The sequence below is a fragment of the Actinacidiphila guanduensis genome (assembly GCF_900103985.1).
Classification (GTDB): domain Bacteria; phylum Actinomycetota; class Actinomycetes; order Streptomycetales; family Streptomycetaceae; genus Actinacidiphila; species Actinacidiphila guanduensis.
Window position 1 is genome coordinate 628,372 of record NZ_FNIE01000002.1, and the last position, 57,671, is coordinate 686,042.

Below are 57,671 nucleotides of genomic sequence, written 5' to 3' on the forward strand. Positions count from 1 at the left end.
TCGGATGCGAAAAGAACAGTGCTGAGGAGTTCCATTCCGAAAGGTTCCTCGAATCCCGAGATGAGCTTCTGGAACCTTCGAGCAATCGCCTCGAACTCGGCCGATTCCGAAATGAACATCTCGGCCTCTTCGACTGCTTCTTTGTCGAGTTCAAGAAGTGCTTGCGCCCCGCTTGTGCCGTCGCCGAAGCCAGTGACAAAATGCCCTTCCATCACCGAAATTGCCCGGTCGAGCCGCTGGGAGTAGGGCCCGTAGGTGCCTTTGTCGAACTTTAGGCCGAGCGGTAGGCCCAGCTTTTGAAGAAAATAGGCAACCTTGTGGGCTTCGAGGAGTGACACGCGTGGCTCGATCGCAAGCCCATTCGCGATTCCCGATTGCACGTAGCGTCCCAGTGCGGCGAGGAAGGAAGCTCTTTCGCGATTCAGTGGGGGCCTGGGGGTCGCATTGGGCATCGACTTTGGAGCAGGTGATCCTGATGGTTCCCAGATCCGGACCTCTACTCCCGGAATGGTTCCAAGTGCTTGCTCGATCAGGGGGCCGACATCATTCCAATCCAGCCCGCCATTTCCGCACCCCAACGGAGGGACGGCGATTGACTTGATTCCACGTTTTACGATCTCGTCCCGCAAGACGATCAAGCCAGAGGTGATATCTTCAAGTTTTGATGGCGAGCGCCAATGCTGCTTCGTCGGGAAGTTGATGATGTACCGTGGGCCGCTTACTTGACTGAGTTCGTGCACATGCATGCGACCGACCTGAACTTCGCCAAGGTCGCACGCGGCCTTGTAGTCATCGAAGTTGCTCGGATAAGCTCGCTTGAACTGCAGAGCGATACCCTTGCCCATTACGCCCACGGTATTAACCGTGTTAACAAGGGCATCGACATCTGCCATGAGCAGGTTGCCGGTGCCTCGCGTGATCATTGGAGCCCCTCCTTGCGGTCGATGTCGAGCCCGGTCTGATGTGGCTGGTTACCGAGCAGTTCAGTAGTACCACTCGCGTCTGACAGTGACGGAGAGTTCAACCCCTGCTCCCCTGAGTAGGTGAGTTACTGGTTGAACGTGTTCATGATCGTAGACCGCTACCGTGTGGATGGCGGAGATCGGCAAGTGCTCATGGACCAGGAACTCGGCGGCGCGACGGCGCATGCGGTCGCCGTCATCCCTCGTGTTGGCCCAGATTGTGGCTTTGATGACGTCCCAGTCAACGACCGCATCCATCGACGCGAGGTCCGTGTAGTGCCTGGTGATCGCAGCGGCGCAGTTGCCGTCGCTGTACACGTAGGGCTGGCCGGTGCTGACCGCGTCGTCGACGCTGGTCACGAGGTAGACCAGGGGGCTCTGGCCGTCACTGTAGGTCGGCACGCCTCCCTTGCTGATCACGTAGAGCATCGGCGAGCGGGGGGCGAAGTAGAACGGCACGTAGTCCGCCGGGCAGCCGTAGGGCGGTAGCTTGATGTGCCTGGTTCGTCGCTCGGCCTTGATCGATCGGTCGCCGCACTCCATGGGCACGCCGCCCCTGCTCTGCATCACGGTATCTGCCACTAGGCGCTTCTCTGCGAGGATGTGCGGCAAATTGTCCAGATGTGTGAAATGAAACAGGCTTCGATCGCCGACTGCTGTCACGACAAGCGAGTACACCATGGATGGACCGGCTAGGGGGATGGATAGGCATATCCTCATGGAATAGGCAAACTTGATCATCTATCAGGATGTGGCGCCCCCCTCATTGCAGCCTCCGCAGCCAGTCCGGCGCACTGTGCCTCGCCGCTGTCGGCCCGGGGCGTGGAGGCGCTGACCATCGTGAAGACATTCGGGCACATCACCATCGCTGTGACGCTTGACGTGTACGCCCGTGTAGTGAACGCGACGTTGCAGGCCGCCGCGCAGCGGATGGACGACGCGCTTGGGCTGGACGATGAGACCGAGGAAGAAGGGGGCGAGACCGCCTCATAGGGGAGCCCGCCGGGCGGGTTGATGTCACCCGCTGATGTCAAAGGCCGCTCTGGAAGAATCAGAGCGGCCTTTGACCTGCGTCGGGACGACAGGATTTGAACCTGCGACCCCCTGACCCCCAGTCAGGTGCGCTACCAAGCTGCGCCACGTCCCGTTTCGGATCGACTGCGGAGGGTTCCGCGGCGGTCCGACGTGGTCACTCTACCGTACGGGCGGGGCGGCTCGCGCCGCGGTATTCGGGGGTGGCGGGGCCGGGCGGTTTATGTGGGGCGGTCAGGGGGCCGGCTGGTGGGGGTCGCGCTTCTCGTCGTCCAGTTCGCGCAGGCGTTCCAGGGCCGGGATCGCCGCCGCAAGGGCCGCCGCCTGGGCGGGGGAGAGGTCCCCGATCAGGCTCGCGAACGCCTCGATGCTGGCCTGGCGGCGTACCGCGAGGTAGTCGGCACCCTTGTCCGTGATCGCCACCCGCACCACGCGCTTGTCGGCCGTGTCGCTGCGGCGCTCGACCAGGCCGGCGCGCTCCAGGTTGGTGACGAGCGTGGTGACCGACGGCTGGGTGACGCCCTCCACCGCGGCGAGGTCGGTGATACGGCGCGGGCCCGTACGGCTGAGGGTGGCGAGCGTCGCCAGCGAGGTCAGGCTCATGTCGCGCTGGGTGTGCCGCAGCAGCGAGGAGAGCAGGCCGTACACGGCCGCGGCCGACCGCAGCCCCGCGTCCCCGGCGTCCTCGGCGCCACCCTGGGACCCTTCTTCCGCAAGAACGGCACCCTGCGTACGGCCTGTGGCCCCCGCGTCCTGCGATGCGGCGCCCTCCGTACGAGGAGCGGAACCTTCTTCCCCGAGTTCGGTGCCCTCCGTACGGCCTGCGGCCCCTCCGCCGTGTGAGGGGGCGCCCTCCGTACGGCCTGCGGCCCCTGCGTCCGGCGACGCGGCACCCTCCGTACCAGGCGCGGAGCCCTCGTTCCCGAATCCCTCACCCTCCGTACGGTCCACGGCTCCTCCGTCCCCGCGCACGGGACCCTCCGTACGAGGGGGCGAACCCTCCGTACGCGCCATGGCACCCGCACCCTCCGTGCCCGGTGCCGAATCCTCCGGTGCGCCCGCCGCCCCGCGCTTCCCCGTGTCCCCGGTCGTCCCCGCGGGCGTTGCCGATCGGCTCATGTTCCGAAGCTTAACCACACCCGCTCACCGTCCCACCACCTACATTGACTGTCTATATAGTCTATCTATAGTGTTGTCATCGGGGCAGACAGGACCAGTGCAAGGGAGCCCTCATGAGCCGTTCAGTCACCAGCGCCGCGGAGCCCGAGGCAGCCGTCGCGAGCCCGTTCCGGCAGCCGAAGGCCGTCTGGGCCGTGGCGTTCGCGTGCGTGATCTCCTTCATGGGGATCGGCCTGGTGGACCCGATCCTGCCGTCGCTCGCGGACCGGCTGCGGGCGAGCCCGAGCCAGGTCGAGCTGCTGTTCACCAGCTACCTCGTGGTCACCGCCGTCGCGATGCTCGTCACCGGCTGGGTCTCCAGCCGCATCGGCGCGAAGCGCACCCTGATCAGCGGCCTGGTCCTCATCGTCGTGTTCTCCGCCACCGCGGGAGCGAGCGGCAGCATCGGGCAGATCGTCGGCTTCCGGGCCGGCTGGGGCCTGGGCAACGCGCTGTTCATCGCCACCTCGCTCGCCGTCATCGTCGGCTCGGCCAGCGGCGGCTTCGCGGGCGCGATCGTGCTCTACGAGACCGCGCTCGGTGTCGGCATCGCCTGCGGCCCGCTGCTGGGCGGCCTGTTGGGCAACATCAGCTGGCGCGGCCCCTTCTTCGGCGTCGCGGCCTTGATGCTCATCGCGCTCGTGGCCACCGCCGTCCTCGTGCCTGCCACCCCGCGCCCGGAGCGCCCCTCCTCGATCAGCGAGCCGATCAAGGCGCTGCGGCACCGCAGCCTGGCCACCACCAGCGTCACCGGACTCCTCTACAACTGGGGCTTCTTCACGATCCTCGGCTACGCACCCTTCCTGATGCACCTCTCCCCGCTGCGGCTGGGCGCGGTGTTCTGCGGCTGGGGCGTACTCGTCGCGATCTTCGCGGTGTTCGGCGCGCCCTGGCTCAAGTCCCGCTTCGGCACGGCCCGCACGCTCTACGGGAACATGGTGCTGATGGCGCTGGACACCCTCGTCATCGGCCTCTTCCCCGACCACCGCGCGGTGGTGATCGCCGCCACGATCGTGTCCGGCATCTTCATCGGCACCAACAACACCCTGGTGACCACCGCGGTGATGAGCATCGCGCCGGTCCCGCGCCCGGTCGCCTCGGCCACGTACGGCTTCGTACGGTTCATCGGCGGCGGCCTCGCGCCGTACGTGGCGGGCAAGTTGGTCGAGCACTACAACACGCACGTGCCGTTCGTGCTGGGCGCGGTCGTGGTCGCCGCCGCGGCGGTCGTCCTGAGCACGGTCCACCGCGCGCTGACGGAGGCGGACGCCGAGGAGGCCCACCCCGGGGCCTCGAAGGAGCGGGCCGACGCCGAACAGGCCCCGCGCGAGGCGCCCGCAGTGCCCGAGGAGGCGGTGCTCGCCGAGGAGGCGCTGCTGGAGGACCGCCGGCTGCTCGGCGGCACCGTGGACGACCGCACCGGCCGGGCCTGAGCGGGGCCCGGCCAGGGGCGCCCAACCCTCCTGCCGCTACTTGCAGTTGGGGTCCGGCAGCACCACGGGTGCGGCCTCGCGGGTGGTGACGAAGGCGCGGAAACCGGGCGCTCCGGCAACGCACTTGGTGGCGATGTTGGCGAAGTGGTCGGGGAAGTTGGTGACGTTGGCCGGGGAGTCGTCGCCCCGCTGGTTGGCGACGGGGGAGTCCGCGGTGCCGCGCTTCTCGCTCGCGCAACCGGACAGGAGGGGCAGCGCGACGGCTGCGAGCACAGCGGCGGTCAGCAGGCGCGGCATACGCTTCACGGCAACCTCACATCGGGAGTTCGCGTCCTTTTCGATTCCCCGGGGAGGACACGCGTAGTGGCTTGAACGGTTCCCTCGCCGCGGGGGTTCAGGCCGCCGCCCGACTGCGGGCCGGCGAGCGGTTGCCCGCGCAGTTCCTCCCCCGGAGCAGCCCGTCAGGTCGTGGATCCAGCGTTCGCGCGCAGCCCTACCCCACCGCGGAAGCTGCATGATCCTGGCGCCCGAAGCCATACGCGGGCGCCCCCACGACCAAAAGACGTACCCTGGGTTGCGTGATCCTGCCGGAGACCCCGTATGAGACCGCGCCCTTCGTGCGGCGGGAGCACCTGCTCGGGGAGCTGCGGGAGTTGATCGCGCGGCATGCGCGGACGGACCAAAAGACCGTGATCGACGGGCTGCTGCTGGCCGCCGAGGACAGAACGGGGGAGCCGAGTCCCGCCAGGACCGGCACTGTGGTCGCGCTGATCGCGCAGGGTGCCAAGCGGGTCGCGCTCGGCGAGCGCACGTACGACTACGGCCCCGGCCAGTACCTCGTCGCCTCCATCGACCTGCCGATCACCGGGCACTACATCGAGGCGAGCCCGCAGCGCCCCGCGCTCGGCCTCGGGCTGGTGATCCGCCCGGCCGCGCTGGCCCCGATGTTGCTGGAGGGCCCGGCCGCCGACCGCCCCTCGCGCCCGGCCGCGCCCGCCGCGGCCCTCGGCGTCGCCGACGCGGACGACGACCTGCTCGACGCCGCCGCCCGCATGCTGCGCCTGCTGGACGCCGGCCCCGCCGACCGGGCCGTCCTCGCCCCGATGATCGAGCGCGAGATCCTGTGGCGGCTGCTCAACGGCCCGATGGGCGCCACGATGCGGCAGATCGCGCTCGCCGACAGCAGCCTGACCCGGATCGGCCGGGCCGTGCAGTGGATCACCGACCACTACGCGGAGCCGTTCCGGATCGAGGACCTGGCCCGCACCTGCGCGATGAGCGCCTCCGCCTTCCACCGCGCCTTCCACGCGGTCACCGCCTACAGCCCGATCCAGTTCCAGAAGCAGATCCGCCTCCACCAGTCCCGCCTGCTGCTCCTGGCCGGCGCCGACGACGTGGCCACGGTCGGCTTCCGCGTCGGCTACGACAGCGCGTCCCAGTTCAGCCGCGAGTACCGCCGCCACTTCGGCCTCCCCCCGGGCCGGGACGCGGAGCGGCTGCGCGCCGCGGCGGCCTCGTGACGCCTCAGGACGCCACCGCGTACGTCGGCACGGGAAAGCGGGGCGCGAGGCGGTCGACCCGAGGCAGTCCGGAGAGGCGACCCCGCTGGGGGACCGGAACCCGCCTCCCGAGGGTGATCGGAACCCGCCCGGGGAAGCGGAGCCGCCCTCCCCGGGATGGGAACCCAACCTCCCCAGGAGCGGATCAGCTGTCGGCGAGGGTCCAGTTCTGGGCGGCCGTGCCGTTGCAGTCGAAGATCTGGAGCTGGGTGCGGTCGGTGGTGGAGCTGTTGGGATCGTCCAGGCACTTGCCCGACTCGGGGTTGACCAAAGAGCCGTTCGCGCCGGTCACCCAGCGCTGGGCGCCGGTGCCGTTGCACTGCCACAGCTGCACCTTCGTGAAGTCGGCGGTGCCGCTGCCGCTGACGTCCAGGCACCCACCCAGGGCCCGCAGCGTCCCGCCGTCGCCGGGCGTGTACGTCCAGCGCTGCGCAACGGTGCCGTTGCACCCGTAGATCTGCACGGGCGTGCCGTTCGCGGTGTTCTGCCCGTCCACGTCGAGGCACTTGCCGGCGATCCCGGAGTGCGCCACGGCCGTGCGCAGTTGCCCGGCTCCGGCCAGCGCGGACTCCACGAGGGTGGCGGCCCCGCGCATCCCGGCCTCGTTCGGGTGGTACGGCGTACGGCCCGCCGCCGGCCGGTACGTCTCGACCCATGGCGTGGCCGCGCACGCGTCGTGCCCGTGGCTGGCGGCGGCCAGGTCCACCAGGGTCGCCCCCGCCGTACTCGCCGCGGTCGCGGTCGCGGTGGCGAGCCGGCTGGCGATGCTGCGCTCGTAGGCGGCCTGGTCATCGGTGAGGGGCACGTTCGCGCAGACCCCCGTATCGGGCAGGATCGTGAAGTAATTGACCAGGTAGACGTGCGCCTGCGGAGCCGCGCTGTGCACGGCGTCGACGACGTTCTCCAGCCGCCCGGCCAGCTGGCCGAAGGTCTGGTCGATCGCGTTCCGGTCCACGGACCCGCAGTTGGAGCCGCCCCCGGTCAGGCACGAGTACGTGTCGATGCTCCCCAGGTAGTTCACGTCGTTGCCGCCGATCGTCACGGTCACCACCTTGGCCGCGCTGGTGACCGCCTGGATCTGCGGCGGCTGCCCGGACTGCGGGTCCGTCAGCACGTTCGCCGTCGTCGCCCCGCTGCACGACGCGTCCGTCAGGTTCGCCCCGATGTCGCGCGCCACGATGCTCGCGTAGTTGTTGTCCGACCGCGAGCAAGCGGCCGCACCCGCCCCGGACTGCGTGGGCGGAATCCCGGGCCCGGCGGCGAACGAACTCCCCAGCGCCACATAGTCGAGCCCCGACCCCCCACCCGCGGCCCCGGCACTCCCCCCGCCCACCACCACAGCGGACACCCCGAGGGCCACCACGACCCCCGCCCCCACCATCCCCCGCAGCACCCGCCCCTTCCCCTTGACCTTCCCCCACCCCGACCGTCGTCCCCCACCCGTACGCAAACCGGCCACCGCCCACCTCCACGAGTACGGATGCGCCCCCGGCGTCCACGGGACCACACCCGAGCCTGGCAACGTTGTCGTGTCCGCAACATAACCCCACCCCCCCACCCAGCCAACCCCCACAACACCCCCCACTCCCCCCACAACCGATCCCTTCAACGAGCAGCGACGCCGAGCCGCGGACAGCCCCACGGGCGCGGAGCCGCGGGACGGCAGGAGACGCCGAGGCGGAGGGATGGCGAGGGGAGGGGCGGGGAGGCCGCGGAAGCCGGGCGAGGCCGGAGACGGTCCGTCACGGGGCCGCGGCGGAGACGTGGCGAGGTGGGGGCGTAGAGGCGGGAGCCCAAGCGGCCTGCCGGGAGCCGGGCGCCCTGCGGGCGAGGTCACAGCGGAGTGCGGTGGCCGCGGAACCGGGACGGCGAGGCCGAGGCGGTCCGTCACCGGGACGCGGCGGAGACGCGGCGGGATGGTCAGCCCAGGAGCCCAGGAGCCCAGGAGCCCAGGAGCCCAGGAGCCCAGGAGTCGTGAAGCCGTGAAGCTTGTGGCCGTGGAGCCGTGGAGCCGTGGAGCCGTGGAGCCCTGTGGCCGTGGGCGCCGTACGTGCTGCTGGCCCAAGGGAGTTTCGGTGAGGGACCCGGTGTTCCAAGCTGAAAGGGTGCTCGGCCGCTTCGGGGTAACCCTGGGGTGCCCACGGGGAGGGGGCGGGACCTGGGGGGCGAAATGCTTCCGTGTATTTGTGGGCCGCCAGGCCCGTAAATATACGATTTCGCCCCCCAGGTCCCGTCACCGACCTACCGCACCGAGCCGCACCACAAGACACGGCACCACAAGACACCGCACGGCACAGCACAACACCGCACCAGACAGCCAAGGCACCGAACCGCACAGCACCGCACCCCCAAAACACCGCACCGCACCGGCCAAAGGAAAGAAGGGCACCGTGACAAGAGAGCAAGCGCTCTGGACGCGAGCCCGCCTCGGCCGCAGCGGCCCCCCTCTCGACCTCCTCACCGCCCGCTTCGACCGCCACGTCTACGCCCCCCACGCCCACGCCGACTTCACCATCGGCGTGTGCACCGGCGGCGAGGAGGTCATCGACTACAGAGGCGGCCGTATCCGTACAGGCCCGGGCTCGATCGTGGTGCTGGCGCCGGGGGAGGTGCACACGGGCGGCCCGGCGGCGTCGGAGGGGTACGCGTACCGAGCGGTGTACGCGGCGAGCAACCTCCTGACCGACGGAGTCACCGGCACCCCCCACTTCAAGGAACCGCTCCTCGACGACCCCGAGCTCGCGGCAGCGCTCCGCACCACCCACAGAGAACTGAGCACGTGCCCCGACCCACTGGAAGCCGAGTCCCGCATCCCCTGGCTCCTCGCGGCACTGGCCCGCCGCCACTCGACAGCCCGCCCCCTCGACACGGCGGTACCGGGCGCCGCGACCATCGCCCGCAGCGTCCGCGACCGGCTGGCCGACGACCTCACGGCCCCACCCTCCTTGGCCGAACTCGCCGCCGAACTCGGCATGTCCCGCTACCAGTTGCTGCGCGCCTTCCGTACGGCGACGGGCATCCCGCCGTACGCGTGGCTGGCCCAGTACCGGGTCGAAAGAGCCCGCGGCCTGCTGGAAGCGGGGCTGCGCCCGGCCGAGGTGGCGCCATTGGTGGGGTTCGCCGACCAGGCCCACCTGACCCGGTGGTTCCGCAGGGTGCTGGGGGTGACCCCGGCGGCGTACCGCAACAGCGTTCAAGACGCGCACAGGTGAGCGGGGCGAGAGTGGGCCCATGACTGCACGCGGCTGGTTCCTGTTCTCGCTGATGGGGGTGGTCTGGGGCATCCCCTACCTGATGATCAAGGTGGCGGTGGACGTCGTGTCCCCGTCCACCGTGGTGTTCACGCGCTGCGCGCTCGGAGCGCTGCTCCTGCTGCCGTTCGCTCTGCGCCAGGGCGGCCTGACGCGGACCGTCCGCACGCATTGGCGCCCCATGCTCGCCTTCGCCTGCATCGAGATCATCGGCCCCTGGTTCACCCTGACCGACGCGGAGCGCCGGCTGTCCAGCTCGACCTCCGGCCTGCTGATCGCGGGCGTGCCGATCGTCGGGCTCGCGCTGTCGCGATTCCTGGGCACGCGCGAGCAGTTGGGCACCCGCCGCCTGGGCGGACTGCTGCTGGGCCTGGCGGGGGTGGTCGTCCTCACCGTGCCGCACCTGACCGGGGGCGACGCCCGCTCGCTGGCCGAGGTGCTGGTGACGGTCGTCGGGTACGCCACGGCGCCGATGATCGCGGCCCGCCATCTGAAGGACGTGCCGACCCTGCAACTCACCGCGCCCTGCCTGGCGTTGGCCGCGCTGGTGTACGCGCCCGCCGCCGCGGCCACGTTCCCTTCCGCGGTGCCGGCGCCCCATGTGCTGGCCGCCCTCGCGGGGTTGGGCGTGGTCTGCACGGCCGTGGCCTTCGTCGCGTTCCTCGAGCTGATCAAGGAGGCCGGTCCCGCCCGCGCCACCGTGATCACCTACGTCAACCCGGCGATCGCGGTCGCCGCGGGCGCCCTGTTCCTCGGCGAGCCGCTGAGCCCGACCATCGTCTCGGCCTTCGTCCTGATCCTGGCCGGCTCGGTGTTGGCGACGGCCGCGGCACCAGGACGTACTGCGGAGGCTCCGGAACAGCGGAGCGAGGAGCCCCGACTGCCGCCCGCCCCGGCCGGGTTGGCGGAGGAGAGCGTCGAATCCCCCTGAGGCGCGCGGCGAGTCACCGGCTCGCGCGTCGAACGCCGCCCCGGCCCTCGCGCCGGCCGAGCCGCCCCGACCGGCGAGCCGAGGCCGCCCTCACTCGCGCGCCGAAGTCCCCTTGAGCGCACGGCTCGCAGCCCCGCACCGTGTCCGATCCGTTGTGAAATGCCGGTCAGTACAAGGGAGTTGCGCGCACACCGTGTGCAGCCACTGTTCGCGTACGGGTCGCCGCAATGACATGTACGCAACGCGCGGCATCCGTGCTGCTGCCCCATCAATGGCGGCATGACTCTTCCCAAGAAGGCCCGCTGGACGGCCGCGGCGGCGGCGATCGCCGCGGCCGTGGCGGCGATGGGCCTGGCCGTGGCGGACGCCGGCGGCCAGAGCGCGCACGCGGCCGCCCCGTCGCAGAGCTACACCGCCGCCTGTCCTGCCGCGGACACCATCACCCCGGCGCTGGGCGCCAACCTGGTCGAGAACCCCGGCGCCGAGGACTTCACCGCGGTGACCGCGCTGGGCGCCCCGGACGGCGACCCGCAGGACGTCCCCGACTGCTGGACGGCCACCTCCCCGATGAACGCGCCGGGCGCCGTCCTGGAGTCGTACGCCTCCTCGACGCCGGGCCAGAGCGGCAGCCGCGCCTTCTACGGCGGCTACGACTACGACTCCCCGCAGATCTCCGTCGTGGGCGTCACCACCACGGCCACCCAGACCGTGGACGTCAGCGCGCTGGACGCCGGCGGCAAGTCGTTCAGCCTGACCGGCGCGATCGGCGGCTACACCACCCAGGGCGACTACGCGACCGTCACCGCCGCCTTCGAGGGCGCCGACGGCACCACGCTGGGCTCGGCCGTCCTCGGCCCGGTCGACTCCGCCCACCGCGGCGGCGTCACCAGCCTCGTCCCGCGGGCCGCCGTGGGCACGGTCCCGGCCGGCACGCAGAAAGTGCTGGTCACCATCGCCTCCACCGGCGTCAGCGCCGGGTACGGCATCGACGGCCGCGCCGACAGCATCGACCTGCGGATCACCCGGGCCGGCAGCGGCCAGCACTACGCCGCCGCCTGCCCGGCCGCCGACCAGGTCGCCCCGGCGCTGGAGAAGAACCTGATCGCCAACCCGGGCGCCGAGGACTACACCGCGGCCACCGACCTGGGCGCCGCCGCGGGCGACGACCAGACGATCGCCGACTGCTGGACCAGCGACTCCCCGCTCGCCGCGCCCGACGGGACCCAGGAGTCGCGCGCCTCCACGTACCCCGGCACGGTCGGCAGCCGCGTCTTCTACGGCGGCACCAACCCGAGCACGGTCGCGGTCGCGGGCACGGTCACCACCGGCACCCAGCTGATCGACGTGAGCACGCTGGGCGCGGACGGGAAGCCGTTCAAGCTGACCGGCGACGTCGGCGGCTACTCCACGCAGAGTGACTACGCCGAGGTCGTCGCCACCTTCCAGGGCGCGGACGGCGCCACCCTCGGCACCGCGGGTATCGGCCCGGCCACCGCCGCCCAGCGCGACAACACCTCCGAGCTGCTGCCGGACGGCGCCTACGGCACGGTGCCGGCGGGCACCAAGAAGGTGCTGGTCACTGTCATCACCGTGGCCGTCAGCGGCGGCGCCAACAGCGACGGGACCGCCGACGATCTCGACCTGACCATCGGCCGGAGCGCCGGCGGCCAGCGCTACACCGCGGCCTGCCCGGCCGCCGACCAGGTCACGCCGGCGCTGGACAAGAACCTCATCGCCAACCCCGGCGCCGAGGACTACACGGCGGCCACCGCGCTCGGCGCCCCGCTCGGCGACGACCAGACCGTCGCGGACTGCTGGACCAGCGCCTCCCCGCTCAACCCGCCGGACGGCACCCAGGAGTCGCGCGCCTCGACGTACCCGGGCACGGTCGGCAGCCGCGTCTTCTACGGCGGCACCAACCCCAGCACCGTCTCCATCCCCGGTGTCACCACCACCGGCACCCAGACGGTCGACCTGAGCGCCATCGACGCCGGCGGCAAGCCCTTCCGGCTCTCCGGCCAGCTCGGCGGCTACTCCACGCAGGGCGACTACGCCACGGTGACCGCCGCCTTCGAGGCCTCGGACGGCTCCTCGCTCGGCTCGGGCGTCATCGGCCCGGTCAGCGCCGCCCAGCGCGACAACACCTCCAGCCTGATCCCCCAGTCCTGGTACGGCACCGTGCCGGACGGCACCGCCAAGGTCGTCGTCACCATCGCCACGGCGGGCGTCAGCAGCGGCGCCAACAGCGACGGCACCGCCGACGACCTCAAGCTCGTCGTCGGCCCCAGCGCGGTGCCCCCGGGGCCGATCCTGCAGACGCTGCCGTACGCCTCGGTGGGCGACACCACGGGCACCCACATCGACCCCGGCACCGGCGCGACCGTCCCCAACGTGACCCCGGGCTCGCTGTACCGCCCGGCCGGCCTGTCCGCCGACAACGGCACCGTCTACGTGGCGAACACCGGCGACAACGTGGTCGCCGCGCTGCGCAAGGGCGAGACCACGATCGTCGCCGGCTCCCTGGAGGGCAACGGCGAGACAGGCGACGGCGGCACCGCCGACAAGTCCACGCTCTACCAGCCGGCCGGCACCGCGGTGGACGCCAAGGGCGACCTGTTCATCGCCGACAGCGGCGACCACGTGGTCCGCGAGGTCACCGCGGCCGGCGTGATCGAGCGCTTCGCCGGCACCGGCACCGCGGGCGACCGGCCCGGCCGCGACGCGCGCGGCACCCGGCTCGACCGCCCGACGGCGGTCGCGGTCGACCCGGCAGGCGACGTCTTCGTCTCCGACACCGGCGCCGACCGGGTGCTGGAGTTCTCCGCCAAGGGCGCCGTCCTGCGCACGACCGGCACCGGCCGGGCCGGGTACGGCGGCGACGGCAGGACGGCCGCGGCAGCGCTGCTCGACCAGCCGGCCGGAATCGCGCTGGACGCCAAGGGCGACCTGTACATCGCCGATTCCGCCAACAACGTGATCCGCCGGGTGGACGCCCGCACCCACGTCATCAGCACCGTGGCGGGCAACCGCGCCGCGGGCGCGGCCGACGACGGCCTGGGCGGCTTCTCCGGCGACGGCGGCCCCGCCACCTCGGCCCGGCTCAACGACCCGCAGGGCGTGGCCCTGGACGGCGCCGGCGACCTGTTCATCGCCGACACCTTCAACAACGCGGTGCGCGAGGTCACTTCGGCCGGGACGATCTCCACGCTCGTCAACTCCTCGGCGGCGCCCGGCGGTGAGAGCAGCGGCGCGGCCCCGGCCGCCTCCAAGCTCAACACCCCCGGCGCGCTGGCGGTCGACCCCTCCGGCGGCCTGCTCTACATCGCCGACACCCGCAACAGCGCCGTCGCCGAAGTGCTCGGCGCCGTGCGGACCGGCGACGCGGCCGGCCCGGCAGGGACCGCACCGGCCCCGCGGACATCGTGACGCCGCCCACCCCACACGGAAGAGAGACGATGAGCAGCAAGCGCACCCAGTCCCCGCGCGCGGGCATGTCCCGCCGCCGGTTCGTCACCACCGCGGCGACGCTCGCCGGGGCGGCGGGCCTGGCCGGCACCCTGCCGGAGAACCTCGCCAGGGCCGCGACCGCGCGCCCCGCCAAGGGCGGCCTGGAGCAGGTCAGGCACGTGGTGTACGTCATGATGGAGAACCGGTCGTTCGACCACTACTTCGGCACCTTCCCCGGCGCCCGCGGCTTCTCCGACCCCACCGCCATGACGCTGCCGAACGGCAACTCCGTCTTCCGGCAGCCCGATCCGGCGAACCCGGACGGCTACCTCGAACCCTTCCACATGTCCACCATCAGCACCGGCGCCGCCGCGGTCCCGTCGCTGTCGCACGACTGGCGCGACCAGCACGCCGCCTGGAACCACGGCGCCATGGACGGCTGGCTGACCACCCACCTCGCCTCGGACGGCGAGGTCAACGGCTCGTACACGATGGGCTACTACACACGCGAGGACATCCCCTTCCACTGGGCGCTCGCGGAGTCCTTCACCCTGCTGGACAACTACCACTGCTCGGTGCTCGGCCCGACGGACCCGAACCGGCTGGTGTGGATGTCGGGCACCAACGACCCGCAGGGCCTGTACGGCGGGCCGGTGCTGGAGACCGTCACGCCCAACCCGCTCACCCACCCGTCGGCCGCGGAGATCCTCTACAAGGCCGGCTACAGCGTCAAGGCGTACTACTCCGACGCGACCAGCGGCTTCAACGTCTTCTCCTGGTTCGCCAACTTCCAGAACAGGACGGCGCTGCCGGCCGGGCTCTACAACTCCGTGATGACCGGCGGCACCCTCTTCGGCAACGGGCAGCCCGGCATGGCGGGCGACCCGGGCGCGCCGACGCCCGCCGCCGAGGCGACCCTCGCCTTCGAGGAGGACTGCGCCAACGGCGTGCTGCCGGACGTGTCCTGGCTGCTGATGCCGAGCGCGGCCGACGAGCACCCGCCCAACCTCCCGGCGGCGGGCGCCCAGTACCTCGCCGCCAAGCTCGAAGCCCTCGCCTCCAACGAGGAGTTGTGGAACTCGACCGTCTTCGTCCTCAACTACGACGAGAACGACGGGTTCTTCGACCACGTGCTGCCGCCGACACCGCATCCGGCGGAGTACCCCGAGGAGTTCGTGACGGTGCCCTCGCCCAAGGGCACCCCGGGCGGCGGCCTGCCGGTCGGCGCGGGCTTCCGGGTGCCGTGCGTCATCGTGTCGCCGTGGACGGTGGGCGGCAGGATCTTCTCCGAGGTCAGCGACCACACCTCGGGCCTGCGGTTCATCGAGGCGGTCACCAGGGCGGGCGGCCTGTCCGGCCTCGGCCCGGTCACCTTCACGCCGATCAGCAGGTGGCGGCGGCGCACCTTCGGCGACTTCACCGGCGCGCTGCGGCTGCACGACCGCAAACCCGCCCCGGCCAACACCCAGTTCGAGGCGGCCACCACCGCGGCGAACCTGGCGGCCCAGACCACGGCGGCGGCCCAGCCGATGCCGCCGCGGCCGGGCGCGACGCAGCACATGCCGCGGCAGTCGCACTGAGGTCCGGGGCTGTCCGGTGACACGTGGGGCCGTCCGCATCCGGCGGACGGCCCCACGGTCGCTGCGTACTCAGGTGCCCCCAACGGGATTCGAACCCGTGCTACCGCCTTGAAAGGGCGGCGTCCTGGGCCACTAGACGATGAGGGCTGGGGTGGCCGTCCGCGTGGGCCTGCCGGCGCACATCGGGGACCTGCGCAGCATAGGCGATCCGCGCACGGTACGGCAAAACGCTTTCGCCCCGGCCAGGGCGCCGCCCGGGTCCCGTCGGCGACAATGGGGGCGTGCTGGAAATGAGCCGGGAGGCCTTCGAGGAACTGGTCGGCGAGGCCCTGGACCGGGTGCCGCCCGAGCTGACCCGCCTGATGGACAACGTCGCCGTCTTCGTCGAGGACGAGCCCGACGCCGCGACCCCCGATCTGCTCGGCCTCTACGAGGGCACGCCGCTGACCGAGCGCGGCGAGTGGTACGCCGGGGTGCTGCCGGACCGCATCACCATCTACCGCGGCCCCACCCTGCGGATGTGCACCTCGCGCGAGCAGGCGGTCGCCGAGACGGAGATCACGGTCGTCCACGAGATCGCCCACCACTTCGGCATCGACGACGCCCGCCTCCACGCCTTGGGCTACGCCTGAGGGTCCCTGCGGGGGCGTACGGGGCGGCCCGGGCGCGGTGGCCGGGGTGGAGCCGCGCGCTGGGCCCCCGTGCGGGGGTGGGCGTGTCCTCGGGGGGTGCGGGGGCGTTGGTTCCAGGGACCCCTCGCGCGCGGACGGGTGACCTACGCGCGTTCCGAACCCCCACCCCGAGGTGCCGACGTGCTGCATCCCCCCGCTGCCCGTTCCGTACGAGCCGGCCGCGCCCCCGTGCCGCCCCGTCCGCCGGGCGCGGCGGTGCGGGCCGGAGTGCGGGCGGCCGTGCTGGTGACCGTGGTGGCCGCCGGGGTCGCCGCCTGCGTGAGCGCGGGCGGGGCCGTACCGGACTCCAAGGCGCCCTCGCACGGCGCGGCCCGCTCCGGCGGGGGCCAGGCGCCGCTGGGCGGCGGGCCGCTGGCGCCGCACCGGGGCGACGGCCACCTCTCGCCCGGGCCGTCGGGCAGCGGCTCGGCGTCGCCGAGCGGCCGTGCCACGGCGTCGCGCCGGGCGAGCGCGGGCGCCAGCCCCGCCGCGAGCGGCCCGCGGCCCAGCGCCCAGCACTCGCCGACGGGCGGCGGGGCGCCGGCCAGCACGGCGCCCACCGGTGGCGGGGCGAGCGGGGACCCTACCGGCCCGGCGAGCCCCACCGACCCGCCCACCACGGCACCCCCCTCCGACGACACCTCGGACCCGGGCTCGGGGGACGCGGGGGGCTCCGCGGGCACGGGCGGGTGAGGGTCACTGTCGGGCTACGAGGGCGCGAAGGGCGTCCGGGAGCCAGGGCGGGGGCGCACCCTCGTAGCGCCCTCGCCCGTACCGCCTCTCACTCCGTACCGGCTTCCGCCCCACACCGTCCGCGCCCGTACCGCCTCGCGCGCCCCCGTACCACGTGCCGCGTACCACCCCCCCGTACCGCCTCGCGCGGCTCCGCACCGCCTCCTGGGCCCCGCCTCCCTGGGTGCCGTACCGCGGCATACACACAAGGTGGCGCGGTCGGCACCCAGGGAGCCGTATGCTGGTCTCGACGCCCTACCACTGCCTTCCTGGGCGCTTCGCAAGCCGCTGAGCGGGTGATTGGCGTTCGGGCTTCCGTATGCGTATGCTGGTAGATCGTCTGATCCCACTTGCCTGGCGCCTGATGTGATGCGCCCCCGTGGCGCGTTCCTAATCTCCCGTGGCTGACCGCATCGAGGCGGTTGCAACCAACCTGCGGAGCTGGCGCGTGCCGTTAGTCTCCGAGAGGTTTAGCTTCCGCATGTCCCTTGACAGTGTTGACCGTTCCGCCATGCCCGAGAACGCAGCCGACGCCACCGCCACCGAGGCGATCGAGGCCCCGCAGGCCACCACGCCGGACGTGACCGGCCCCACCTTCGCCGACCTCGGCCTCCCCGAGGCCATCGTCCGCAAGCTCACCCAGAACGGTGTGGTCACCCCGTTCCCCATCCAGGCCGCCACGATCCCGGACGCCCTGGCCGGGCGGGACATCCTGGGCCGCGGCCGCACCGGCTCCGGCAAGACCCTCTCCTTCGGCCTGCCGCTGCTGACCCAGCTGGCCGGCGGCCGCACCGAGCGCAAGCACCCCCGCGGCGTCATCCTCACCCCGACCCGCGAGCTGGCGATGCAGGTCGCCGACGCCCTGCAGCCCTACGGCGACGTCCTCGGCCTGAAGATGAAGGTCGTCTGCGGCGGCACCTCCATGCAGAACCAGATCTACGCCCTCGAGCGCGGCGTGGACATCCTCGTGGCCACCCCGGGCCGGCTGCGCGACCTGATCAACCGCGGCGCGGCCGTGCTCGACCAGGTCGAGGTCGCCGTCCTGGACGAGGCCGACCAGATGGCCGACATGGGCTTCCTGCCCGAGGTCACCGAGATCCTCGACCTGATCCCGGCCGGCGGCCAGCGGCTGCTCTTCTCCGCCACGCTGGAGAACGAGATCGACACGCTCGTCAAGCGCTACCTGGTCGAGCCCGTCACCCACGAGGTGGACGCCGCCCAGGGCGCGGTCACCACGATGAGCCACCACGTGCTCGTGGTGAAGCCGAAGGACAAGGCCCCGGTCACCGCGGCCATCGCCGCGCGCAAGGGCCGCACGATCATCTTCGTCCGCACCCAGATGGGCGCCGACCGCGTCGCCGAGCAGCTGATCGAGACCGGTGTGCGGGCCGACGCGCTGCACGGCGGCATGACCCAGGGCGCCCGCACCCGCACCCTGGAGGACTTCAAGTCCGGCCAGGTCAGCGTCCTGGTCGCCACCGACGTCGCCGCCCGCGGCATCCACGTGGACGACATCGACCTGGTGCTCAACGTGGACCCGGCCGGCGACCACAAGGACTACCTGCACCGCTCGGGCCGCACCGCCCGCGCCGGCCGCTCCGGCACCGTGGTCTCGCTCGCCCTGCCGCACCAGCGCAAGCAGATCTTCCGGCTGATGGAGGACGCGGGCGTGGACGCCTCGCGGCACGTCATCGGCGGCGCCGGCGCCTTCGACGAGGACGTCGCCCGCATCACGGGCGCGCGCTCGCTGACCGACGTGCAAGCCGACGCCGTGCAGAACGCGGCGACCCAGGCCGAGCGCGAGGTCGCCGAGCTGACCCGGCAGCTGGAGCGGGCGCAGAAGCGGGCGACCGAACTGCGCGAGGAGGCCGACCGGCTGACCGCGCGTTCGGCCCGCGAGCGGGGCGAGGACCCCGAGGAGGCGCTGGCGGCCAAGGCCGCCGAGCTGGCGGCGGAGGCCGCGGCCGAGGAGGCCGCAGCAGCCGCTGCGGCGGCGGCCGCGGTGCCGGAGCCGCGCGAACGGCGAGACGACCGGGGGAACTTCGACCGGCGCGACCGGCGGCCGTCCTATGGCGACCGGGACCGGGATCGTGGCGAGCGGCGCGACGCGCGGCCGTCGTACGGGGACCGCGACCGGCGCCCCGCGTACGGGGACCGGGACCGCCGCGACGACCGCCCGTCCTACGGTGACCGCGACCGCCGCGACTCCCGTCCCTCGTACGGTGACCGGGACCGTGGCGAGCGGCGCGACGCCCGTCCGTCGTACGGCGACCGGGACCGGCGCCCCTCGTACGGGGACCGCGACCGCGACCACCGCGACGCGCGCCCTTCGTACGGTGACCGCCGGCCGTCCTACGGCGACCGCGACCGTGACCGCCGCCCGTCGTACGAGCGGCGCGACGACCGCCCGTTCAACCGCGACCGCCGCGACTCGCGCCCGTCCTACGGTGACCGCGACCGCCGCGACTCCCGTCCCTCGTACGGCCGGGACAACGCGCCGACCTCGTACGGCGACCGCAAGCCGCGCTGGAAGCGCAACGGCTGACCCAGCCCCAGGGCCCCAGAGCGCTCCGCGCCCTGGGGCCCTCGGCTGCCGCCACCGCCACGCGGGAACCCTGCTGATCCCCGCTCGGCACCCCGTTATGCTGTTGTCGGCGCGGGCCGCTAGCTCAATTGGCAGAGCAGTGGACTTTTAATCCATTGGTTGTGGGTTCGAGTCCCACGCGGCCTACCGCAGGAAGCCCAGGTCAGAGCACATCCGACCTGGGCTTCCGTACGTTTTTGGTCATGTGCAGGACCGCTGCTCGCTCGCTGCTCGCTCGCTGCTCGCTCAGCTGCTGGCCGCCCTCACGGCTCACGCCGCTCCTCTGGGGTCCCGCCGGCGACCCGGTCTGTGAACCGTTCCACGACCTGGACCGGCGATCGGGGGACAACTCAACCGCCGCCATCCACGCTCTTGCGGATCAATACAGCTAGGCCAAGGACCTTTCCGCGACGGCGTCCAGGCGCTCCTGGAAGCGCTTCGCCGCGTCGGGGGTGATGGTGGCCAGCGCGACCATGCTGCTCAGGATCACGTCGCACAGCTCGTTCTGGACGTCATCCCAGGTGTGGCTGTGGCCTTTGCGTGGGTTGGCGTTCATCGCGCCCATCGCGGCCTGCGCGACCTCGCCGACCTCCTCCTGGATTTTGAGCAGCCGCAACAGCCGTGCCTCGCCCGGCGTCGCGTTGTCCTTCGCGTCCAGCCAATCCTTGAGCCGTTCGATCGTCGCCCAAGTGTCCTCGCCGATGCCGGTGTTGAGGGTCATGCGGGGGTTGCTCCTTGCGTCGGTGCCGGTCCGGAATCCAGGGGAGGGACGTTACCGAGCCCGAGGGCGGGGGTCGTGATCCGTTCGGCGACCGCCTCCGGTGTCGCGCTGTCGGCGTCGATGACTCGGTGTCGATGACCAGGACGGGCACGCCCATGCCGCGCAGTGGTTCGGCTCCTTCGCGGTACAGCGCGGTCTCGCGAACCAGGACCCCGGAATGACTCGGCAGGGGTTACCTGTTGCCTGCTGAGGAGGGACGCACTCACCCGTCGGCCTCGGGAGTTGGACATGTCCATACGCCCTGACCTGGGGGTATATCGGCTGTTTAGTCGTGCCTCTCTAGGGTTGCCCCGTGATACCCGTTCTCGCTGACGGCCGCCCCGGCGTGGCCGAGATCAACGCCCGGATCAGGTGCCTGATGGAGGCTCCTGCAAGCCCGGAGCGCACGGACCGCTACGTGCGGCTGCTTCGGGAGTGGGCCGAAGCGCACCCGTCCGGTGCCACTGCCGCTGCCACCGAACTTTGACCGCGCTGCGCTTGGGAGCACAGCGTGCTGTCACGCGTGGTGATCGTGGTTGCCCGTGAAGCTCGTCTCCGGCGGTGGCTCCCACACGAGCCCCTCCTCCTCCAGGCTGTCAAGGATCCACTTCCGGCCGGTCTCCCCTGCAACCGCCCAGGTGTAACGCATGCAATGGCGGCGCTCCCGTCGGAACCTCCACGGCGTCGTTCGCGCAGGAGGCGCTGCCAGGTTGTGCACAAGGTCGGCAAGCCACCCGATGCAGACGACGTAGTCATCGCCCATCCACTCGTAGTAGGGCTGCCGCCGCCGGGCCATGGCGCGAATCTGAATCACAGCGAGGTACGTCAGGGCCCCAGCGGCCTCGTCATCGTCCACCGCCCTCATGGCGCCCCCGCCCCCTCCAAGCCGCCGAGTCCTACCCGGTCAAACTTCGGTGTCGGGAAACTACCGGTCGTCAAAGTTCAGTGGCAAACAGTGAGCCTTTTCCAACCTGCTGATGCGGTGGTGCAGTTGGGGTGACAACGTGGTGAAGCCCCTGGTAGATGGGTTTTCGACCAAGATGCCCAGGGGAACCCAGTCCCGCAGCCACGCCTCCGCCACCGGCGACTCGGACGTCGACTGGCACAGGTTGAACGGCGGCTCAAGGACCCGGGCAGCGAACAGCGCCTCCAGGTCCGTACGCCGCCACGCGTACGGCAGGCCAAGTAGTCGGTGTCGGCCCAGCGCAGCAGGTCGAAGACGAACCGAGGGCATCACCGCTGGAGTCTGCGCGCTCCCACGCAATCAGCCCGGGGTCTGTCGGGACGGGAAGAAGGCCGGCTTGGCTGCGGTGTACAGCCAGGTGGTGAAGAAGTCACTCAGGTCCTTGCCTGCGTACTGCTCGGCGAGCGCCTCAAACTCGGTGATGGTGCCGTTGCCGTAGCGGTGACGGGTCGGCCATGCCTTGAGGAGACGCAAGAAATCGGTGTCGTCCATGGTGTCCCGCAGTGCCTGAACGGCGACTTCGCCCCGCTCGTACACAGCGTCGTCGAACTCGCGGGCGGGACCGGGATCGCCGGGCTTCACGCTCCAGAACGGGTCGCCAGCCGGGTAGGCATCGTAGATCCGTTGGGCGATCTCCTGCGGGGTGCCGTTGCCCTCGTGCTCGGACCACAGCATTTCGGCGTATCCGGCGAAGCCTTCGTTGAGCCAGATGTCGGACCAGCGGTCCAGGGAGACGCTGTCGCCGTACCACTGGTGGGCCACTTCGTGCGCGACCACCGAAGTGTTAGGAGCCTTGGCGAAGAACTTCGGACTGTAGAAGATCCGGGTCTGCGTCTCGAGCGCGAAGCCCGCTGTGACGTTCGGGACGTAGCCGCCCGCAGAGTCGAACGGGTACGGGCCGAAGTAGCCGCTGAGGAAGTCTATGATCTCCCCGGTGCGCTCGACGCTGGCCCGAGCGTTGGCGGCGGTGGTCGGGTCGAGATCGGGACTGTAGGCGTTGACCACCGGTATCCCCGTGGCCGTCCGCGAGTGGGTGAGGTCGAAGTGTCCGACGGCCAGGGTGGCGAGGTAGGTGGCCTGCGGCTTGTCCTGCCGCCAGTGGTAGCTGGTCCAACTGCGCTCCGTGTGCTCGGAGACCAGCACACCGTTGCTGATCGCCTGGTCGGTCCCAGGCACGCGGATGTTCACGTCGTAGGTCGCTTTGTCGGAAGGGTGGTCGTTGCTCGGGAACCACCACCATGCGGACTCGGGCTCGTTGGCAGCCACCCCACCGTCGGCAGTACGTATCCAGGAGGTGAGGCCGTCCGGGTGCATCGTGGACGGAACTCCGGTATAGGCGACGGTGACAGTGAGGCGTTCACCCTTGGCGATCGGCAGGGTCGGGGTGATCACCAGCTTGTGCCGACCGTACGTGGCGAAGCGGGCGGACCGGCCGTTGACGGACACCCTGCTGACGCCAAGCACGAAGTCAAGGTCAAACCTGCTCAGGCCCTGCGTTGCCTTCGCGGTGATGGTAGTGGCGCCGGTGAGCGCGTCAGTGGCAGGCTGGTACCGCAAGGTGACGGCGTAGTGCGACACGTCATAGCCACCGTTGCCGTAGGTGGGGTGGTACGGGTCGCCGACGCCGGGCGCGCCGTGACCCGGTTCGGATGCCGCAGACGCTGAGACCGCAAATAGCCCGAAAGCAGCAGCGGCGGCGGCTAGTATCGGAATTCGGAGACGGGAACCCACCTCGGTCCTCTCTGACCGGAATGACGACGACGCGTCAGTGTGACAGACCCGTGCAGACGCTCGCAGGTCGTACCACGCCCGTCCCACCAGCCCTCCTGCTGCCCTTCCGCGAAGTCGTCAAGGCCCGTCTGACACAGCTCGCCTGTCCCGCGCAGCCTGGCACGCCTGTCCGTGGTGATCCCGGGTTCAGCATCACCCTCGCATCCGCGTTCACCGGTTGCTACAAGTACCGCGAGCGCAGCTACTTCCTCCGGCAGACAGCTGCCGCCATCAAGGAGGAGCTCAACGCCGTGATGCTCGACATCGGTGACTACAGCCAGTTCACCGAGGAACAGGAGGACCAGGCCCTCGCGAAATTCACTCAGCGCGTCGAGGTGCTTTGCTACGCGCAGCGGCGCCGCGAGCAGCAGCTGGTCATATCCTGGTGGAGGGCCGAGTAGCCGCGCGGCCAGACCGGTGCGTGCGCGACGAACTCCCGGCTGTTGACGATGGTGAGGCGGTTGAGGTCCGCGACGCGAAGCCGGTTGGCGTCGCTTGGGTCGCGGGAGGTGATCGCGCCGAGCCGGCGACACCGCCACCGGCAGGAGGACCGGGTGGGGCTTCTGTCCATTCGGGCACCGGCAGGACGTCAATACCTGCCCGTGAGCCTTTTCCATCATTGCTCTGAGCTGGCCAAATGCAGGGTGAGGACGGCTTTGACGAGGGCGGTGATCGGGGTGGTGGAGCATCGGAGCTTGCGCAGGAGTCGCCAGTTCTTGAGGGTGGCCATGGCCTGTTCGACGAGTGCGCGGATCTTGGCGTGGGACCGGTTGACTGCTTTCTGACCTGGGGAAAGGGTGTCCCATCGTCCCCAGTACGGGATGCGGACTGTGCCGCCGGCGCCGCGGTAGCCCTTGTCGGCCCAGCACGTGACATCGGCCTGGGCGAGGGCGTCGACGATGCCGTGTTCGCGGGCGGCTCGAATGTCGTGGACGGCGCCGGGCAGGGCAGGCGAGGCCCACAGCAGGCGGCCGAACGGATCGGTGAGGACCTGCACGTTCATGGCGTGCCTCTTGTGCTTCCCGGAGGGGAAGGGTTGGTCCGCGGCGATGTGGTCGATCGGCAGGAGCGTGCCGTCCAGGAGCACAAACGCCTTCGTATACGCGGTGCGTACGGCTTCGGCCAGGGTGGGAGCGAGGGCGGCCGCGAGGTCGACGGCCTCGGTGACGTAGCGGTATGCGGTCGTGGTCCCGACGCCGAACCCGGCCGCGAGCTGGGCGTAGGTGTGTCCCATACGAAGGTGGGCGAGCGCGGGGAGGGCCTGTCGGTCGGCGCTCAGCCTCCGCTCCCTGTTCTCCGGCGGCGCCCCGGGTGGCGGAGGCTCCTCGGAATCGGGCAAGTCTGGTATGCGGCAGTTCACTCGGTGGATCGTGCCCCGCAGCGAGCCGCCGTTGTCGGGTCGGCGAAGCACGGAGGACCTGGTAGTGGGCATCGGCTCATGCCCCGTGGGTGCGGACCTGGACCGTGCCCGCGGGCGGGGGACGGCGGCGGGCCCAGGGGGACGGAGAGCATGGGCGTTTTGTTCAATCGGTCGCTGTGAGAAGAGTCATGCGTGGGCCCGGGCGGCAATCGTGCGTGCGTGACGGGACTCGGCTATCGTCTCCGCTCGTGGATACGGAGACAGGTTTCCCCGGCATGCAGGACGAATTGCTGGCGGGTAGAACCGGAGCTTTCTTCCACTTCCCCGCCGAAAATGCCGAGCCTCGTCCGTCCGCCCCCACGAAGGCCGTGGACCACCCGCGGGCCATCGACATCCGGCTGCTTGTCGGCAGGACGACGGTATTACTGGCGGGTGCCCCCTCGTGCCCGCTGCGGGTGGAGCGGCCGGCCATGGACAATTCGGCTTCGCCCGTCCTCTATGCGGTTATTCCTGTGGCCGGACAGGTGACCGTGGAACACCTCGGTGGCGAATACCGTGTGCGGCCGGGTCAGATGATCCTGTGCACGACGAGCAGGAGGGCCGTCGCCCGCTATGCCGGCGGGGAGCAGGTGTTCATGGTCTTCCTGTGCGGTGGCAGCCGGGAACTGCCGGCGACGACTGCCGACGCCGTCCTGGGCCGTGTCCTGGAACTCGATGGCATCGGTGAGCTGCTCGTGACGCACCTGCACGCGACCATGAGGACGGGCCCCCGGCTGAGCGCGGTCGCGCTGGACGTCGCGGCGAGCGTCGCCGGCGACCTCCTGCGCGCCACCCTCGTGGTGAAGGCGGACGAACTCCCGTCCGACAGCGACGCGGCGTGGCGGACCCGTATCGACACCTACATCGAGTCGCGGCTCAACGACCCCTCGCTCGGCGTGCACATGATCGCCGCAGCCCATCACATGTCCGTACGCACGGTGTACCGGCTCTTCGAACGGACCGGCGAGAGCGTGCACGGCTACATCCGGCGGCGGCGCCTGGAGCGCTTCCGCATCGCCATCCAGGCGCAGCCCGATGTGAGCATGTCCGTGGTGTGCGTGCGCTACGGACTCGACCCCAAGCACCTGTCGCGCCAATATCGCGCCTTTTTCGGTGAGCTGCCCAGCGAAACGCGAAGAGAACTCTCCGCGCGGTCGCGCTCGTAACCCGACGAATTTCTCGCGTCTCGGCCCGGAACACCACCCCACCTGGTGCCAAGACAGTTCACCAATGCGTGCCATTGCGGGAATGTGCATAGTGCGGCGTGAAAGGGCGGCACTATGGTGGCCGATACGGACGGCTGCCCACCCATCGCGCATGGGATTTCGCGCGACGTGGGCCGGAACCCGGAAGCCGTGTGCGAGGCGATTACCGCCATGGGGTGACATCCCGGCGCGACCGTCTTCCTGATGGCCTTGAGCGTGGAGGAGATCGACGTGTCCAGAACGGTCGCGGACGAACTGTGGGAAATGCTGGCCGGCGCGGGGGTCCGCCGTTGCTACGGGATCGTCGGCGATGCCCTGAATCCCGTCGTGGACGCGATGCGCCGCAACGGTTCGCTGGACTTCGTCCACGTGCGGCACGAGGAGTACGGGGCGTTCGCCGCGGTCGCCGAAGCCCGCCTGACCGGGCGCCCGGTAGCGGTGTGCGGCACCGCCGGCCCGGGGGTCGTGCACCTGATCAACGGCATCCTCGACGCGCGCAAGGAGCGGGTGCCGATCATCGTGATCGCGGGCGACACCGAGACCGGCGTCATGGACAGCGAGACCGTCGAGGAACTCAACCCGTACCAGTTCTTCGGCCAGGCCGCCCTGTACGTCGGGCGGCTGGTCAATCCGCAGCAGCTGCGGACGGTCGTCACTTCCGCGGTGACCACCGCGATCACGAGTTCCGGTCCGGTCGTGCTGTCGATCCCCGGGGACGTGGCCGCCGCCGACGCCCCGAAGGGCCGCTTCGAGCTCCGGGTGCCGCGGCCGGCCCGGCCGCCGGCCGCTCCGGCCGACCTCGACGCCATGGCCTCGATCATCAATGAGGCGCGCACGGTCGCGATCTTCGGCGGCTACGGCTGCGCCGACGCCGGCGCCGAGGTGCGGGCACTGGCGGAGAAACTGAGCGCGCCCGTCGGCTACTCGCTCAAGGGCAAGCAGTTCCTGGAGCACGACAACCCGCACGCGGTGGGGATGACCGGGCTGCTCGGCTACGGCGGCTGCTGGGAGGCGATCAACGGCGCCGACGTGCTGCTGATGCTCGGAACGGACTTCCCGTTCAGCAGCTTCCTGCCGCACAAGAAGGTGCGGATCATCCAGCTCGACCAGGACGCGAGCCGCCTCGGCCGGCGCGTGCCCGTGGAGCTGGGCGTGGTGGGGGACGTACGGGCCACCGTGTCCGCGCTGCTGCCGATGGTCGAGGCGAAGCCCGCGAACAGCCTGCTCACCGACGCCGTCAAGAAGACCGAGCGGTTCCACCGGCGGGCGCGGCACTACGTCGACAAGGGGCCGCGGACCAAGCCGATCCGCCCGGAGTTCCTGGCCGCGACGGTGAGCGATCTCGCCGCCGACGACGCGCTGTTCTTCGCCGACACCGGCACCGCCGTCATCTGGGCCGCCCGCCACATCCGCTACGGAGGCGGTCGGCGCCTGTTCGGTTCGTTCTCCTGGGCGTCGATGGCCAACGCCGCCCCGAACGCCTTCGGCGCGCAACTCGCATACCCCGGGCGCCAGACGATCGCGCTGTGCGGCGACGGCGGATTCACCATGCTGGGCCTCGGCGACCTGCTCACCCAGGTGGAGCGCCGTGCGCAGGTCGTGCAGATCGTGCTGAACAACGGCGGCCTGGACTTCGTCAAGATCGAGCAACAGGAGGCGGGCATCGTCCCGTTCGGGACGGCGTTCACGAACCCCGACTTCGCCGCGGTCGCGGAGGCGATGGGGGCCAAGGGCATCCGCGTCGAGGACCCCGCTGATCTGGCCGGCGGGGTGCGCGAGGCACTGGCACACAAGGGCGGGCCGGTCGTCCTCGATGTGCTCGTGGACCCGTACGCCCTGGCGCTGCCCGCCCACGTCCCGGCGGAGACCGCCAAGGGCTTCACCTTGAGCGTGACCAAGCAGGTGTTCACCGGCCATCTCGACGAGGTCGTCGAGACGGCCGCGCACAACATCGGGCTCGTCTGAGCATTCCGCGACGAAGGAATTGCCCGGCAGGGCGGCCCTTGCGCGGCAGCGCGCAAGAGGCGCGCTGAAAGACACATGTGCCCGCGAAAATTTATTCATTGGAGAACATCGATGGCAGTAACCGACGCACCCGCGGCGTCCGCGGGCGGACTCCCCGCGATTCCCCCCTCGGCCGTCATGGTGCAGATGCTGGCGGGGTTCCAGATCTCCCAGGCCCTGATGGCGGTCGCCGAACTGGACATCGCCACGGTGCTCGTCGGGGGACCGCTCACCGTGGGCGAGGTCGCCGGCAGGACGGGCACGGACGCGTCCGCCGTCCTGCGGCTGGTCCGGTCCCTGGAACCGCTCGGCATCTTCGTCCTCGGCGAGGGCGACCTGGTCACCGTCACCCCGCTCGGTGCGACGCTCGCACGGGGCACCGACCATTCGGTGCGGGACGCGGCTCTTTACTGGCAGCACACCCACTACGCGCCCTTCGGCGAGTTCTCGCACAGCGTGCGCACGGGCGAAGCAGGCACGGTGAAGTTCCTCGGAAAGCCGTTCTTCGAGTGGGTCGCGGAGGACCCCGCGCTGGTGGAGCTGCAGAACAACTGCTTCGCCACCGTGACGGACACCCTGAAGATCGGCATGTTCGAGGGCTACCGGCTGCCGGCCGGCACCGTCGTCGCGGACATCGGCGGTGCGGACGGCGCCATGCTCGCGCAGCTCCTCGCCGACGAGCCGGACAGGAAGGGGATCGTCTTCGACCTCCCCGGTGTCGTCGCCGACGTGCCGCAACTCCTGGCGGCCCAGGGCTTGTCCGCACGTATCCAGGCCGTCGGGGGAGACTTCTTCGACGAGGTGCCGGCCGCGGACGTCTACGTCCTGTCCCATGTCGTCCACGACTGGGACGACGAATCCGCCGCGCGCATCCTGAGGAACATCGCGCGGGCGGCTGAGCCCGGTGCGCGCCTCGTCGTGATCGAGAGCGTGATCCCGGCGACCGGCGAGCCGCATTTCTCGAAGATGCTCGACCTCATCATGCTCGGCCTCTACCCCGGCCGTGAACGCACCGAATCGGAGTACCGCGCGCTGCTCGCCACCGCCGGATTCACGCTCGACCGTGTCGTCCCCAGCCCGACGCCGTATTCCTTCATCGAGGCCACGCTGGACTGAGGAAGCTCGCCGCCGTGCCGGTACGTCGTCCGGCCCGCCGAAACCGGCGGTGTGCGGCGGAATTCGGCCCCGGCCCCCCGTACTGAGGACGGTACGGAGGGCCGGGGTCGGTGATCCGCTCGGCCGGTCATCCCGACCGGCCATCGCCACCCGGTGCGGCATCCGCCGGCCGTGGGATTGCTCCGACGCTCTCGGTGGGGCCGAGAGGGGATCAACTGGGCAGGGTCCACTGCTGGTTGGTGCCGTTGCCGCAGTCCCAGATCTGCAGCCGGGTGCCGTTGGCGGAACTCGGGCCGGTCGCGTCGAGGCACTTGCCGGAGCCGGTGTTGACCAGGTGCCCGCCGGTGGCGGTCCACTTCTGGGCGGCTGTGCCGTTGCAGTCGTACAGCTGCACCTGGGTGCCGTCGGCGGTGCCCGCCGCCGTCACGTCCATGCACTTGCCCAGGGCCCGAAGGCTGCCGTCCGGGCCTGTGGTCCAGTTCTGCGCGCTCGTCCCGTTGCAGTCGTAGAGCTGTACGGCGGCACCGTTGGCCGTGGAGGCGCCGGCCACGTCGGCGCACTTGCCCGCGTAGCCCGAACGGATCGGCCCGGTGGGCCCGCTGCCGCTCCCGCTGGCCTGTGCGGCGTCGAAGGAGAAGGAGTTCGTGCCGAGTCCCTGGCCGCCCTGCCAGATCTCGAAGCCGGCCTCGGCGTCGATGAGGTAGGAGTTCGGGCCGGTGGTGCCGCGGCGCACGGAGTCGTCGATCAGCGCCTTGATGTCGAGGCCGGAGACGGACGTGGCGCCGCCCTGCAGGACGTAGGAGACGATGTTCCACGAGGTCTGGCGTCCCTGGTAGACGTCCCAGGTGTGGCCGGACACCGTGGTGGTGGCGGTCTTCGAGCCGAACGGGGCGACGCCGCCGCGGCTGTTGAGCCAGATCATGATCTCGCTGTCGTCCGGCTGGCCGCCGGTGGTGGGAGCGCTGTCGGTCCACAGGTCGTAGGCGACGTCGTAGGCGCCGGTCGCGGGCTGCGTGGTGGACCATGAGGAGGTCGCGCTCGCCAGCCGGCTCACCTGGATCGGCAGGTTGCTGCCGGTGGTGCACGCGCCCCAGTGGCAGCCCTTGTAGATCGACGGGTAGGTGGCGGGAGCGCCGCCGGAGAGGTGGAAATTCGCGGTGCTCACGGACCATGCCGTGCCGCCGGTGGCGGTGACGCACTGCGGGTCGCCGGAGTTCCACTCGTTGTTCTGCAGGGTGTACGCCCCGCCGGCGAGGCTGATCGAGCCCTGCGGCTGGCAGTTGGTGATCGGGGTGTCCTCAGGGCGGACCGTCCGGGAGGTCTGGGCGGCGTGGGCCGGCTGGCCGAAGGCGGCCAAGGCGAGGCAGGCGGCCGTGGCGGCGAGTGCCGCACGTGCGTGCCGGGGCCTGATCGTCAGGGGGAATGTGAGCATGGCCTCGTACCCTTCCGTGGGGGGACTTTCCGCTGGGCGAGGTCCGGCCCGGTGCCGGTGGAGCGCTCCCACGGGGGGGTGCGGGGGAGAACCGCGCTTCGCGGATTGCTGGACGGGGTGCGCTGTACGTGGGGTGGTGCGGGCCCGCCCAGGACGGGCAGGCGGCCGCCGGCTGTCGCGCAGGTGCGATTGAACCGGCCCGCTGGGGCCCGGTCAAGGTCTGGACCAATGGGGGCCGGTGTGCGGGTCCCGGCTGGCGGGCGGGGGCGGACTCCTGCTCATGGACCCTGCCGGGCCGGGCACGGCTCCCTGCCCGGCAGGGGATCGGTCAGTCCTTCGCCGCGACGACCAGCGTGTCCGCGAGTGCCTCGGGGTGGGTCAGCATCGCCTCGTGCGGGCCGTCGCATTCGAGGACACGCGGGTTGGCCAGCCTGCCGGCCATCTCCTGGAAGAGCGCGCGGGGTACGCCTTGGTCGTCGCGCAGGAAGATGTAGCCGGCCGGCGGCGGGGTCTCCCAGAACCGGGGAAGGGAGATCGGCTCGGCCACCCATCCGAGGGGGACCGGGACCAGCCGGTCCATGACGGCGGCGAACTGCGCGTCGGTGGCCCCGTTCATGAAGTGGGCCTTCCAGACCTCGTGGTCGATCGGGATGGTCCGGTCCGGGTGCCGCGCGGCCGCCGCGTGGTCCGCCGCCACGAAGTGCCGGGGCAGCACGTCGTGGATCGCCTCGCCGTCACGGAGCACCCAGGCGTCGACGAAGACGATTCTGCGGGTCTCCTCCCGCAGCCGGTCCGCGACGTACTGGACGACCGGTCCGCCGCCGCTGTGGCCCACGAGCACGAAGTCCCCGAGACCCTGCCGCCCGATGGCCCGGACGAGCGCGTCCCCGATGGTGTTGAGGGTGACGCCGTCGCGGCTCGCGGCGCCTTCCTCCGAACCGAGGAGGGTGGGCGCGAATACGTCATGTCCGCCGGCGCGAAGATGCGCGGCCACCGCGTCCCAGCACCAGCCGCCCTGCCATCCGCCATGGACGAGAACAAATTGCATCAGAACACCCGATTCTGTTCATGTGCCGCCATAGCCGGGCCGTAGCCGGAGGGCGATGCCCACTCTCGCGTCCCCGCGTCCCGTATCGCCACCCCACACCGGGCCCTGCGGATTCGCCGATCCGTGCCATGTTCCGGTCCAGGGTGCGGGCCGGGCTCGGGGGCGTGACCGTCTACAGGACTGTAGACATTCACGGGTGGGACGCCTGGGCGCCGTGGGGTGTTCATCCGCCGCACCTCTCATCGGTCGGCAGGAAACGCCGGACTCCTCCGAACTGGAGAACCATGAACAAGGCAACCCGACTCGCCACGGCCCTCGCCGTGCTCGGCCTCACCGCCGCGGCCGTTCCCACCGCGTCCGCGACCAGCGGGCGCCCGCACCACCAAGGCGCGACCGCCCGGCACGTCCTGCTGCTGTCGGTCGACGGCCTGCACCAGTCGGACCTGGCCTGGTACGTCGCCCGGCACCCGCACTCCGCGCTCGCCCGCCTGGTGGGCGACGGCACCGAGTACACCCACGCGCGGACGACCGTCCCCTCCGACTCCTTCCCCGGCATGATCGGGCAGCTGACCGGCGGCAACCCCGGCACCACCGGCGTCTACTACGACGACACCTACAGCACCGCGCTGCTGCCCGCCGGCACGACCGACTGCAGGACGGCCGAGCCCGGTGCCGAGGTCGACCTGACCGAGGACCTCGACCGGAACAAGGACTCCCTCGACGCCGGCCAGGGCCTGGCCGGCCTGCCGGGCAGCATCCTCGGCATGACCGGTGACGCGCGCTCGCTCATCGACCCCGCGAAGCTGCCGGTCGACCCCAAGACCTGCAAGCCGCTCTACCCGAACTCCTACCTGCGGGTGAACACGGTCTTCGAGGTGGCCCGTACGGCGGGTCTGCGCACCGCCTGGTCGGACAAGCACGCCGCCTACGACATCCTCAGCGGCCCGTCCGGCACCGGGATACAGGACCTGTTCGCCCCCGAGATCAACAGCCAGGCGATCGGCTACCCCGCCGGTGAGGACTGGACGAGCGACAACGCGGCCACCGAGCAGTACGACGCGTACAAGGTGCAGGCCGTGCGCAACGAGATCGACGGCTTCGACCACAGCGGCACGCACAAGGTCGGCACCCCCGCGATCTTCGGCATGAACTTCCAGTCCGTGTCCACCGCCCAGAAGCTGCCGCAGTCGGACGGCCTCAAGGGCGGCTACACCGCGACGGGAGCGCCGGGTCCGCTGCTCGCGAAGAACCTCGACTACATCGACGCCCAAGTCGCCACGCTGGAAGCCGAGATCGCCAAGCAGCACCTCCAGGACAGCACGACCGTCATCCTGTCCGCCAAGCACGGCCAGTCGCCGACCGATCCGGGCGCGCTGACCCGGATCGACGACGGACCGCTCCTCGACGGCCTCAACGCGGCCTGGAAGGCCGCCCATCCGGGCGCCGGCGACCTCGTGGTGCACTCCGTGGACGACGACGCCATGCTGCTGTGGCTCAGCGACCGCTCCCAGGCCGCGGCCGACTTCGCCAAGGACTACCTGCTGCGCCAGTCCGGCACCGGCAACGGCATCGACGGCGCCGCGAAGCCGTTCACCGCCGCGGGCCTCAGCAAGGTGTACGCCGGGGACGAGGCGGCTCACTACTTCGGGGCGAAGCCCGGCGACTCGCGGGTCCCCGACCTCTTCGGCATCACGCAGTACGGCGTCGTCTACACCGGCGGCAAGGGCAAGATCGCCGAGCACGGCGGGGCGCTCGCCGACGACCGTGACGTCCCCCTCGTCGTCTCCGGCGCGGACACCCCGCACGGCAGGCACGTGGCCGCGGCCGTCGAGACCACCCAGATCGCGCCCACGATCCTGCACCTGCTGGGCCTGGACCCGAACGCCCTGCAGGCGGTGCGGACCGACCACACCCGGGTGCTGCCCGCCGAGCACTGACCCCCGCCCCGCCGGGCCGGTGCCGCGGTGCCCACGTCGGGGCGCCGCGGTGCCGGTCCGATCCGGTCACGCCCGGCCCCGGTGGTGAACGGGCCCCCGGGGTCAGCGGGTTGCCGTGGCCAGGAGCAGATCGGTGAGGCGGGCGGCGGCGTCGGGGCGGCCGTGGGCGCGGGCGCGGGCCGACATCGTGGCGCGCAGCGCCGGGTCGGCGAGCAGCGGGGCCGCCGCCGCCCGCAGGGCGTCGGGGGTGACATCGCCGCGCAGGGTGACCGCGGCGCCCGCGGCCTCCAGATAACGGGCGTTGTGCACCTGCTCGTTGCCCGCCGAAGTGGCCAGCGGCACGAAGACCGCCGGCTTGCCGAGCGCGGTGAGTTCGGCGAGGGTGCCGGCGCCGCTGCGGGAGATCACCAGGTCGGCCAGCGCGAGGACATCGGGCAGTTCGGGTCCGACGAAGCCGGTGAGGTGGTAGCGGGCGGCCAGATCGGGCCGCAGCAGCGGGAGTTGGGCGCGCAGCGCGTCGAAGTTGGCCGGACCGCACTGGTGCACGACGTTCGCCTGCTCCAGCAGCCAGGGCAGCGTGTCCCGGACGACGTCGTTGATCTGCTGGGCGCCCTGGGCGCCGCCGGTGACGTACACCGTGGGCAGCCGGCGGTCGAAGCCGCGCAGGCCGAGTGACCAGACCGCCTTGTCGGCGTCGCCGCCCAGGACTTCGGGCCGCACCGGGTTGCCCGTCACCACGGCGATGCCGCGCACGGCGGCGGGCAGCAGCGGCAGCGAGGACTCCGAGGAGACGGCGATGCGGGTGGCCGAGCCGGCGAGCTTGCGGTTGGCCAGGCCCAGCCGGACGGTCTGCTCGTGCAGCACCAGCGGGCGACGGCACATGCGGGCGGCCAGGCCCGCGGGCACTGCGACGTACCCACCCGTGGCGAGCACGACGTCCGGCCGGAACGCCAGGATCGCCCGGCGCGCCTGCGCGACGCCGAGCGGCACCCGAGCCATGTCCCGCACGTTCGACGGCGAGACCATCATCAGCGGGTTGCTCGCCCGCCGCAGCTTGCCGGTGGAGACCGGGGTGAACGCGATGCCCTCGGCGGGCGCGACCCGCGCCTCCAGCCCGTCCTGCGCGCCGATCCACAGCACGTCCAGCGCCCGCCCCTCCTCGGCGAGCCGGGCCCGCAGTGTGCGGACCGCGGTCAGGGCGGGGTAGGTGTGGCCGCCGGTGCCCCCTCCGGTGACGATCAGGCGGAAGGGCGGCAGGGACGAAGCGCTGTTCACGCCGCGCAGCCTACTGGGTGGGAAGGGTGAGCGGAGCGCACCCGCGCAAGGCACCGCGGGCCCCCAACGGGCCCCGGAGCCAAGGAAGTTCGGCCCGGACGGGCCGAAGAGCGGCCCGGTGCCGGAGGAGTTCACCGGCCCTTCGCGGCCGCCTCGCCCGGACGCAACGTGTGTACGGGACATGTGAAATCTCACGGACACAGATGAGAGCTAGGATCCGCTCACACATGATCGGGTTTTGGCCGCGAGGCGCCGCGAAAGCGATGCGCCCGGGGCGGGGCCGGGCTGCTCGGATGCCGGGTGCAGCAAGCGGGCGGGGCCGGGGGAAGGAGCTGTGCCATCGCACTTCGGATATGGCTGAGCAGCGCGGGGGTGGCGTCGGCCCAGGTGATGCGGATGCTGCGGGAGAACCCGGACGGCGTGGGCGTCCGGGTGTACGGGACGAACGTGGATCGGGACGCGCCGGCGCTGTCGGCGTGCGACGTCGCCGAGGTGGAGCCGCGCTACGTCGGGGACCGCGAGTACGCCCAGTTCGCCCTGGACTTCTGCCGGCGCCACGCGATCGACGTGATGATCCCGCCCAGGCGGCTGCCCGCGCTGGCCGGCCACGCGGACGCCTTCGCGGCGGTCGGGACCCGGCTGATGTGCTCGCCGCCGGCCGCCATCGACGTCCTGACCAGCAAGTCCCGTACGTACGAGGCCGCGCGCGAGGCCGGGGTGCCGGTGCCGCCGTGGCGGCTGGCCGCCGACGCGCAGGGCTTCCGGGACGCCGTCGCGGAGGTGGCGGCCACCGGCGAGCGGGTGTGCTTCAAACCGGCGGGCGAGTTCTCGGCGTTCGGCTTCCGGGTGATCGAGGACGGGCCGCTGCGGCTGAAGGACCTGCTGGTCGCACCGGCCCCGGTGGCCTCGGCCGCCGCGGTGGCCGACGCGCTCCAGCAGGCAGCCGACGAAGGGCAGAAGGTGCCCGAGTTCCTTGTGATGCCCTACCTGGAGGGGCCCGAGGTGAGCGTGGACTGCCTGTCCGCGCCCGGCGGCGACATGATCGTCGGCATCGCCCGCGCCAAGCACGGCCGCTACCGGCACCTGCTGGACGACCCCTCGCTGGTCGCCATCGCCCGCCGGCTGGTCGGACACTTCGGCCTCGCCTACCTCACCAATGTGCAACTGCGCTTCCTGCAGGGCCGGCCGGTGCTGCTGGAGGCCAACCCCCGTCCCTCCGCCGGGATCTTCCAGACCGCCTTCACCGGGCTGAACCTGCCCTGGGCGGCGGTGCGCCTGCTGCTCACCGGTGACACCGGGCCGCTGCCCGCGCCGCGGCTGGGCGGCAGGGTCGCGGTCACCGAGGTCGTCGTGGACGTGGACGGCCCGCACGGCGACTCCCCGTTCGGCCCGGCGCGCCAGCCGGCGGCTGCCGCCCATGCGGAGTCGGCGGTCCTGGCGCTCGCCGAACCGCCCGCCGAACTGGTGCCGGGCGAACGCGTGCCGGCCGAACTGCTGGCGACCGAACGCGTGGCGACCGAGCTCGTGCCCAATGGTCTGCTCGCCGAGGAGCCGCGGGCCGCGGCCGGCTGAACGGAACCCCCGACCCACAACTGCCCTGCTTAGCTGCTCTGTTGGCCAATTCCCCGCCGAGTCGCCCCCGTTGGGGGGCGGCTCCTCAGGGGCGGCAGAGCGTGAGCTTCAGCGCTGAGTTGATCGCCGCTCCCTGTGCGTCGGTGAGCGGGTGGTCCGGGGAGCCGAACCGCTCGGCCGTGAGGTGGTCGGCGGTCTCGGGGTCGGTGGCGATGCGCTTGCACTGGGTGCGGCCGTTCGCCAGGGCCCGGTCGGGGTCGGCGGCCAGGGCCGGGTCCACGGCCCGCACGGCGGCGAGGAAGGCGTCCTTGCGGGGACCGTCCGCGAGGGTGGTCAGGCCGCCGGTGCCGGGGGTGGCGACCGGCGCGGTGCCGGTGGGTGCGGTGGCGGGCGCGGTGGCCGTCCCCGGGTCCTTCCCGGCCGCGTCCTCGTCGTGCCCGCCCCCTGAGGAGCAGGCGGTCGCGCCCAGCGTGAGGACGGCCGCGGCGAGGACGGCCGCGGCGGCGGTGCGGATGCCGTTACGTGTACGCATGCCGTCAAGGCTCCCCACCCGGCGGCCCGGTGTCCGCCCCTGTGACGGGGCTGTGACGACATCGGCGTCCGGCCCGGACGGCGGTGACGGGGCCGGCCCGGAGCGAGGCCGGGGCGCCCGCGAACCAGGCCGGCGGGCGCCGAACGAAGCCGAGGGATAGCACGTGGGGCTGGCCGCTGCCCTCGCACGCAGTCGCGCGCCCGCCCCGTACGGACTCCGGAACGGCCCCGCGCGGGCCCCGTATCGCGTGAAATGCCCACGTCACCGTCGCCGTAGCGTTATTCGCTCTTGACGCTCCGGATATGCGCCAAGGGGTCCCCGAACGGTGCGGACGGCGTTACGGTGTGTCCCCTCGCGTCCCGGTCTGGGGGAAACATGCGCATCCGCACCATCGTCCGCACCACCCGCACCAGCTCCGCCCTCGCGCTGGGTGCCGCCGTCCTGGCCGCCTGCGTGGGGCTCGCGGGGTGCTCGTCGGGGAGCGCGGACACCGGTGCGGCAAAGGAGGACACGCAGCAGGTGGCCGTGGGGCTGAAGACGGCCGAGCAGGTCGCCACGGCCGTGGAGCAGAGCGTCTCCTCGATGACCACGACGGTGGAGTACACCGTGGCCACCGACCCCGACCACCTGCTGGGCAAGCCGAACGGCTACCTGTCGAAGGTCGCCTTCACCGACTCGCGGGTGCAGTCCGCGGATGTCGAGGGCACCAAGCCGGACGCGGTGGCGCGCGGCGGCTGCGTCGAGACCTTCGCCACCGCCGCCCAGGCCCGCGCGCGGGCGAAGGCGATCGAGCAGGGTTCCGAGGGCTCGGTGAGCGCCGGCGAGTACCACTACGTGATCGGCACGTCGCTGCTGCGGGTCTCGCAGGTCCTCACCACGGCCCAGGCCGAGGACTACGCCCTGGCGGCCCGGACCCTCACCTGACGTAGCGTCAACTCTCGCCTGTGGCGGACGCGGATGGCGCGGGGATTCAGTACACGTCCCGCACGTACCGCCTCTCGGCGGCCAGTTGCTTCAGGTACGCCGCCGCCGACTCCGCGCTGTGCCCGCCGTGGTCGGCCGCGATGCCGCGCAGCGCCCGGTCGACGTCCTTGGCCATCCGCGAGGCGTCGCCGCACACGTACAGGTGGGCGCCCTCCTGGAGCCACTTCCACAGCAGCGGGCCGTGCTCGCGCAGCCGGTCCTGGACGTAGAGCTTGGCCCGCTGGTCGCGGGAGAAGGCGGTGTCCAGGCGGGTGAGGGTGCCCTCGGCGCGGAAGGCGGCGAGCTCGGGCTCGTAGTAGAAGTCGGTGGCGCGGTGCTGCTCGCCGAACAGCAGCCAATTGGGGCCGCGGTGGCCGCGGGCGCGCCGCTCGTCGAGGAAGCCGAGGAAGGGGGCGACGCCGGTGCCGGGGCCGATCATCACCATCGGCGCCGCTGGGTCGGTGGGGATTCGGAAGTGCGGGGCGGGGCGCACGGCGACCGGCACGGGGGAGCCGGGTGCGGCGTCGGCGAGGAAGGGCGAGCAGACGCCTTGGCGGGGGCGGCCGTCGGGGCTGTCGTAGCGCACGACGGAGACGGTCAGCGACACCTCGTGCGGCGCCGTGAGCGGGCTGGACGATATCGAGTACAGCCGCGGCTGGAGCCGCCGCAGCACCCCGGCCCATGCCTCGGCGTCCGCCCTGACCGGGAAGCCGGCCACGACGTCCACCGCTTGGCGGCCCCAACTCCACTGCGCCAGCCGGTCCTTGTTGTCCGGCCTGATCAGGGTGCGCAGGTCGCGGTCGCGGCTGCGGTCGGCGACGAAGCGCAGCAGGGCGGGGGTGATGCGGGTGATGTCCAGGTGCCGGTGGAGCGCCTCGCCGAAGGCGACCTCGCCGACGCCGCGCACCTGCACGGGGGTTGCCGCGTCGAGCCCGGTCACGTCGAGCCATTCGGCCACCAGCTGGGGTGAGTTGACGGGCATGACGCTGAGCGCGTCCCCGGCCTCGTACGCCAGCGGCCGCTCGGCGGCGCGGGTGTCGAAGGTGAGCCGCCGTACGTCCTTGGCGCCGCCGGGCCGGCCGAGCCGCCGGTTGCCGGTGAGCAGGGCGGTGACGGGAGAACGAGTCTGCAAGGAGGGCGAGTTGGCGACCGCAGGGTTCACCGGGGCGGGCGGGCTTACGGGGGCAGGCGGCGCCGCGGGCGCGGACGGTACGGGGGCGGGCGGCGCCCCCGCGGCAACCGGCCCCGTGGAGGCGGGCGGTGTCCCGGGCGTCCCGGTCGGAGCGGGGACCGTGAGGGCGGCCAGCACCGTGTCGAGCCAGGCGGCGGCCGCGCCCTCGTAGTCCGGTTCGCAGTCGGTGCGGGGGGCGAGCCGGGTGGCGCCGAGTTCGCCGAGCCGGTGGTCCAGGCGGCGGCCGTGGCCGCAGAAGTCGTCGTACGAGGAGTCGCCGAGGGCGAGCACGGCGTAGCGGCGGCCCTCCAGGCGCGGGCAGCCGGGCGAAGCGAGGGCGGACCAGAAGCCGCTGCCGTTGTCGGGGGCCTCGCCGTCGCCGAAGGTGCTGGTGATCACCAGCAGGTCGGCACCGTCCGGCAGCGCGTGCGGCTGCGCGCTGTCCATCGCGAGCAGCACGGCGCGGTGCCCCTCGGCGGTCAGCCGCTCGGCCGCGGCGGCGGCGCACTCCTCGGCGTTGCCGGTCTGCGAGGCCCACAGCACGACGATCTCCCGTACGGGAGTGGGCTGTTGCCCGCCCGCGGTCACGGATGCGGGGCGGCGCGCGTACATCCCGGCGAGCAGGCCGTTGACCCACAGCGCGTGCTCGTCCGTGAGGGGCGCCCGCGGCGGAAGCACGGGCACCCCGGCCACGCCGCTGCCGAGACCGGCGAAGAAGCCCGCGAGGTAGCGCCGTTCGACCTCGTCCAGCACAGGCGGTGCTATGGCCCCGAGCCCCAGCACCTCGGCCACGACAGCCGGCCCACCCGCGACCCCGGACGCCACCCCGCCGGGCAGGTCCACGGGACGGGTGCCCGCCGCTCCGTCGTCCGCCGGCGGTCCGGGCCGGGCTCCGCGCGGGGTGCCGCCGCTTCGTGCAGGCGGGGGTGCGGTCCGGTCCTGCGCCGCGAGCTGCGGGACCTTCGTCAGGGCCACCGCGCACGCCTTGAACTCCGGCTGGAAGGAGAGCGGGTCCACCGCGTCGTTCGTCACCGCGTTGACGCTCAGGTACTCGCCGAAGAGGTCGTTCCAGTGGAAGGGGGCGAAGCAGGAGCCCTCGCGGACGCGGGTGGTGAGCGCTGCGGGCAGGACCGCGCGGCCGCGGCGGGAGGCGAGTTCGACCGGGTCGCCCTCGACGATGCCGAGGCGGGCGGCGTCCTCGGGGTGCAGTTCGAGGAAGGGCCCGGGGTTCAGGCGGTTGAGCTTGGCGACCCGGCCGGTCTTGGTGAGGGTGTGCCACTGGTGCGGCAGACGGCCGGTGCTGAGGACGAACGGGTAGTCGTCGTCGGGGAGTTCGGCAGGCGGCAGGTGCGGGCGCGGGTGGAAGACGGCGCGGCCGCTCGGGGTGGGGAAGCGCGGGCCGCCGGGTCCGGCGTAGCGGACGGGGTTGCGGGCGGGGCCGTCCGGGTCGGGGGCGGGCCACTGGACGGGGGCGTCGCGCAGCCGCGCGTGGCTGGTGCCGCGCAGGTCGTAGCCCGTCATGGGGTTGGCGGCGCGTTTGAGCTCCTCGAAGACCTCCTCGGCGGAGGCGAAGTCGAAGCCCTCGCTGTAGCCCATCGCGCGGGCCACACCGGCGATCAGCTGCCAGTCGGGCAGGGCCTCGCCGGGCGGGTCGGCGGCCCGGCGGGCGAGGGTGAGGGTGCGCTCGCTGCTGACCAGCACGCCGTCCCCTTCGGTCCACAGCGCGCCGGGCAGCACCACGTCGGCGTAGGCGGTGGTCTCGGTCTCGGCGAACGCGTCCTGGACGACGACGAGTTCGGCGGCCTCCAGGCCCTCGATGACGGTCTTGCGGTTGGCGACCGAGGCGACCGGGTTGGTGCAGATGATCCAGCACGCCTTCACCTCGCCGGCGGCCATCCGCCGGAACATCTCCACGGTGCCGCCCGCGGCCGCCTCGCCCCGGATCGTGCCGGGCGGCAGGCCCCACAACTCCTCGGTGAACGCGCGGTCCTCGGCGTTCAGCGCCGAGCGCTGGCCGGGCAGCCCCGGGCCCATGTAGCCCATCTCGCGGCCGCCCATGGCGTTGGGCTGGCCGGTCAGCGAGAAGGGGCCGCTGCCGGGGCGGCAGATGGCGCCGGTGGCCAGGTGCAGGTTGATCAGCGCGTTGGTGTTCCAGGTGCCGTGGGTGGACTGGTTGAGGCCCATCGTCCAGCAGCTGGTCCACTCGCCCGCCCCGCCGATCAGCCGGGCGGCCTCCCGCAGCGCCTCCTCGGACACACCCGTCAACTCGGCGACCACCGCGGGCGGGTAGTCCGCGAGCAGCGCCGGCATCTCCGCCCAGCCCTCGGTGTGCGCGGCGATGAACTCCGGGTCGGTGTCGCCGTTCTCGACGACGAGGTGGAGCAGCCCGTTGAGCAGCGCGATGTCGGTGCCGGGACGCAGCTGGAGGAACAGGTCGGCCTTCTCCGCGGTGGCGGTGCGCCGGGGGTCCACCACGATCAACTTCGCGCCCGCGCGCACCCGTTCCATCATCCGCAGGAAGAGGATCGGGTGGCAGTCGGCCATGTTGGCGCCGATGACGAGGAAGACGTCGGCGCGAGCGAAGTCGTCGTAGGAGCCGGGCGGGCCGTCCGCGCCGAGCGAGAGCTTGTAGCCGCCGGCCGCGCTCGCCATGCACAGGCGGGAGTTGGACTCGATGGCGGTGGTGCGCACGAAGCCCTTGGCGAGTTTGTTCGCCAGGTACTGCGCCTCCAGGCTCATCTGCCCGGAGACGTAGAACGCGACGGCGTCCGGGCCGTGTTCGTCCATGATCGCGCGCAGCCGGGCCCCCACGGCGGCCATCGCCTCGGCCACCGGGACGGGTTCGGGCGCGGCCTCGCGGGTGCGGCGCGCCAGCGCGGTGGACAGCCGGCCGGGGGCGGCGAGCATGTCGGCGGTGGTGGCGCCCTTCGTGCACAGCCGGCCGCGGTTGGCCGGGTGCTCCTTGTCGCCGTACGCCTTGAGTACGCTCCTGCGGCCGTCCGGGCCGGTGCCGACGTCCAGCACCAGCCCGCAGCCGACCCCGCAGTACGAGCACACGGTGCGCACCTGCTCGACGGCGGCCCGCGGCTGCGGCCCGGGCACGGTTGCGGTCACGGCCTTCCCCTCTCGCCGGCAGCCGACCGCCCGACCGTACGAAGGGCCCGTTACCCCGCTGTCACGCCCGCCGATCGACGGCGGTTACGCCCCCTGCACACCGGGGAGGCGTGCGGTGTGAGGATGACGGGGAGATGTGACCGGGGTCACGCACGCCTCTTGACGTGGTCGGGAGCGGGCGCGCATGGTTCCACCATCCGGTAGGTGCCTACCGGGTGGCGGAACAGTAGGACGGCGACCCCTGGGAGGACGCATGCGGCAGCGCACCCCGGCGCGCATCCCCGGACCCGCCGCCCCGCGCCCCCGCGGCACGGCCCCGGCCGCATGACCCCCGCGCGGGCGAGCGCGCTCGCCGCCCCGCTACGGGCCGCGATCGGCGCGGCAAAGGTGCTCACCGACCCCGCCCAGTTGCGCACCTACGAGTGCGACGGCCTGGCCACCGTGCGGGTCCGCCCGGCCCTGGTGGTGCTCGCCGAGGACCGCGACGACGTCGTGGCCGCGGTGCGGATCTGCGCCGCCGCGGGCGTGCCCTTCGTCGCCCGCGGCTCGGGCACGGGCCTTTCCGGCGGCGCGGTGCCGGTCGCAGACGGCGTGCTCGTGGTGCTCTCCCGGCTGCGCGCGATCCACGCGGTGGACCCCGGCAACGCGCGGGTGACCGCGGGGCCCGGCGTGATCAACCTCTCGGTGACCCGCGCGGCCGCCCCGCACGGCCAGGCGTACGCCCCCGACCCCTCCTCCCAGCAGGTCTGCTCGCTCGGCGGCAACATCGCCGAGAACGCCGGCGGCGCGCACTGCCTGAAGTACGGCTTCACCGTCAACCACGTCACCGGCGCCGAAGTGGTGCTGCCCGACGGGGAGGTGGTGCGCCTGGGCGGCATCGCGCCCGAGCACCCCGGCCTGGACCTGCTCGGCGCCTTCGTCGGCAGCGAGGGCACGCTGGGCATCGCCACCGAGATCACCGTGCGCACGGTGCAGGCCCCCGAGACCGTGCGCACCATGCTCGTCGGCTTCCACAGCGTGGCCGACGCGGCCGGCACCGTCAGCGACATCATCGCCGAGGGCATCCTGCCGGCTGCCGTGGAGATGATGGACGCCCTCGCCATCCAGGCCGCCGAGGCCGCCGTCCAATGCGGCTACCCCGAGGGCGCGGTGGCGGTCCTCGTGGTCGAACTCGACGGCCCCGCGGTCGAGGTGGACGAGCAGTTCCGGCAGGTCGAGCGGATCGCCGCCGCCCGGCATGCCTTCGAGACCCGCATCGCGCGCGACGAGGACGAGCGCGCCCTGATGTGGAAGGGCCGCAAGTCCGCCTTCGCCGCGGTGGGCAGGATCAGCCCCGCCTACTACGTGCAGGACGGCGTCATCCCCCGCACCCGGCTGCCCGAAGTCCTGGACGAGGTCGCCCGGTTGGCGGACGCGGCCGGCATCCGCGTGGCGAACGTCTTCCACGCCGGCGACGGCAACCTGCACCCGCTGATCCTCTTCGACGACGCCGTCGAGGGCGCCGGACACGCAGCAGAGCAGCTGGGATTCGCGATCCTCGACCTGTGCCTCGCGAACGGCGGCTCCATCACCGGCGAACACGGCGTCGGCGTGGAGAAGAAGGCCAAGATGGCCGACCAGTTCACCCCCGGCGACCTCGACGCCATGCACCGGCTGCGCTGCGCCTTCGACCCCGCCGGCCTCGCCAACCCCGGCAAGCTCTTCCCCACCCCGCGGCTGTGCGGCGAGCGCCCCGGCCCGCACACGGCCGAGGCGCCCCGCGACCCCGCGCTCGGCGAGGTGTTCTGACATGGACCCCGCCGCATCGGGCGCCCGCTGGCCCGCCGCCGAGACGGTCGCCCCCCGCAGCACCGCCGAGACCGCCGACCTGCTGCGCGGCACCACCGGCACCGTCGTCCCGGTCGGCGCCGGCACCAAGACCGGCTGGGCCGCCCCGCCCGAGCGCTGCGACCTGCTGCTGCGCACCACCGCGCTGGACCGGATCACCGAGTACGCGCCCGGCGACCTGGTCGTCGTCGCCGAGGCCGGGGTGCCGCTGGCCGCCCTGCAGAAGCAGCTCGCCGAGCACAGCCAGATGCTCGCCCTCGACCCGCCCGAGGAGGGCGCCACCCTCGGCGGCATCGTGGCCGCCAACGCCTCCGGGCCCCGCCGGCTGCGCTACGGCACCGTGCGCGACCTGCTCATCGGCGTCACCGCGGTGCTCGCCGACGGCACAGTGGCCCGCTCCGGCGGCAAAGTGGTCAAGAACGTCGCCGGATACGACCTCGGCAAACTGCACACCGGCGCGCACGGCGCCCTCGGCGTCGTGGTCTCCACGACCTGGCGGCTCCACCCGCGCCCACCCGCGACCGCGACCGTCACCGCCCCCGTCCACGGCAGCGCCCACGCCGCGGACCTCGCCTTCCGCGTCGCCCGCTCCACCCTCACCCCCACCGCCCTCGAACTGAACTGGCGGCGCGGCCCGTTCGACGTCACCGGCGAACTCCTCGCCCTCTTCGAGAGCAGCCCGGCCTCGGTGGCGGGCCAAGCGGCCGCCTGCGCAGGACTGCTGGCGGGGGAGGAGAGCAAGGCGGCTGTGTACGAGGGGGATTCGGCGCCCTCGGCACACGGCACCTCCCACGACCCGGACCGTGTCGCCATCGGCGCCGCGCTGCCCGCCTGGTTCGGCCAACGCCCCACCGGGCCAATGGTGTTGCGGCTCGCCTACGCGCCCGCCGCGCTGCCGCACGTGCTGGACGCGCTGCCGCCCGGGGCGCACGGCACCGCGTCGGCCGCCGTGGGCGTCGGGTACGCCGCGGTGCCGCCCGAGACCGACCTGGCCGCGCTGCGGGCCGCGCTCGCACCCCACGACGGGTCGGCCGTCGTGCTCGCCGCACACCCCGACCTGCGCGCGGGCCTGGACCACTGGGGCCCGCCCGGCGACGCGTTCGGCCTGATGACGCGGGTCAAGGACCGCTTCGACCCCGCGCGGCGGCTGTCGCCGGGACGGCTCCTGGGAGGACTGTGATGCACCCGAACCCGTCGCAGGACCCGTCCCCCGCAGGAGGCGGCAGCCCATCAGGCCCCCCGGCCCCCGCTCCCGCCCTCCCCCTCGGGCCCGTCGTCGCCGCCAGCGCCGCGTCCGCCACCGTGGGGCTCGGAATGCCCGGCTTCGGGCTGCCGCAGGGCTTCGACGCGGTACAGCCGCCCGACGCCGCACTCGCGGCGGACTGCGTGCACTGCGGGTTCTGCCTGCCGAGCTGCCCGACCTATGTGCTGTGGGGCGAGGAGATGGACAGCCCCCGCGGGCGGATCGACCTGATCAAGGGCGGGCTGGCAGGCGAGGGACTGGACGCGACCGCCGTACGCCACCTGGACCAGTGCCTGGGGTGCATGGCGTGCGTGACCGCGTGCCCCTCGGGCGTGCAGTACGACAAGCTGATCGAGGCCACGCGCGCCCAGGTCGAACGCCGCGCCACCCGCCCCTGGCGCGAGCGCCTGCTGCGCACCCTTGTGTACAGCCTGTTCCCGCACCCGCGGCGGCTGCGCGCCCTGCGCGTCCCCTTGCGCGCCTGCCAGCGCAGCGGCCTGCGCACCCTCGCCGCCCGCGCGGGCCTGCTGCGGCTGCTGCCCGCCCGGCTGCGGGCGATGGAGGCGCTCGCCCCGCGACTCGGCCCCGCGCCCGCCCTGCCCCGGCGCGTGCCCGCGATGGGCACCCGGCGGCTGACCGTGGGGCTCCTCACCGGCTGCGTGCAGGGCACCTTCTTCCCCGACGTGAACGCCGCGACCACGCGGGTGCTCGCCGCCGAGGGCTGCGAGGTGATCGTGCCGCGCGGGCAGGGCTGCTGCGGGGCGCTGTCCGCGCACGCCGGGCGGTCCCGGGAGGCGGTGCGCTTCGCCAAGGCGGTGATCGGGGCCTTCGAGACGGCCGGGGTCGACGCGATCGTGGTCAACGCCGCCGGCTGCGGCTCCCAACTCAAGGAGTACGGCCACCTGCTGCGCGACGAAGGGGCCGACTGGCCGCGGCGGGCCGCCGAGTTGGCGGCGAAGGTCCGTGACATCGCCGAACTGCTCGACGAGATCGGCCCGGTGGCACCCAGGCATCCACTGGAGGTGACCGTCGCCTACCAGGACGCCTGCCACCTCGCCCACGCGCAAGGGGTGCGCGACCAGCCCCGGCGGCTGCTGCGCTCGGTGCCCGGCGTGCAGCTGCGCGAACTGCCCGAGGCGGAGATCTGCTGCGGCAGCGCGGGCACCTACAACCTGCTGCACCCCGAGCCCGCCCGCGAGTTGGGCGAGCGCAAGGCGCGCGCGGTGCTCGCCACCGGCGCCGGCCTGATGGTCACCGCCAACCCCGGCTGCTGGATGCAGGTCGCCACCACGCTCGCCGGGATGGGCGCGCGGATGCCGGTCGCGCACACCGTCCAGGTGCTCGACGCGGCCATCCGCGGCGTCCCCGTCGAACGGCTGCTCGCCGACGCCCTCGACGGCCCCGGCACCCCGCTGCCCGCTCCCTGACCGAGCCGCCCGGCACCGCCGGCTCACGTACGGGCCACGCACGGACACCGGGCGAGAAGCCGAGTACGGGCACGTACGCACCTGGGCACGGCTCGTACGCACCCGGGCTTCGCCCGTACGCACCCGAAGCACCGCCCCCGCCCACGTCGACCCCGCGGAACCCCGCTGCCGCAGGGCCTGGCCCCCGTATCCGGAGCCCCCGCACCAGGAAATCCCCGCACCCGGAACCCCCTTCACCCAGCGCCCGCGCATCCCCCCACTTCACGGCACCGCTCGCACCCGAACGAAGAGGTCCCCCATGTCCCTCGCCGTGCACTCCGCCCTCGCCCCGGCCGCCCCGCCCGGCCACCCGGGCCTGCCCGGTCTCGTCCACCTCGCCTCCTACCAGCAGGACTACCGCCCGGTCGGCGACTCGCTCGGCTGGTCCTCACTGATCGCCGTACTGCCGCTGCTCGTGCTCTTCGTCCTGCTCGGCGTGCTGCGGATGAGAGCCTGGCTCGCCTCGCTGATCGGGCTCGCCGTCGCGCTCCTGCTCGCCATCACCGTCTACTCGATGCCGGCCGGCGACGCCTTCGACAGCGGCCTGCTCGGCGCCGCGTTCGGCTTCTTCCCGATCATGTGGATCGTCATCAACGCGATCTGGGTCCACAACCTCACCGTGCAGACCGGCCACTTCGACGTGCTGCGCCGCTCGTTCGCCTCCGTCAGCGACGACCAGCGGGTGCAGGCGGTCATCATCGCCTTCTGCTTCGGCGCGCTCATGGAGGCCCTCGCCGGATTCGGCACGCCGGTCGCCATGTGCTCGGTGATGCTGATAGCGCTGGGCTTCCGGCCGCTCAAGGCCGCGACGGTGGCGCTGGTCGCCAACACGGCGCCCGTCGCCTTCGGTGCCATCGCCGTGCCGATCACCACGCTCGCCGGCGTCACCGGGATGCCCGTGGACGACCTGGGCTCCATGGTCGGCCGGCAGACCCCGGTGCTGGCCCTCTTCGTGCCGCTGGCGCTGGTCTTCATCGTCGACGGCCGGCGCGGGCTGCGGCAGACCTGGCAGCCGGCGGTGCTGTGCGGGGTGGTCTTCGCCGTCTTCCAGTACCTGGCCTCGAACTTCTGGTCGGTGCAGCTTGCCGACATCATCGCCGCGCTCGCCTCCGCGCTCGCCCTGCTCGCCCTGACCCGCGTGTGGCACGCGGCCGAGCCCTACCAGGAGAGCGACACCGACGAGGAGCCGGGCGGCACGGGCGCCAACCCGCCCGCGGGAGACGGCGGTACGGTCCCGGTGGGCGGAACGGGCGGCGGGCCCGCGGCAGGCGGTGGGCACACCGACGCCATGGTGCTCACCCGGGTGGAATCCGGACCCGAACCCGCGCCCGCCGACTCGCGGTTGGACGTCTTCCGCGCGTACGCGCCCTACCTGGCCATCATCGTGGTGTTCGTGCTCGCCACCCGCGTCCCGGCGATCACCGGCAAGCCGCCGGCCAAGCCCGGCGCCTCCGGCACCGGCATCGAGTCCGTGACCCGGATCGTCAACTGGCCCGGTCTGCACATCACCAACGCCGACGGCAACGCCGTGGCCACCACCTTCAAGCTCAACTACCTCTCGGCGGCGGGCAGTCTGCTGCTCATCTCCGGACTGCTCAGCATGGCGCTGCTCGGCGTCGGCGCCCGCCGGGCGCTGGCCGCCTACGGACGCACCCTGGACCAGCTGAAGTTCGCCGTGCTCACCGTGATGCTCGTGCTCGCGCTCGGCTACATCATGAACGAGTCCGGCGAGACCACCACCCTGGGCCTGTGGGCGGCCGGCGCGGGCGGCGCCTTCGCCCTGCTCTCCCCGCTGCTCGGCTGGCTCGGCACCGCCGTCACCGGCTCCGACACCTCCTCCAACTCCCTCTTCGGCACCCTCCAGGTCACCGCCGCCCACCAGGCGGGTCTGTCCCCGCTGCTGATGGCCGCGGCCAACTCCTCCGGTGGCGTGCTCGGCAAGATGATCTCCCCGCAGAACCTGGCCATCGCGGCGGCGGCCGTCGGCTACCAGGGCCGCGAAGGGGTCATCTTCCGCCGGGTGTTCCTGTGGAGCGTGGTCTTCGTCGCTTTCATGTGCCTGCTGGTGTACCTGCAGAGCACGCAGGTGCTGGACTGGATGGTGGTGGGCACCCCGAAGCCGGCGGCGCCGTAGGCCACTTGGGCCGCAGGATGAGTACGGGCGGGGCCGCGTCGTACGGTGGCGGCCGCGTCCGTACGGCGCTGTTCCCGTCCGTACCCCCGCGTGCGACCGTCCGTACCCGCGCTGACCGTGCACCGACAGCCGGCGCGTACACCCCGCTGACGCTGGGTCAACCACCCGTCCGGCAGGCGGAATTACGATGGCGCGCAAAGGAGCCCCTGGCATAGTCCCAGGCATGCTGACCGACACCCTGTGGACACTCGTCGAGGACTGCAGGCGGCAGGGGCTCGGTGGCTGCGCCCGGGACGCGTGGCTGCTCGACACCCTCTCCCGGCAGCCCCCGGACGGGATCGTCCGCTTCCAGGCGTGCCTGGACCACCTGCTCGGCGAGTCGCTCAGCTGGAACCTGTGGGCGGCGGCCGACCGCATCCTGGGCACCTGGTGCTCCGACCAGAGCTTCTGCTTCTTCCAGTGCTGGCTGCTGGGCCTGGGCCGGCCGGTCTTCGAGGCCGCCGTCGCCGACCCGGACGTCCTCGCCCTCGCCCCCGAGGTGCGCCGGCTCGCCCGGCTGCCGCGCCCCGACTGGCCGCCCGCCGACCGCCCCGGCTGGGAGCTGCTCACCGCGCTGCCGGCCCGGGCGTACGAGGCGGCGGCCGGGGGCTTCGAGGACGGCGGCGACGCCTTCTACCGCGCGGCCCGCCGCGTGCTGGATGAGGAGGGCCTGCGGCCCGCCCCGCTGCTGCCGCGGGGCCACCGCTGGAGCGCGCGCGACGAGGCCGAGGCGGCGCGGCGGCTGCCGCGGCTCGCGGCGATGTTCCCGCTGGAGCGGTGAAGGGGCCGCGGGTCGCGGCGGGTACGGGGCGGCTCGTGGGCCGCGACGGTGAGGGGGCCGCGCACCGGCACACAGCCGTACAACCGGCCCGCCGCCTTGCCGGCACAGCCGTCAACCGGCTCACACAGCCCGGCCCACAGCCGTTCAGCCAGCACAGGGCCCCGGCCCACAGCCGTCCAGCCAGCGCAGGGCCCCTGCCCGCAGCCGTTCCGGCCGGCGCACGGCCCCTCCGTGACCCGTCTCAGCCGCCGTTGACCAGGCGGATGTAGCGCACCCAGTCCCAGTTCGGGCCCGGGTCCGTGTGGTCGGTGCCGGGCACCTCGACGTGGCCGATGATGTGCTCGCGGTCCTTCGGGATGCCGTACTTGGTGCAGATCTCGGCGGTCAGGGCCGCGGACGCGTGGTACATCGCCGTGGTGAACCACGAGGGGTCGTCCACGTACCCCTCGTGTTCGATGCCGATGCTGCGGGTGTTGTAGTCCCAGTTGCCCGCGTGCCAGGCGACGTCGTGCTCGCGCACGCACTGGTCGATGGCGCCGTCGGCGGAGCGGACCACGTAGTGCGCGCAGGCCGCGTGGGCGGGGTCCTGGAAGAGGGAGATGGTGTCGGCGAAGGTCTCCTGGGTGACGTGGATCACCACGAGGTTGATCGGGTAGGTCGAAGGGCGGTTGGCGGCGGTGTAGTTGGCGGTGCTGGCCGGGGCCCAGGTGGCGCCGGGGTAGTCCACGGTGGCGGCCGAGGCGGTGCCCGCGGTCCACAGGTCGCCGGCGAGGGCGGCGCCGGCCGCGGCGCCGAGGGCGAGGCCGCCGCGCAGCAGCGATCTGCGGGCGGGGCCGGACGGGGAGGCGGTGCGGGGGAGTTCGGGACCGGACGAGCTGCTGGGGCGTTCCATGACGAGGGGCTCCCTGGGGCGTCGCGGTGGCGTCGAGTTCATGACAACAACGATCGTGCGGTCCGGGATGGGGGCGTGCCAAGCGGTTCGCGCACCGGCACAGGTCCATACCGGTGGCGGTTGAAGGCCGAGAGGGTGTCGGACGGGGTCCGGGCGGCCGCATTCCGGGATCGCCCGCTCACCCAACGTAGCAACAGCGACCCGTTCCGATAACGACTGATGCACGCTCACATCACCGCCCGGCCACGTCGGATGACGGTCTTGCCCGCTCTGGGCACGTCATGTGCGATTTGTTCCGGCGGCCAACTCTCGGATTCGGCTTGGAAAACGCCCCCGGCTCTATTAACGTTCGATAACGCAGCGCGGTCGTCACCGCCGCCGCCAGGACGGCGGACCGCGCGCTTGCCGAATCCCGTCCGCGGGAACCGGGGACCCGAGAACATGGGGTGAATCGGGCAGTAGCCAGGCCCGTAGGAGACCTTCTTCCTCCGAACCCGTCAGCTAACCCGGTAGGCGAGAGGGAAGGAAAGGAGAGCGCCCGTCGTGGCGTCCGACCAGCTTGCCTACGCGCCCGCCCGCCCCGAGGGCGACACCGTCCAGGAGCGCGAGGACTTCCGCCTCCCCCAGCAGCGCATCCCCGCCCCGGCGTTCGCCGCGATGGCCGGGTCCGGCGCCGCGGGGCTGGCCCCCGCACCCGCCAAGCAGCCGCTGCCGCCGGCCCAGCCCGCGCCGATAGCCCTGCCCGACGCGGGCCCCGGCACCCGGCTGACCGGCGTGCCGACCTACGACCCCACGGCGCTCGCGCCCGCGGCCGCCCCCTCCCCGGCTCCGACTGCCGTGCCGGAGGCGCCCATTGCCGAGCCGGCCGAGCCCGTCACGGCCGCTGTGCCCACGCTGCCCGCGCCCGCCGACCCCGGTGCCGCGCTGTGCGCGCGCCTGCTCGGCGAGGTCGCCGCCCAGCGCGAGGCCGCCGCCCGTGCCGAGCGCGAGGCCGCGGAGAAGGCCGCCGCCGCGCAGGCCGCCCGCGAGGCCGCCGAGCGCCGGGTGCGCGAGCAGGCCGCCGCCGCCAAGGCCGCCGCCGAGGAGAAGGCGCGGGCCGAGGCCGAGGCCGCCGCCCGCGCGGAGGCCGAGCGGCTGGAGCGGCTGGCCGCCTCCTACATCAAGCCGGTCGTCTCCTGCACGCTGGGCGCGGGCTTCGGCGAGGCAGACCCGTGGTCCAACCTCCACACCGGCCAGGACTTCGCCGCGCCGACCGGCACCCCCGTGCACGCCGTCCACGGCGGCACCATCACCTCAGCGGGCTGGGCCGGCGCCTACGGCTACCGCGTCGTGCTCACCCTCGACGACGGCACTGAGCTCTGGTACTGCCACCTGTCCACGATGGTCGCCACCGAGGGCCGCGTCACCACCGGCGACACCGTCGGCCGCGTGGGCGCCACGGGCAACGTCCCGGCGCCCCACCTCCACCTGGAGGTCCGCCCCGCCGGCGCCGCCCCGATCGACCCCCTCCCCTGGCTCCGCGCCCACGACGTCACCGTCTGACCCGAAGCCCCCCAGCACCACCCCCCGCCCCGGCGGCCCCGGCGCCCACCCCCCCTGCGCCGGGGCCGCCGGTCTTTCGCTGCCCGGTCCGCGCGCGGGCTACTCGGACGTGGGATACGGGCGCAGCTCCGTCGTCCGCAGCTTCCACGGCCCGACGCTGACGTCGTCGCCGAAGACGTAGTCGTGCCGGGCCCGGTAACGCGGCCCGTCGGGGTGAGGGCCCGGGTCCGTGAAGACGGAGAGCGTGCTGCGACGGGGGTCGACCAGGAGGTAGACCTCGATTCCCATGGCCGAGTAGTCGCCGGTCCTCGTTGCGCAGCCGTGGCCCGAGGGCGGGACGACGTCCACGACCAGGGTCACGTCGTCGGGGTGGAAGGGTCCCGTTGTGGGCTTGGTGGACAGGCCGTACGGCATGACGATCACGTCGGGCCGCCGCAGCCTTCCCACGGATGCGTTCTCCACCGCGGCGCCCGCGGCGGCGATGAGCGAGGGGCCGAGGTGCTGGGCCAACTCCCGGCGGACGCGCAGAACGGCGCCTTCGTGCGGCCGCGACGGCCACGCCGTCAAGACGATGCCCTCGCCCGTGATCTCGTAGCCGCGGATGTCGTCGGGAGCAAGCCTGGCGAGCTCTTCGGCGACGGCGTGGAACCGCGCATAGGTCATGCACCCATCGTCCGCCTGGAACCGCTCGCCCTGGCACGCACGTCGGCCCGGCGGCGTTTTCAGAGGTGTTTGCCGGGGGTGGGGGACTGCCAGGTGGGGCGGGGGTGGGGGAAGGGCGGTGGGGGCGCGGGGGGTGGGGTGGGCCAGGTGCGGGGGGCGTTCGTGGCGAGGTAGGCGGCGGCCAGGGCCGGGCGGGCCCAGGTCTTGCGGTGCCAGATGTGGGCGAGGAGTTCGGACTCGCGGGCCGCGAAGTCGGGGCCCGGGGCGCCGCGTACGGCGGCCGCGCGCAGGAAGGCGAGGTGCGTGGCGAAGGCGATGTAGTCGCGCACCGCCCGGGCGGCCGCCTCGCCGTGCAGGCGCCGCGCCACCCGGCGGGCTTCGGCCCGTACCTGCATCGAGGCAAGCGCGGCCGGCTCCCCCACCGGCAGCCAGCCCGCGGCCGCGTACACCGCCAGGTGCCGCCGCACCGTGCGCAGTTCGTTCGCCCGCGCCCAGAAGGCCAGCCACACCACCAGCCCGAACACCGGCACCATCACCGAGAAGTACACCGTCAGGAACCCCACCGGCGACAGCTCCGAGGTGCCGTTCCACGTCCCGTGCAGCACCATCGCCAGCAGCCAGCCCGCCACCGGCGGCAGCCAGCGCCAGCGCCACCGCACCCCGGGCCGGACAACTGCCGCGAGCGCGAAGCCGATCCCGGTCATCGAGGTGAAGAGCGGGTGCGCGAAGGGCGTCATCAGCACCCGCACCACGAAGGTCGCCGCGGTGGTGCCGACCCCGTCCCCGCCGAGTGCCTTGTCCTCGTTGAAGGCCGTGCCGAGGTAGAGGATGTTCTCGGTGAAGGCGAAGCCGGTCGCGGTGAGCCCGGCCAGCACGATCCCGTCCACCAGCGACTCGATGTGCCGCCGCCGCAGCAGGAACAGCAGCAGCAGCGCCGTGCCCTTCGCGGTCTCCTCCACCAGTGGCGCGACGAACATCGCGCCCCACTGGTCGGATTGCGTGGGCGTGGCGGAGAAGGTCGAGGCGAGCAGTTTCGCCCCGTACTCGTTGGCGAAGATCGCCACCAGGGTCGCCGCGCAGGCGCCCCAGGAGAAGGCGAAGGCGACGTTCTGCCACGGGCTGGGCGCCACATGGTCGAACCACAGGTAGGCCCAGCCGATCAGCGGCACCGGCACGATCGCCAGCGCAAGCCCCACCAGGAAGGGCTCGGTGCCGATGTGGTGGCGCACCACCGCGAGGATGACCACCCCGCACACGGCGAGCGCGGTGAAGAGCGCACCCGTCCGCACCGCCCGGCTCTCCCGGAAGGAGCGGCGCGGCCCGTAGTGCACCGTGGCCGGCTCGGCCGGCCCGCTTGCGGCGGGGGAGCCCGACGCGGACGGGTACGAGTAGGTCGTCACCCTGCGACAGTACGGGGGCGGGGGTGCGCCGCGCGAGAGTACGGACGAACCCGGCAGAGCCGGTCAGAAGGCCGGCCGGACCCGCTCGAAGAGCAGGTCGCGCACCACGTGGCCCTTCGCGAGGCCCTGCCGCTCGAACTTCGTCATCGGCCGGAAGTCCGGTCGCGGGGCGAAACCGTCGTGCAGGTTGGCCAGGCCCGGGGCCGCTGTCAGCACCTGGAGCATCTGCTCGGCGTAGGGCTCCCAGTCGGTCGCGCAGTGCAGCACCGCGCCGGGCCGCAGCAGCGGCGTCACCAGGGCGAGGAACTCCGGCTGGATCAGCCGCCGTTTGTGGTGGCGGGTCTTGGGCCAGGGGTCGGGGAAGTACACCCGCAGGCCCGACAGGCTCGCCGGCGGCAGCATGTCGCGCAGCAGCACGATCGCGTCGCCGTTGCCGATCCGCAGGTTCGCCAGGCCCATCCGGTCCGCGAGCGCCAGCAGGTTGCCCTGCCCGGGGGTGTGGACATCGACGGCGAGGATGCCGGTCGAGGGGTCCGCGGCCGCCATCTGCGCGGTGGCGTCGCCCATGCCGAAGCCGATCTCCACGACCACGCGCGGCTCGGGCACCCCGAACAGGGCGGCGAGGTCGAGTGGAGAGCCGTCCAGTTCGACGCCCCAGCGGTCCCAGTGCCGCGCGATGGCGGCGGCCTGGGCGGGCGTGATGCGGCCCCGCCGGGCGTGGAAGGAGCGGATGCGGTGCTCGCCGCGCGAGCCCGCGGGATCGGGCGCGGGCCCCTCGGGGAACATCCGGGCGGCGGTCGGGGTGGAGGCAGGCGAAGTGGACACAGTGCCTCGATTCTACGGGGGTACGGGGCCGGACCTTCGAGGCGCAGGTCACAGGGGGGCGGGGCCCTGCGGGGCTCAGCGCGTACGGCCTCGTTTGCCTGGGGCGGCGTCTGCGTGCCCGGCTGGGCTGCTACGGCCCCGCGTGCTCGGGGCGCCCGCGTGCGTGGGACTCCGCCCGTACGGTCTCGTGTGCCTGGGGCGCCTGCATGCCGGCTGGCCTCGTACGGCCCCGCGTGCCCGGGGGCGCCCGCTGTACGACTCTGCCCGTACAGCCCCGCGCGCTGCCTGCGGGCGGCCGCGGCCGTACGGGCCCGCGCGGCTTCCTTGTCAGGACGGCCCCCCGTACGGGGCCCCGCAAAGCGCCGCCGTGCCCGCTCAGCCGCGTTCCAGCGCCTCCAGGGCGCGCCGGGCGATCTCGCGGCCGATCGGCAGGGCCGCGGTGGCCGCGGGGGAGGGCGCGTTGAGGACGTGGACGAAGGGACCCTCGCCGGCGAAGAGGAAGTCGTCGACGAGCGTGCCGTCCGGCAGCAGCGCCTGGGCCCGTACGCCGGCCGGGGCGGGCCGCAAGTCCTCCGGGCGCAGGGCGGGCAGCAGCCGCCGGGCCGCGGCGGTGAACGCCCGCTTCGACAGGGAGCGGCGCACCTCGCCGGCCTCGTCGCGCCAGTGCCGGCGCAGGATGCGCCAGGTGCCGGGGAAGGCCGCGGTGCCGGCGAGGTCGCGCAGCCGTACGGTGCCGCGCCGGTAGCCCTCGCGGGCGGCGGCGGGCACGGCGTTGGGACCCAGGTGCACGTGGCCGTGCACGTCACGGGTCAGGTGCACGCCGAGGAAGGGGAAGCGCGGGTCGGGCACCGGGTAGACCAGCCCCCGTACGAGGTCGGCCCGCTCGGGCGCGAGCTGCCAGAACTCGCCGCGGAACGGCACGATCCGCGCCCCCGGCCGGTGGCCGGCCATCCGCGCGACGCGGTCGCTGTGCAGCCCGGCGCAGTTGACGACCACCCGGCTGCGGACGGCTCCGCCGGACGTACGGATCAGGACGGTGCCCACGCCGCCGCTCTCGTCCCGGCGGGCCCCGGTGTCCGCACTCGGGTCCCCCGTGCCGGCACCCTCCTCGCGCCGGGTGCCGGCCGTGGACAGCGCGGTCACCGCTTCTCCGTAGCGGATCGTGCCGCCCGCGGCGGTGACCTCCTCGGCGAGCGCGGCGGCCATCGCGGGGAAGTCGCAGACACCGGTGGAGGCGACGTGCAGGGCGCCCAGCCCCGCGACGTGCGGCTCGTACCGGGCGATCTGGGCGGGGCCGAGTTCGGTGACGTCCAGGCCGTGCTCGCGGCCGCGCGCGGCCAGGGCCTCCAGGCGGGGGAGTTCGGCGGGCCCGGTGGCCACGATCAGCTTGCCGGTGACCGCGTGGGGGACACCGTGCGCCGCGCAGAACGCGGGGGTCTCGGCGGCGCCGGCCAGCGCGTAGCGGGCCTTGAGGCTGCCGGGCGGGTAGTAGATGCCGCTGTGGATCACGCCGCTGTTGTGCCCCGTCTGGTGGCGCGCGGGTCCTTCCTCCTTGTCCAGCACGGTCACCTTCGCGGCGGGCGCGGCCCGCGTGATCGCGTACGCGGTGGCGAGGCCGACGATTCCCGCACCGATCACGGTGACGTCCTGGGTGCGGCTCATGCGGCGAGCTTAGGCGAGGACGGCTCTTCGCCGTTCGGGTTGCTGTCTCGTCGCCGACAGCCGCGCGCTTGGGTGCGGGGGGCGGCTCCCCGCCGTAGGGGTTCTGCACGTCCCCGGCCGCAGCCCGGCCTTGGGCTGGTCGCGCAGTTCCTCCCCCAGAGCTTCGCATGGGAGGTACCCCCAGCGCCCATGGGGTACGGGGCTCGATTTGCGCGTGAAGGGCAAGCTGTACAGGGGCGCGGGGAACTGCGCGACAAGCCCAGACGGTGCGGCACGCGGCAACGGGGGCGAACCCCAACGGCGAGAAGCCGCCCCCGTACCCGCAGGCGGAGCCGTACCCGCTACGCGGGCGCGGCCAGCAGGGGCCGGGCCCGCTCGCGGAGGTCGAGGACCTGCGGCTCGTCGTTGTAGGGCTCGAGGCGGTGGAGGAGGTCGCGGACGTACTCGGTGGTGCGGGCGGAGGAGATCCGCCCTGCCACCTCGACGGCCTTCACCCCCGCCGCGCAGCACGCGTCGAGATTCCCGGACTCGAGTTCGGCGACCGCCGAGACCACCAGCCGCAGCCCGTGCGAGCGGACGAACTCCTCGGTGGGCCGGGCGAGCGCCTGTTCGGTGAAACGTTGCACCTGGCGCGGAATGCGCAGATCGCGGTAGCACTCGGCGGCGTCGGCGGCGAGCCGGTCGTAGGAGTAGAAGCCGAGCCAGCTGGGATCGGCGTCGCCCTCGCGGGCCCGCTCCAGCAGCGCCTCAGCGGCCGCGATGGAGGCCCCGCAGGCCGCGGCCTCGCCCGCCTTGGCGTGGGCGCGGGCCTCGACGAGGTGGAAGAAGCTCATGGTGCGCGCGGTGGCCAGGCCGCGGTTGCGCTCCAGGGCGGCCTGCGCGAGGTCGACGCCCTCGTCGGCGAAGTTGCGGTAGGTGGCCTGCAGTGACATCGATGCCAGGACGTATCCGCCCAGCGGCACGTCGGCGGCGGCGCGGGCCAGGCGCAGCGCCTGGATGTAGTAGCGCTGCGCGGCCTCCTGCTGACCGGTGTCGAAGGCCATCCACCCGGCGAGGCGGGTGAGTTCGGCGGTGGCGCCGAACAGGGCGCGGCCCACCTCGTCGCTGTAGGAGCCGAGCAGCAGCGGTGCCGCCTCCACCCGCAGGCATTCCGGCACCATGCCCGAACGCCAGTCGCCACCGCCGTACTTGGAGTCCCAGCGGCGGGCGTCGTCGGCGGCCTCGCGCAGCTTGGCGACGTCGGTGTGGCCGACGTGCGTCGAGCCGGGGGCGGCGTCGTCGCGGGCCACGGTGGCGTCGGCGGGCGTGATGAGCCAGCGTGAGGCGGGGGTGACGTAAGCGCTCACTGCGAAAGATCCGGCCAGCGACTGCCAGATGCCCCCGCCGCCGGGTCCGCGCCGCCCGGCGAGGTCCAGCCGCCACAGATCGGTGGCCGATTTCACCGCCTCGCCGACGTCCCGCGGGAAGGCGAGGCCGACCTCCGGCGCCGGGTCGGCGTCGGCGAGCCCGATCTCGTGCAGGGGGACGGGCCGGCCGAGCTTGCTGCCGATCGCCGCGGCTATCAGATGGGGGGCGGCGCCCTGCGGCACCATGCC

General features: G+C 72.7%; 43 protein-coding genes, 3 tRNA genes, 1 pseudogene and 1 riboswitch (2 of these 48 only partly in view). Of the genes and pseudogenes, 25 read left to right on the plus strand and 22 right to left on the minus strand.

Annotated elements, in window-relative coordinates:
• Together darG and darT are read right to left on the minus strand one after the other, a co-directional pair.
• Positions 1-923: the 5' portion of a type II toxin-antitoxin system antitoxin DNA ADP-ribosyl glycohydrolase DarG gene (darG, locus tag BLR33_RS06020; RefSeq protein ID WP_093783176.1), read on the minus strand. Its footprint begins 145 nt before the window's first position; 923 of the gene's 1,068 nt are visible here — the first part of the coding sequence; it begins with the start codon at positions 921-923; its stop codon lies off the left edge, out of view.
• 60 nt (positions 924-983) lie between these two features.
• Positions 984-1,703 (minus strand): type II toxin-antitoxin system toxin DNA ADP-ribosyl transferase DarT, encoded by a 720-nt coding sequence (gene darT / locus BLR33_RS06025; RefSeq protein ID WP_093783177.1) that lies wholly within the window; start codon positions 1,701-1,703, stop codon positions 984-986.
• A gap of 81 nt (positions 1,704-1,784) precedes the next feature.
• Here darT and BLR33_RS35065 point away from each other — a divergent pair, with 81 nt between their 5' ends.
• The gene (locus tag BLR33_RS35065) at positions 1,785-1,955 is read left to right on the plus strand and encodes a hypothetical protein (RefSeq protein ID WP_176930144.1); all 171 of its coding nucleotides are present in this window, start codon (positions 1,785-1,787) and stop codon (positions 1,953-1,955) included.
• An 80-nt stretch (positions 1,956-2,035) separates the two neighbouring features.
• Here BLR33_RS35065 and BLR33_RS06030 read toward each other — a convergent pair.
• Positions 2,036-2,109: transfer RNA gene (locus tag BLR33_RS06030), tRNA-Pro, on the minus strand.
• A gap of 119 nt (positions 2,110-2,228) precedes the next feature.
• Positions 2,229-2,642 carry a MarR family winged helix-turn-helix transcriptional regulator gene (locus tag BLR33_RS06035; protein ID WP_322987121.1) on the minus strand — a complete coding sequence of 138 codons (414 nt, stop codon included), beginning with the start codon at positions 2,640-2,642 and terminating at the stop codon, positions 2,229-2,231.
• 584 nt (positions 2,643-3,226) lie between these two features.
• On the opposite strand from BLR33_RS06035, the gene BLR33_RS06040 reads away from it, so the two are divergent.
• Positions 3,227-4,585, plus strand: a complete 1,359-nt coding sequence (locus BLR33_RS06040; protein ID WP_093783178.1) for an MFS transporter — start codon at positions 3,227-3,229, stop codon at positions 4,583-4,585.
• Between the two features lie 36 nt (positions 4,586-4,621).
• Here BLR33_RS06040 and BLR33_RS06045 read toward each other — a convergent pair whose 3' ends face one another.
• On the minus strand, positions 4,622-4,882 hold the full coding sequence (locus tag BLR33_RS06045; protein WP_093783179.1) for a hypothetical protein: 261 nt from the start codon (positions 4,880-4,882) through the stop codon (positions 4,622-4,624).
• Between the two features lie 281 nt (positions 4,883-5,163).
• Between BLR33_RS06045 and BLR33_RS06050 the strand changes: the two genes are divergently transcribed.
• Entirely contained in the window at positions 5,164-6,105 is a 942-nt protein-coding gene (locus BLR33_RS06050; RefSeq protein ID WP_245771184.1) for an AraC family transcriptional regulator, read from the plus strand.
• 184 nt (positions 6,106-6,289) lie between these two features.
• On the opposite strand, the gene BLR33_RS06055 is transcribed toward BLR33_RS06050, so the two are convergent.
• Positions 6,290-7,525: an SGNH/GDSL hydrolase family protein gene (locus BLR33_RS06055; RefSeq protein WP_093783298.1), complete on the minus strand. Its 1,236-nt coding sequence runs from the start codon at positions 7,523-7,525 to the stop codon at positions 6,290-6,292.
• A 1,009-nt stretch (positions 7,526-8,534) separates the two neighbouring features.
• Here BLR33_RS06055 and BLR33_RS06060 point away from each other — a divergent pair.
• The 4 genes from BLR33_RS06060 (at position 8,535) to BLR33_RS06075 (ending at position 15,353) form a co-directional block, all read left to right on the plus strand.
• Entirely contained in the window at positions 8,535-9,356 is an 822-nt protein-coding gene (locus tag BLR33_RS06060) for an AraC family transcriptional regulator (RefSeq protein ID WP_093783180.1), read from the plus strand.
• Positions 9,357-9,375: 19 nt separating this feature from the next.
• Positions 9,376-10,326 (plus strand): DMT family transporter, encoded by a 951-nt coding sequence (locus tag BLR33_RS06065; RefSeq protein ID WP_093783181.1) that lies wholly within the window; start codon positions 9,376-9,378, stop codon positions 10,324-10,326.
• A gap of 279 nt (positions 10,327-10,605) precedes the next feature.
• A complete protein-coding gene (locus BLR33_RS06070; protein ID WP_093783182.1) occupies positions 10,606-13,752 on the plus strand; it encodes an NHL domain-containing protein in 3,147 nt (1,048 codons plus the stop codon).
• Between the two features lie 29 nt (positions 13,753-13,781).
• On the plus strand, positions 13,782-15,353 hold the full coding sequence (locus tag BLR33_RS06075; protein WP_218136614.1) for a phospholipase C: 1,572 nt from the start codon (positions 13,782-13,784) through the stop codon (positions 15,351-15,353).
• A gap of 74 nt (positions 15,354-15,427) precedes the next feature.
• Here the strand turns inward: BLR33_RS06075 and BLR33_RS06080 are convergent.
• Positions 15,428-15,500 (minus strand) — tRNA-Glu (locus BLR33_RS06080).
• Between the two features lie 134 nt (positions 15,501-15,634).
• Here BLR33_RS06080 and BLR33_RS06085 point away from each other — a divergent pair.
• From BLR33_RS06085 to BLR33_RS06100, 4 genes are all read left to right on the plus strand, one after another.
• Entirely contained in the window at positions 15,635-15,985 is a 351-nt protein-coding gene (locus tag BLR33_RS06085; protein ID WP_218136615.1) for a metallopeptidase family protein, read from the plus strand.
• A gap of 180 nt (positions 15,986-16,165) precedes the next feature.
• Positions 16,166-16,717, plus strand: a complete 552-nt coding sequence (locus BLR33_RS06090; protein ID WP_143031639.1) for a hypothetical protein — start codon at positions 16,166-16,168, stop codon at positions 16,715-16,717.
• A gap of 550 nt (positions 16,718-17,267) precedes the next feature.
• Positions 17,268-19,301, plus strand: coding sequence for a DEAD/DEAH box helicase (locus BLR33_RS06095; RefSeq protein ID WP_407639638.1), 2,034 nt, complete (start codon positions 17,268-17,270; stop codon positions 19,299-19,301).
• A gap of 113 nt (positions 19,302-19,414) precedes the next feature.
• A tRNA-Lys gene (locus BLR33_RS06100) sits at positions 19,415-19,487 on the plus strand.
• Positions 19,488-19,728: 241 nt separating this feature from the next.
• Here BLR33_RS06100 and BLR33_RS06105 read toward each other — a convergent pair.
• Positions 19,729-20,061, minus strand: coding sequence for a MazG-like family protein (locus BLR33_RS06105; protein WP_093783186.1), 333 nt, complete (start codon positions 20,059-20,061; stop codon positions 19,729-19,731).
• A gap of 352 nt (positions 20,062-20,413) precedes the next feature.
• On the opposite strand from BLR33_RS06105, the gene BLR33_RS35070 reads away from it, so the two are divergent.
• Positions 20,414-20,587, plus strand: a complete 174-nt coding sequence (locus BLR33_RS35070) for a hypothetical protein (RefSeq protein WP_176930145.1) — start codon at positions 20,414-20,416, stop codon at positions 20,585-20,587.
• A 30-nt stretch (positions 20,588-20,617) separates the two neighbouring features.
• On the opposite strand, the gene BLR33_RS06110 is transcribed toward BLR33_RS35070, so the two are convergent.
• Together BLR33_RS06110 and BLR33_RS06115 are read right to left on the minus strand one after the other, a co-directional pair.
• The gene (locus BLR33_RS06110) at positions 20,618-20,956 is read right to left on the minus strand and encodes a hypothetical protein (protein ID WP_143031640.1); all 339 of its coding nucleotides are present in this window, start codon (positions 20,954-20,956) and stop codon (positions 20,618-20,620) included.
• A gap of 408 nt (positions 20,957-21,364) precedes the next feature.
• Positions 21,365-22,795 carry a M1 family metallopeptidase gene (locus tag BLR33_RS06115; protein WP_245771185.1) on the minus strand — a complete coding sequence of 477 codons (1,431 nt, stop codon included), beginning with the start codon at positions 22,793-22,795 and terminating at the stop codon, positions 21,365-21,367.
• Between the two features lie 50 nt (positions 22,796-22,845).
• Between BLR33_RS06115 and BLR33_RS06120 the strand changes: the two genes are divergently transcribed.
• Positions 22,846-23,235: a hypothetical protein gene (locus tag BLR33_RS06120; RefSeq protein WP_093783188.1), complete on the plus strand. Its 390-nt coding sequence runs from the start codon at positions 22,846-22,848 to the stop codon at positions 23,233-23,235.
• Positions 23,236-23,450: 215 nt separating this feature from the next.
• On the opposite strand, the pseudogene BLR33_RS06125 reads toward BLR33_RS06120, so the two are convergent.
• Positions 23,451-24,125: pseudogene (locus tag BLR33_RS06125) on the minus strand (transposase family protein); the annotation flags it as partial.
• 317 nt (positions 24,126-24,442) lie between these two features.
• On the opposite strand from BLR33_RS06125, the gene BLR33_RS06130 reads away from it, so the two are divergent.
• The 3 genes from BLR33_RS06130 (at position 24,443) to BLR33_RS06140 (ending at position 28,558) form a co-directional block, all read left to right on the plus strand.
• A complete protein-coding gene (locus tag BLR33_RS06130) occupies positions 24,443-25,399 on the plus strand; it encodes an AraC family transcriptional regulator (protein ID WP_176930146.1) in 957 nt (318 codons plus the stop codon).
• Between the two features lie 243 nt (positions 25,400-25,642).
• Positions 25,643-27,403, plus strand: a complete 1,761-nt coding sequence (locus BLR33_RS06135; protein WP_093783190.1) for a thiamine pyrophosphate-dependent enzyme — start codon at positions 25,643-25,645, stop codon at positions 27,401-27,403.
• 111 nt (positions 27,404-27,514) lie between these two features.
• Positions 27,515-28,558 carry a methyltransferase gene (locus tag BLR33_RS06140; protein WP_176930147.1) on the plus strand — a complete coding sequence of 348 codons (1,044 nt, stop codon included), beginning with the start codon at positions 27,515-27,517 and terminating at the stop codon, positions 28,556-28,558.
• 211 nt (positions 28,559-28,769) lie between these two features.
• Here BLR33_RS06140 and BLR33_RS35880 read toward each other — a convergent pair whose 3' ends face one another.
• The gene (locus BLR33_RS35880; protein ID WP_093783192.1) at positions 28,770-29,990 is read right to left on the minus strand and encodes a GH12 family glycosyl hydrolase domain-containing protein; all 1,221 of its coding nucleotides are present in this window, start codon (positions 29,988-29,990) and stop codon (positions 28,770-28,772) included.
• Between the two features lie 328 nt (positions 29,991-30,318).
• Positions 30,319-31,038 (minus strand): alpha/beta fold hydrolase, encoded by a 720-nt coding sequence (locus BLR33_RS06150; protein ID WP_093783193.1) that lies wholly within the window; start codon positions 31,036-31,038, stop codon positions 30,319-30,321.
• A gap of 284 nt (positions 31,039-31,322) precedes the next feature.
• Between BLR33_RS06150 and BLR33_RS06155 the strand changes: the two genes are divergently transcribed.
• A complete protein-coding gene (locus tag BLR33_RS06155; protein WP_093783194.1) occupies positions 31,323-32,975 on the plus strand; it encodes an alkaline phosphatase family protein in 1,653 nt (550 codons plus the stop codon).
• A gap of 102 nt (positions 32,976-33,077) precedes the next feature.
• On the opposite strand, the gene BLR33_RS06160 is transcribed toward BLR33_RS06155, so the two are convergent.
• Positions 33,078-34,250 (minus strand): UDP-N-acetylglucosamine--N-acetylmuramyl-(pentapeptide) pyrophosphoryl-undecaprenol N-acetylglucosamine transferase, encoded by a 1,173-nt coding sequence (locus tag BLR33_RS06160; RefSeq protein ID WP_093783195.1) that lies wholly within the window; start codon positions 34,248-34,250, stop codon positions 33,078-33,080.
• 300 nt (positions 34,251-34,550) lie between these two features.
• Between BLR33_RS06160 and BLR33_RS06165 the strand changes: the two genes are divergently transcribed.
• Positions 34,551-35,822 carry an ATP-grasp domain-containing protein gene (locus BLR33_RS06165; protein ID WP_322987123.1) on the plus strand — a complete coding sequence of 424 codons (1,272 nt, stop codon included), beginning with the start codon at positions 34,551-34,553 and terminating at the stop codon, positions 35,820-35,822.
• Positions 35,823-35,907: 85 nt separating this feature from the next.
• On the opposite strand, the gene BLR33_RS06170 is transcribed toward BLR33_RS06165, so the two are convergent.
• Entirely contained in the window at positions 35,908-36,354 is a 447-nt protein-coding gene (locus tag BLR33_RS06170) for a hypothetical protein (RefSeq protein WP_093783196.1), read from the minus strand.
• A gap of 375 nt (positions 36,355-36,729) precedes the next feature.
• Between BLR33_RS06170 and BLR33_RS06175 the strand changes: the two genes are divergently transcribed.
• Positions 36,730-37,278 carry a hypothetical protein gene (locus tag BLR33_RS06175; RefSeq protein WP_093783197.1) on the plus strand — a complete coding sequence of 183 codons (549 nt, stop codon included), beginning with the start codon at positions 36,730-36,732 and terminating at the stop codon, positions 37,276-37,278.
• Positions 37,279-37,324: 46 nt separating this feature from the next.
• On the opposite strand, the gene BLR33_RS06180 is transcribed toward BLR33_RS06175, so the two are convergent.
• Positions 37,325-41,602: a bifunctional nitrate reductase/sulfite reductase flavoprotein subunit alpha gene (locus BLR33_RS06180; protein ID WP_322987125.1), complete on the minus strand. Its 4,278-nt coding sequence runs from the start codon at positions 41,600-41,602 to the stop codon at positions 37,325-37,327.
• A 324-nt stretch (positions 41,603-41,926) separates the two neighbouring features.
• On the opposite strand from BLR33_RS06180, the gene BLR33_RS06185 reads away from it, so the two are divergent.
• The 5 genes from BLR33_RS06185 (at position 41,927) to BLR33_RS06205 (ending at position 49,092) form a co-directional block, all read left to right on the plus strand.
• Positions 41,927-43,390 carry an FAD-linked oxidase C-terminal domain-containing protein gene (locus tag BLR33_RS06185; RefSeq protein WP_093783198.1) on the plus strand — a complete coding sequence of 488 codons (1,464 nt, stop codon included), beginning with the start codon at positions 41,927-41,929 and terminating at the stop codon, positions 43,388-43,390.
• Between the two features lies 1 nt (position 43,391).
• Positions 43,392-44,609, plus strand: a complete 1,218-nt coding sequence (locus BLR33_RS06190; RefSeq protein ID WP_093783199.1) for an FAD-binding oxidoreductase — start codon at positions 43,392-43,394, stop codon at positions 44,607-44,609.
• A gap of 134 nt (positions 44,610-44,743) precedes the next feature.
• Complete coding sequence (locus BLR33_RS06195; RefSeq protein WP_093783200.1) at positions 44,744-46,099, plus strand: (Fe-S)-binding protein; 1,356 nt, start codon at positions 44,744-44,746, stop codon at positions 46,097-46,099.
• 298 nt (positions 46,100-46,397) lie between these two features.
• Positions 46,398-48,272, plus strand: coding sequence for an L-lactate permease (locus BLR33_RS06200; RefSeq protein WP_093783201.1), 1,875 nt, complete (start codon positions 46,398-46,400; stop codon positions 48,270-48,272).
• 223 nt (positions 48,273-48,495) lie between these two features.
• Positions 48,496-49,092 (plus strand): DUF4240 domain-containing protein, encoded by a 597-nt coding sequence (locus tag BLR33_RS06205; RefSeq protein ID WP_176930148.1) that lies wholly within the window; start codon positions 48,496-48,498, stop codon positions 49,090-49,092.
• A gap of 241 nt (positions 49,093-49,333) precedes the next feature.
• Here BLR33_RS06205 and BLR33_RS06210 read toward each other — a convergent pair whose 3' ends face one another.
• On the minus strand, positions 49,334-49,984 hold the full coding sequence (locus tag BLR33_RS06210) for an N-acetylmuramoyl-L-alanine amidase (RefSeq protein ID WP_093783203.1): 651 nt from the start codon (positions 49,982-49,984) through the stop codon (positions 49,334-49,336).
• Positions 49,985-50,377: 393 nt separating this feature from the next.
• Positions 50,378-50,515, plus strand: a riboswitch (cyclic di-AMP (ydaO/yuaA leader).
• Positions 50,516-50,527: 12 nt separating this feature from the next.
• Here BLR33_RS06210 and BLR33_RS06215 point away from each other — a divergent pair.
• A complete protein-coding gene (locus BLR33_RS06215) occupies positions 50,528-51,526 on the plus strand; it encodes a M23 family metallopeptidase (protein WP_245771187.1) in 999 nt (332 codons plus the stop codon).
• A 99-nt stretch (positions 51,527-51,625) separates the two neighbouring features.
• On the opposite strand, the gene BLR33_RS06220 is transcribed toward BLR33_RS06215, so the two are convergent.
• The 5 genes from BLR33_RS06220 to BLR33_RS06240 form a co-directional block, all read right to left on the minus strand.
• Complete coding sequence (locus tag BLR33_RS06220) at positions 51,626-52,189, minus strand: Uma2 family endonuclease (protein WP_093783204.1); 564 nt, start codon at positions 52,187-52,189, stop codon at positions 51,626-51,628.
• Positions 52,190-52,248: 59 nt separating this feature from the next.
• Positions 52,249-53,589, minus strand: coding sequence for a PrsW family intramembrane metalloprotease (locus BLR33_RS06225; RefSeq protein WP_093783205.1), 1,341 nt, complete (start codon positions 53,587-53,589; stop codon positions 52,249-52,251).
• Between the two features lie 63 nt (positions 53,590-53,652).
• Complete coding sequence (trmB, locus tag BLR33_RS06230; protein WP_407639639.1) at positions 53,653-54,414, minus strand: tRNA (guanosine(46)-N7)-methyltransferase TrmB; 762 nt, start codon at positions 54,412-54,414, stop codon at positions 53,653-53,655.
• Between the two features lie 375 nt (positions 54,415-54,789).
• On the minus strand, positions 54,790-56,076 hold the full coding sequence (locus BLR33_RS06235) for an L-2-hydroxyglutarate oxidase (protein ID WP_093783206.1): 1,287 nt from the start codon (positions 56,074-56,076) through the stop codon (positions 54,790-54,792).
• Positions 56,077-56,417: 341 nt separating this feature from the next.
• Positions 56,418-57,671: the 3' portion of an MFS transporter gene (locus BLR33_RS06240; protein ID WP_093783207.1), read on the minus strand. It continues 162 nt past the right edge of the window; 1,254 of the gene's 1,416 nt are visible here — the last part of the coding sequence; its start codon lies beyond the right edge, outside the window; it ends in the stop codon at positions 56,418-56,420.

Bases quoted from the DNA above. Each gene is read 5' to 3' on its own strand.
- darT (WP_093783177.1), bottom strand. From the start codon at position 1,703: ATGATCAAGTTTGCCTATTCCATGAGGATATGCCTATCCATCCCCCTA.
- BLR33_RS06040 (WP_093783178.1), top strand. From the start codon at position 3,227: ATGAGCCGTTCAGTCACCAGCGCCGCGGAGCCCGAGGCAGCCGTCGCG.
- BLR33_RS06045 (WP_093783179.1), bottom strand. From the start codon at position 4,882: ATGCCGCGCCTGCTGACCGCCGCTGTGCTCGCAGCCGTCGCGCTGCCC.
- BLR33_RS06055 (WP_093783298.1), bottom strand. From the start codon at position 7,525: ATGGTGGGGGCGGGGGTCGTGGTGGCCCTCGGGGTGTCCGCTGTGGTG.
- BLR33_RS06065 (WP_093783181.1), top strand. From the start codon at position 9,376: ATGACTGCACGCGGCTGGTTCCTGTTCTCGCTGATGGGGGTGGTCTGG.
- BLR33_RS06070 (WP_093783182.1), top strand. From the start codon at position 10,606: ATGACTCTTCCCAAGAAGGCCCGCTGGACGGCCGCGGCGGCGGCGATC.
- BLR33_RS06075 (WP_218136614.1), top strand. From the start codon at position 13,782: ATGAGCAGCAAGCGCACCCAGTCCCCGCGCGCGGGCATGTCCCGCCGC.
- BLR33_RS06095 (WP_407639638.1), top strand. From the start codon at position 17,268: ATGCCCGAGAACGCAGCCGACGCCACCGCCACCGAGGCGATCGAGGCC.
- BLR33_RS06105 (WP_093783186.1), bottom strand. From the start codon at position 20,061: ATGACCCTCAACACCGGCATCGGCGAGGACACTTGGGCGACGATCGAA.
- BLR33_RS06135 (WP_093783190.1), top strand. From the start codon at position 25,643: ATGGCCTTGAGCGTGGAGGAGATCGACGTGTCCAGAACGGTCGCGGAC.
- BLR33_RS06140 (WP_176930147.1), top strand. From the start codon at position 27,515: ATGGCAGTAACCGACGCACCCGCGGCGTCCGCGGGCGGACTCCCCGCG.
- BLR33_RS35880 (WP_093783192.1), bottom strand. From the start codon at position 29,990: ATGCTCACATTCCCCCTGACGATCAGGCCCCGGCACGCACGTGCGGCA.
- BLR33_RS06150 (WP_093783193.1), bottom strand. From the start codon at position 31,038: ATGCAATTTGTTCTCGTCCATGGCGGATGGCAGGGCGGCTGGTGCTGG.
- BLR33_RS06155 (WP_093783194.1), top strand. From the start codon at position 31,323: ATGAACAAGGCAACCCGACTCGCCACGGCCCTCGCCGTGCTCGGCCTC.
- BLR33_RS06170 (WP_093783196.1), bottom strand. From the start codon at position 36,354: ATGCGTACACGTAACGGCATCCGCACCGCCGCCGCGGCCGTCCTCGCC.
- BLR33_RS06175 (WP_093783197.1), top strand. From the start codon at position 36,730: ATGCGCATCCGCACCATCGTCCGCACCACCCGCACCAGCTCCGCCCTC.
- BLR33_RS06185 (WP_093783198.1), top strand. From the start codon at position 41,927: ATGACCCCCGCGCGGGCGAGCGCGCTCGCCGCCCCGCTACGGGCCGCG.
- BLR33_RS06190 (WP_093783199.1), top strand. From the start codon at position 43,392: ATGGACCCCGCCGCATCGGGCGCCCGCTGGCCCGCCGCCGAGACGGTC.
- BLR33_RS06195 (WP_093783200.1), top strand. From the start codon at position 44,744: ATGCCCGGCTTCGGGCTGCCGCAGGGCTTCGACGCGGTACAGCCGCCC.
- BLR33_RS06200 (WP_093783201.1), top strand. From the start codon at position 46,398: ATGTCCCTCGCCGTGCACTCCGCCCTCGCCCCGGCCGCCCCGCCCGGC.
- BLR33_RS06205 (WP_176930148.1), top strand. From the start codon at position 48,496: ATGCTGACCGACACCCTGTGGACACTCGTCGAGGACTGCAGGCGGCAG.
- BLR33_RS06210 (WP_093783203.1), bottom strand. From the start codon at position 49,984: ATGGAACGCCCCAGCAGCTCGTCCGGTCCCGAACTCCCCCGCACCGCC.
- BLR33_RS06220 (WP_093783204.1), bottom strand. From the start codon at position 52,189: ATGACCTATGCGCGGTTCCACGCCGTCGCCGAAGAGCTCGCCAGGCTT.
- BLR33_RS06235 (WP_093783206.1), bottom strand. From the start codon at position 56,076: ATGAGCCGCACCCAGGACGTCACCGTGATCGGTGCGGGAATCGTCGGC.